Annotated in this window: 46 protein-coding genes and 1 tRNA gene (1 of these 47 cut by a window edge); 17 read left to right on the forward strand and 30 right to left on the reverse strand. The window is 71.8% G+C overall.

Translation table 11 applies throughout. The features are described from left to right. From ACZ4O3_RS13650 to ACZ4O3_RS13700, 11 genes are all read right to left on the reverse strand, one after another. Window positions 1–957 carry the 5' portion of a transglycosylase family protein gene (locus ACZ4O3_RS13650; protein WP_362727409.1) on the reverse strand. Its footprint begins 51 nt before the window's first position, so only the first 957 of its 1,008 coding nucleotides appear in the window; the start codon lies at window positions 955–957; its stop codon lies beyond the left edge, outside the window. A 126-nt stretch (window positions 958–1,083) separates the two neighbouring features. Further along, on the reverse strand, window positions 1,084–2,409 hold the full coding sequence (locus tag ACZ4O3_RS13655; RefSeq protein WP_385001019.1) for a cytochrome P450 family protein: 1,326 nt from the start codon (window positions 2,407–2,409) through the stop codon (window positions 1,084–1,086). Window positions 2,410–2,470: 61 nt separating this feature from the next. Then, window positions 2,471–3,466, reverse strand: a complete 996-nt coding sequence (locus tag ACZ4O3_RS13660; protein WP_362727994.1) for a nucleoside triphosphate pyrophosphohydrolase — start codon at window positions 3,464–3,466, stop codon at window positions 2,471–2,473. A gap of 150 nt (window positions 3,467–3,616) precedes the next feature. Then, window positions 3,617–4,264, reverse strand: coding sequence for a SurA N-terminal domain-containing protein (locus tag ACZ4O3_RS13665; protein WP_362727992.1), 648 nt, complete (start codon window positions 4,262–4,264; stop codon window positions 3,617–3,619). Window positions 4,265–4,437: 173 nt separating this feature from the next. Then, entirely contained in the window at window positions 4,438–5,265 is an 828-nt protein-coding gene (locus ACZ4O3_RS13670; protein ID WP_362727990.1) for a glycoside hydrolase domain-containing protein, read from the reverse strand. A 93-nt stretch (window positions 5,266–5,358) separates the two neighbouring features. Further along, window positions 5,359–6,846: a protein kinase domain-containing protein gene (locus ACZ4O3_RS13675; RefSeq protein ID WP_467722435.1), complete on the reverse strand. Its 1,488-nt coding sequence runs from the start codon at window positions 6,844–6,846 to the stop codon at window positions 5,359–5,361. Window positions 6,847–6,884: 38 nt separating this feature from the next. Continuing rightward, window positions 6,885–7,502 carry a hypothetical protein gene (locus tag ACZ4O3_RS13680; RefSeq protein WP_362730119.1) on the reverse strand — a complete coding sequence of 206 codons (618 nt, stop codon included), beginning with the start codon at window positions 7,500–7,502 and terminating at the stop codon, window positions 6,885–6,887. A gap of 261 nt (window positions 7,503–7,763) precedes the next feature. Then, window positions 7,764–8,480, reverse strand: a complete 717-nt coding sequence (locus ACZ4O3_RS13685; protein WP_467722234.1) for an HNH endonuclease family protein — start codon at window positions 8,478–8,480, stop codon at window positions 7,764–7,766. A 759-nt stretch (window positions 8,481–9,239) separates the two neighbouring features. Continuing rightward, window positions 9,240–12,809 (reverse strand): transcription-repair coupling factor, encoded by a 3,570-nt coding sequence (gene mfd / locus ACZ4O3_RS13690; RefSeq protein WP_467722235.1) that lies wholly within the window; start codon window positions 12,807–12,809, stop codon window positions 9,240–9,242. A 476-nt stretch (window positions 12,810–13,285) separates the two neighbouring features. Beyond that, the gene (locus ACZ4O3_RS13695; RefSeq protein WP_467722236.1) at window positions 13,286–15,865 is read right to left on the reverse strand and encodes an ABC transporter permease; all 2,580 of its coding nucleotides are present in this window, start codon (window positions 15,863–15,865) and stop codon (window positions 13,286–13,288) included. Then, window positions 15,862–16,650: an ABC transporter ATP-binding protein gene (locus ACZ4O3_RS13700; protein WP_362727641.1), complete on the reverse strand. Its 789-nt coding sequence runs from the start codon at window positions 16,648–16,650 to the stop codon at window positions 15,862–15,864. The genes ACZ4O3_RS13695 and ACZ4O3_RS13700 overlap by 4 nt, the downstream gene beginning before the upstream one ends. A gap of 446 nt (window positions 16,651–17,096) precedes the next feature. Here ACZ4O3_RS13700 and ACZ4O3_RS13705 point away from each other — a divergent pair, with 446 nt between their 5' ends. From ACZ4O3_RS13705 to ACZ4O3_RS13715, 3 genes are all read left to right on the forward strand, one after another. Then, the gene (locus ACZ4O3_RS13705; protein ID WP_467722237.1) at window positions 17,097–18,590 is read left to right on the forward strand and encodes an MFS transporter; all 1,494 of its coding nucleotides are present in this window, start codon (window positions 17,097–17,099) and stop codon (window positions 18,588–18,590) included. Window positions 18,591–18,816: 226 nt separating this feature from the next. Beyond that, the gene (locus ACZ4O3_RS13710; RefSeq protein WP_362728189.1) at window positions 18,817–19,227 is read left to right on the forward strand and encodes a DUF485 domain-containing protein; all 411 of its coding nucleotides are present in this window, start codon (window positions 18,817–18,819) and stop codon (window positions 19,225–19,227) included. A 26-nt stretch (window positions 19,228–19,253) separates the two neighbouring features. Then, complete coding sequence (locus ACZ4O3_RS13715) at window positions 19,254–20,843, forward strand: sodium/solute symporter (RefSeq protein ID WP_467722436.1); 1,590 nt, start codon at window positions 19,254–19,256, stop codon at window positions 20,841–20,843. A 72-nt stretch (window positions 20,844–20,915) separates the two neighbouring features. Here ACZ4O3_RS13715 and ACZ4O3_RS13720 read toward each other — a convergent pair whose 3' ends face one another. The 3 genes from ACZ4O3_RS13720 to ACZ4O3_RS13730 form a co-directional block, all read right to left on the reverse strand. Further along, window positions 20,916–21,803 carry a cellulose-binding protein gene (locus tag ACZ4O3_RS13720; RefSeq protein WP_362728187.1) on the reverse strand — a complete coding sequence of 296 codons (888 nt, stop codon included), beginning with the start codon at window positions 21,801–21,803 and terminating at the stop codon, window positions 20,916–20,918. A gap of 307 nt (window positions 21,804–22,110) precedes the next feature. Then, window positions 22,111–24,897: an SUKH-4 family immunity protein gene (locus ACZ4O3_RS13725; protein WP_467722238.1), complete on the reverse strand. Its 2,787-nt coding sequence runs from the start codon at window positions 24,895–24,897 to the stop codon at window positions 22,111–22,113. 8 nt (window positions 24,898–24,905) lie between these two features. Then, the gene (locus ACZ4O3_RS13730; protein ID WP_362715332.1) at window positions 24,906–25,922 is read right to left on the reverse strand and encodes an SMI1/KNR4 family protein; all 1,017 of its coding nucleotides are present in this window, start codon (window positions 25,920–25,922) and stop codon (window positions 24,906–24,908) included. Window positions 25,923–26,220: 298 nt separating this feature from the next. On the opposite strand from ACZ4O3_RS13730, the gene ACZ4O3_RS13735 reads away from it, so the two are divergent. Together ACZ4O3_RS13735 and ACZ4O3_RS13740 are read left to right on the forward strand one after the other, a co-directional pair. Beyond that, window positions 26,221–26,763, forward strand: a complete 543-nt coding sequence (locus ACZ4O3_RS13735; protein ID WP_362715329.1) for a YwqJ-related putative deaminase — start codon at window positions 26,221–26,223, stop codon at window positions 26,761–26,763. A gap of 80 nt (window positions 26,764–26,843) precedes the next feature. Next, window positions 26,844–27,341 carry an SUKH-3 domain-containing protein gene (locus tag ACZ4O3_RS13740; protein ID WP_384986694.1) on the forward strand — a complete coding sequence of 166 codons (498 nt, stop codon included), beginning with the start codon at window positions 26,844–26,846 and terminating at the stop codon, window positions 27,339–27,341. A 25-nt stretch (window positions 27,342–27,366) separates the two neighbouring features. Here the strand turns inward: ACZ4O3_RS13740 and ACZ4O3_RS13745 are convergent, their stop codons facing one another. Continuing rightward, window positions 27,367–28,686 (reverse strand): sensor histidine kinase, encoded by a 1,320-nt coding sequence (locus ACZ4O3_RS13745; RefSeq protein ID WP_362715322.1) that lies wholly within the window; start codon window positions 28,684–28,686, stop codon window positions 27,367–27,369. 482 nt (window positions 28,687–29,168) lie between these two features. Here ACZ4O3_RS13745 and ACZ4O3_RS13750 point away from each other — a divergent pair. The 6 genes from ACZ4O3_RS13750 to ACZ4O3_RS13775 all read left to right on the forward strand — a co-directional run bounded on the left by ACZ4O3_RS13750 (window position 29,169) and on the right by ACZ4O3_RS13775 (window position 33,979). Further along, a tRNA-Gln gene (locus ACZ4O3_RS13750) sits at window positions 29,169–29,243 on the forward strand. A 121-nt stretch (window positions 29,244–29,364) separates the two neighbouring features. Continuing rightward, on the forward strand, window positions 29,365–30,813 hold the full coding sequence (gene glmU, locus ACZ4O3_RS13755) for a bifunctional UDP-N-acetylglucosamine diphosphorylase/glucosamine-1-phosphate N-acetyltransferase GlmU (protein ID WP_362715320.1): 1,449 nt from the start codon (window positions 29,365–29,367) through the stop codon (window positions 30,811–30,813). A 141-nt stretch (window positions 30,814–30,954) separates the two neighbouring features. Beyond that, a complete protein-coding gene (locus ACZ4O3_RS13760; RefSeq protein ID WP_362715318.1) occupies window positions 30,955–31,935 on the forward strand; it encodes a ribose-phosphate diphosphokinase in 981 nt (326 codons plus the stop codon). 209 nt (window positions 31,936–32,144) lie between these two features. After that, a complete protein-coding gene (locus ACZ4O3_RS13765) occupies window positions 32,145–32,744 on the forward strand; it encodes a 50S ribosomal protein L25/general stress protein Ctc (RefSeq protein WP_362715314.1) in 600 nt (199 codons plus the stop codon). Window positions 32,745–32,818: 74 nt separating this feature from the next. Beyond that, window positions 32,819–33,427, forward strand: a complete 609-nt coding sequence (gene pth, locus ACZ4O3_RS13770) for an aminoacyl-tRNA hydrolase (RefSeq protein ID WP_362715311.1) — start codon at window positions 32,819–32,821, stop codon at window positions 33,425–33,427. 42 nt (window positions 33,428–33,469) lie between these two features. Next, entirely contained in the window at window positions 33,470–33,979 is a 510-nt protein-coding gene (locus ACZ4O3_RS13775) for a hypothetical protein (protein WP_362715308.1), read from the forward strand. A 63-nt stretch (window positions 33,980–34,042) separates the two neighbouring features. On the opposite strand, the gene ppc is transcribed toward ACZ4O3_RS13775, so the two are convergent. Then, window positions 34,043–36,775, reverse strand: a complete 2,733-nt coding sequence (ppc, locus tag ACZ4O3_RS13780; RefSeq protein WP_362715305.1) for a phosphoenolpyruvate carboxylase — start codon at window positions 36,773–36,775, stop codon at window positions 34,043–34,045. A 308-nt stretch (window positions 36,776–37,083) separates the two neighbouring features. Between ppc and ACZ4O3_RS13785 the strand changes: the two genes are divergently transcribed. Together ACZ4O3_RS13785 and ACZ4O3_RS13790 are read left to right on the forward strand one after the other, a co-directional pair. Continuing rightward, complete coding sequence (locus tag ACZ4O3_RS13785; RefSeq protein ID WP_362715301.1) at window positions 37,084–38,094, forward strand: acyl-CoA desaturase; 1,011 nt, start codon at window positions 37,084–37,086, stop codon at window positions 38,092–38,094. After that, on the forward strand, window positions 38,091–38,765 hold the full coding sequence (locus ACZ4O3_RS13790; RefSeq protein ID WP_360489942.1) for a TetR/AcrR family transcriptional regulator: 675 nt from the start codon (window positions 38,091–38,093) through the stop codon (window positions 38,763–38,765). Before ACZ4O3_RS13785 ends, ACZ4O3_RS13790 begins: the two co-directional genes overlap by 4 nt. 47 nt (window positions 38,766–38,812) lie before the next feature. Here the strand turns inward: ACZ4O3_RS13790 and ACZ4O3_RS13795 are convergent, their stop codons facing one another. The 3 genes from ACZ4O3_RS13795 to ACZ4O3_RS13805 all read right to left on the reverse strand — a co-directional run bounded on the left by ACZ4O3_RS13795 (window position 38,813) and on the right by ACZ4O3_RS13805 (window position 40,243). Further along, window positions 38,813–38,986: a CsbD family protein gene (locus ACZ4O3_RS13795; RefSeq protein ID WP_362715296.1), complete on the reverse strand. Its 174-nt coding sequence runs from the start codon at window positions 38,984–38,986 to the stop codon at window positions 38,813–38,815. A 79-nt stretch (window positions 38,987–39,065) separates the two neighbouring features. Beyond that, window positions 39,066–39,428, reverse strand: coding sequence for a VOC family protein (locus ACZ4O3_RS13800; RefSeq protein ID WP_467722239.1), 363 nt, complete (start codon window positions 39,426–39,428; stop codon window positions 39,066–39,068). After that, window positions 39,428–40,243, reverse strand: coding sequence for a trans-aconitate 2-methyltransferase (locus ACZ4O3_RS13805; RefSeq protein ID WP_467722240.1), 816 nt, complete (start codon window positions 40,241–40,243; stop codon window positions 39,428–39,430). The genes ACZ4O3_RS13800 and ACZ4O3_RS13805 overlap by 1 nt, the downstream gene beginning before the upstream one ends. An 89-nt stretch (window positions 40,244–40,332) precedes the next feature. Here ACZ4O3_RS13805 and ACZ4O3_RS13810 point away from each other — a divergent pair, with 89 nt between their 5' ends. Continuing rightward, window positions 40,333–40,830 carry a MarR family winged helix-turn-helix transcriptional regulator gene (locus ACZ4O3_RS13810; protein WP_362320803.1) on the forward strand — a complete coding sequence of 166 codons (498 nt, stop codon included), beginning with the start codon at window positions 40,333–40,335 and terminating at the stop codon, window positions 40,828–40,830. Between the two features lie 33 nt (window positions 40,831–40,863). Here the strand turns inward: ACZ4O3_RS13810 and ACZ4O3_RS13815 are convergent, their stop codons facing one another. Continuing rightward, window positions 40,864–41,637 carry a response regulator transcription factor gene (locus ACZ4O3_RS13815; RefSeq protein ID WP_362721943.1) on the reverse strand — a complete coding sequence of 258 codons (774 nt, stop codon included), beginning with the start codon at window positions 41,635–41,637 and terminating at the stop codon, window positions 40,864–40,866. A 272-nt stretch (window positions 41,638–41,909) separates the two neighbouring features. On the opposite strand from ACZ4O3_RS13815, the gene ACZ4O3_RS13820 reads away from it, so the two are divergent. After that, a complete protein-coding gene (locus tag ACZ4O3_RS13820) occupies window positions 41,910–42,356 on the forward strand; it encodes a GNAT family N-acetyltransferase (protein ID WP_362721940.1) in 447 nt (148 codons plus the stop codon). 3 nt (window positions 42,357–42,359) lie between these two features. Here ACZ4O3_RS13820 and galK read toward each other — a convergent pair whose 3' ends face one another. Genes galK through galT form a run of 3 tightly spaced genes read right to left on the reverse strand, consistent with a single transcriptional unit; the run spans window position 42,360 to window position 45,535 of the window. Further along, window positions 42,360–43,514, reverse strand: a complete 1,155-nt coding sequence (galK, locus tag ACZ4O3_RS13825) for a galactokinase (RefSeq protein WP_362721938.1) — start codon at window positions 43,512–43,514, stop codon at window positions 42,360–42,362. Then, window positions 43,515–44,477, reverse strand: coding sequence for a UDP-glucose 4-epimerase GalE (galE, locus tag ACZ4O3_RS13830; protein ID WP_467722241.1), 963 nt, complete (start codon window positions 44,475–44,477; stop codon window positions 43,515–43,517). It lies immediately after the preceding gene. Then, the gene (gene galT / locus ACZ4O3_RS13835) at window positions 44,477–45,535 is read right to left on the reverse strand and encodes a galactose-1-phosphate uridylyltransferase (protein ID WP_362721932.1); all 1,059 of its coding nucleotides are present in this window, start codon (window positions 45,533–45,535) and stop codon (window positions 44,477–44,479) included. The genes galE and galT overlap by 1 nt, the downstream gene beginning before the upstream one ends. Window positions 45,536–45,671: 136 nt before the next feature. On the opposite strand from galT, the gene ACZ4O3_RS13840 reads away from it, so the two are divergent. After that, window positions 45,672–47,372 carry a sodium:solute symporter family protein gene (locus ACZ4O3_RS13840; RefSeq protein ID WP_362721930.1) on the forward strand — a complete coding sequence of 567 codons (1,701 nt, stop codon included), beginning with the start codon at window positions 45,672–45,674 and terminating at the stop codon, window positions 47,370–47,372. A 27-nt stretch (window positions 47,373–47,399) separates the two neighbouring features. Beyond that, a complete protein-coding gene (locus ACZ4O3_RS13845) occupies window positions 47,400–47,684 on the forward strand; it encodes a hypothetical protein (protein ID WP_467722242.1) in 285 nt (94 codons plus the stop codon). Window positions 47,685–47,763: 79 nt separating this feature from the next. Here the strand turns inward: ACZ4O3_RS13845 and ACZ4O3_RS13850 are convergent, their stop codons facing one another. The 7 genes from ACZ4O3_RS13850 to ACZ4O3_RS13880 form a co-directional block, all read right to left on the reverse strand. Then, complete coding sequence (locus ACZ4O3_RS13850; protein WP_467722243.1) at window positions 47,764–48,456, reverse strand: helix-turn-helix transcriptional regulator; 693 nt, start codon at window positions 48,454–48,456, stop codon at window positions 47,764–47,766. Between the two features lie 292 nt (window positions 48,457–48,748). Continuing rightward, on the reverse strand, window positions 48,749–50,461 hold the full coding sequence (locus tag ACZ4O3_RS13855) for an outer membrane protein assembly factor BamB family protein (protein WP_467722244.1): 1,713 nt from the start codon (window positions 50,459–50,461) through the stop codon (window positions 48,749–48,751). Window positions 50,462–50,519: 58 nt separating this feature from the next. Beyond that, a complete protein-coding gene (locus ACZ4O3_RS13860; RefSeq protein WP_467722245.1) occupies window positions 50,520–52,250 on the reverse strand; it encodes an outer membrane protein assembly factor BamB family protein in 1,731 nt (576 codons plus the stop codon). Window positions 52,251–52,419: 169 nt separating this feature from the next. After that, window positions 52,420–54,222: an ABC-F family ATP-binding cassette domain-containing protein gene (locus ACZ4O3_RS13865; protein WP_362731334.1), complete on the reverse strand. Its 1,803-nt coding sequence runs from the start codon at window positions 54,220–54,222 to the stop codon at window positions 52,420–52,422. 152 nt (window positions 54,223–54,374) lie between these two features. After that, complete coding sequence (locus ACZ4O3_RS13870) at window positions 54,375–55,304, reverse strand: 4-(cytidine 5'-diphospho)-2-C-methyl-D-erythritol kinase (RefSeq protein WP_467722246.1); 930 nt, start codon at window positions 55,302–55,304, stop codon at window positions 54,375–54,377. Then, window positions 55,301–56,170, reverse strand: coding sequence for a 16S rRNA (adenine(1518)-N(6)/adenine(1519)-N(6))-dimethyltransferase RsmA (gene rsmA / locus ACZ4O3_RS13875; protein WP_384986736.1), 870 nt, complete (start codon window positions 56,168–56,170; stop codon window positions 55,301–55,303). The genes ACZ4O3_RS13870 and rsmA overlap by 4 nt, the downstream gene beginning before the upstream one ends. Window positions 56,171–56,208: 38 nt before the next feature. After that, window positions 56,209–57,627, reverse strand: a complete 1,419-nt coding sequence (locus ACZ4O3_RS13880; protein WP_467722247.1) for a ubiquitin-like domain-containing protein — start codon at window positions 57,625–57,627, stop codon at window positions 56,209–56,211. Between the last annotated feature and the right edge of the window lie 44 nt (window positions 57,628–57,671).

Consider the following 57,671-nt stretch of genomic DNA (forward strand, 5'->3'; position numbering starts at 1 on the left):
GCCGATGTCCGCCTTGTTGGCGGCGAAGAGCGCGCGCCATCCGCCGTCGAGGTCAAGGGAGTCGGCGATGGAGGCGAGCGTGTCGCCGTCCCGCACGGTGTAGGTGCCGGCACCCGGGGAGGCGTGACGTCCGGAAGACGTCGCACTCTGACCGTTTGTCACGCTTTCGTCCGCTGAGCCACCACGATGCTTGCCACTGCTGCCGACGGCCCCCGTGTCGACCAGATCCCAAGAGCTGCCCGTCTGCCACGAATTGTCCGAGTCGTCGGCTTCGGGAACCACGGGGTTCTCGCTCACCTTCGAGGCACCAGAGCCTTTGGATCCCGACTTGTCCGTCTTCGTGGAGCCGGTGGAGGCGCCCTTGCCGGAGTCGTCGCTCGCACTCGGGGACGGGGTGGCCGAGTCCGGGTCCGTGGCGCCCGACGCGTCCGGCGAGGAGTCGGACGAGCCGGAATCCGATGAACCAGATGAATCCGATGAACCAGATGAAGAGGACGAATCGGACAGCCCGGGGGACGAGTCGGAGGAGCCGGACGTGTCACCGGATCCGCCGAGGCCCGTGTCGACGTTCACCGAGGCGTCGTCCGAGGACAGCCCGGCGAACAGGGCACAGGTCCGCCAGGGCTTGGTGCCCTGGTCGGCGAGGATCTTCTCGGCGACGGCGATCTGCTGCGAACGGCTCGCCTGGTCCGGCGTACTGGCGTACTCCTGGCCGCCGTGCTCGTCCCAGTCGTCCTGGGACATCTGCAGGCCGCCGTAGTAGCCGGTGCCTGCGTCCATGCTCCAGGAGCCGCCGCTCTCGCACTCGGCCACCCTGTCCCAGGTGCTGCCGTCGGCCGCGTTGGCGCTCGCCGCTCCGAGGAGCGGGATGGCGATGGCCGAGCCGGTCACGCCGGCCGCGACGAGAAGAGCCGGAGCCTGACGGGGGCGACGGTGACGACCGTTCCCGGAGAGCATGCGGAAACCTTTCGAGCGACAGCGGTGACCGGCGCGACGGGTCCTGCCGACGCGCCGCACTGATGGGTGAACGTATAGGCACACGATCACTTGTCACAAGTTAATGCCGCACAGATCACGTGAAGATCACATAGTTGAACGCCGGTCATCTTTGCCGGTGGAGGGCGCCACGGGGGTGAACTCCACGGGGAGCGTGCGCAGTCCGCGCATGATGAGCCCGCCGCGCCAGCGCAACTCGCTCTCGTCCGCCGCGAGTCGCAGATCCGGGAGACGGGTGAGGAGGGTGGCGAGCGCGCTCTGCCCTTCCAGGCGGGCGAGCGGGGCGCCGAGACAGTAGTGGATGCCGTGGCCGTATCCGAGGTGCTGGTTGTCCCGCCGGGACAGGTCGAGCGTGTCCGGCTCCGCGAACCGCTCCGGGTCCCGGTCCGCCGCGGCGAGCACCACGAGGACCGGGTCGCCTGCCGCGATGCGCTGCCCGCCGATGCCGAGCGGCTCGGTGGCGAACCGCCAGGTGGCGAGCTCCACCGGCCCGTCGTAGCGCAGGAGTTCCTCCACTCCGGTCTCCAGCAGCCCGCGCTCGCCGGCGGCCAGCGAGTCCTGCAGGCGGCGGCGCTGTTCCGGGTGGGTGAGCAGGGCGTACGTGCCGTTGCCGATGAGGTTGACCGTCGTCTCGAAGCCGGCGAACAGCAGGATGAAGGCCATGGCGGCGGCCTCGTTCTCGGTGAGGTGCTCGCCGTGGTCGGAGGCGCGGATGAGTCCGGAGATGAGGTCCTCGCCCGGGGCCGGCTCGGCGGTGAGCGCCTCCCGCTTCCGGTGGATCAGCTCGGCCAGATAGCCGCGCATCTTCTTCACGGACCGCGCGACCCCGCCCCGCGGCCCTCCCCCGTGCCGGATCATCATCCCGGCCCAGTCCCGGAAGTCGTCCTGGTCCTCGCGCGGGACGCCCAGCAGGTCGCAGATGGCGTAGATGGGCAGCGGGAAGGCGAACTCGTGGATCAGGTCGGCCTCGCCCCGCTCCGCGAACCCGTCGATGAGCCGGTCGGTCAGCTCCTGTACCCGGGGCGCGAAATCGGCCACCCGGCGCGGGGTGAACGCCTTGCTGACCAGCCGGCGCAGCCGGGTGTGGTCCGGCGGGTCGATGTTCAGCAGATGCGTCATCAGCTCGGCCTTGCGCTCACCGGGGATCCCGGTCTTCCCCTTCGCGTGCGCGGGCTCGTCGTGGTGCTCCGGGTTCTTGGACAGCCGAGGGTCGGCGAGGGCCTGCCTGGCATCGGCGTAGCGGGTGACCAGCCAGGCCTCGACCCCGCTGGGAAGCCGGGTGCGGTGCACCGGCGCGTGCTCCCGCAGCCAGGCGTAGGCGGGGTACGGGTCGGCGGCGAACTCCCAGGTGAAGAGTTCGGGCGCGGCGGGGCCGCCGGGGGTGGGGCCGTCGGAGGTGGGCTGGTTGGTCACCTCCTGACGGTATCCGGCGGCGGAGGGCCCTGGAGCCGGCCAGGCGGCCCGGGGGCAGTGCCTACGCGTCCACCCCTTCCGCGACGCGCACCGCGTCCCGGTACGCCCGGGCCGCGGCCCGCAGCGCCGACTCGGGGTCGGTTCCCTCCGCCTCGGCCCGTACCGCCAGCGCGAGCAGCTCGTACCCGATGCCCCGCGGCTGTGGCAGCGGCACCTCCAGACCGGCCGTCCGCACCCGGGAGGCGAGCTTCGAGGCCAGTGCGAGTCCGGGCTGGGCGAGGGGTATGCCGTCCGTCACCGACTCGCGCCGCTTCTCGACCGCCTTCGTGCGCAGCCAGTGCTCCTTGACCTCCTCGGGTGTCGAGGCGGTCTCGTCACCGAAGACGTGCGGATGGCGGTGGATGAGTTTCGCGACGATGCCCCCGGCCACGTCGTCGACCGAGAAGGGGGCGTCCGGGTCCTCCTCCGCGATGCGCGCGTGGAAGACGACCTGGAGAAGCACGTCGCCCAGTTCCTCCCGCAGTTCGTCGCGGTCGCCGGTCTCGATCGCCTCGACGAGTTCGTAGGCCTCCTCGATGGCGTACTTCGCCAGACCCTCATGGGTCTTCCGCGACGACCAGGGGCACTCCGCGCGGATCCGGTCCATGACCTGGACGAGGTCGAGGAGGCGGGCGCCGGGCAGGTCGTAGGAGGCGGGGAGCAGCTCCAGCCGGGGCATCGCGACACGGCCGGAGCCGGCGAGGCGGGCCAGGCCGTCGGTGAGGGCCGGCTCGCCCTCGCCCGTCGCCACGACCACCACCGTCCGGCCGCCGGCGCAGGCCTCGACCAGTTCCTGCGCGGTGGGGGCGCTCTCGTCCACCGCCGTCCCGGCCTCCCGCAGATAGGGCAGCTGCGGGTGCGTACCGTCCGCGCACAGCACCCGGTCCGCCGAGCGCAGCGCCTGCCAGGCGGGCCAGGACAGCAGGCCGGGGGCGACCCGGTGGCTGGTGGTGAGCAGGATGATCCGGCCGGGGTCGGGGACGGGGGGAGCGGGAGGCTCCGGGCTGGTGGTGTTCACCCTCCGAACGTAACGCACCCGCGCCGCCGGCCTCGGGCGATGTCCACAGGGCGGGGCGGTCGAGTGATCGTATGACCGCTCGCGTCGCCCCCGCCCGTGTCACCCGGCCCGCCGGCCCGGACCCCGCTCGCCGGGCCGTCCGCCCTGCGCCTACGCCGCCGTCTGTGTCCCGGCCGACGTGACCTCACGCACCCACGGCGTCTTGGTGTCCACCCGGCTGCTCTTCTGGATGTCCCAGGCGCCGTAGCGGGGGTTGAGGTCGACGTGGAGCTCCTGGGACGCCTTGGACAGGGCCTTCCAGAAGGCGGGCTGGCTGGTGTCGGTGCCGAGGAGCTTGGCGAGCTTCTGCGCCTCCAGCTGGAGGCGCAGGTTGTCGTCCAGCCGCCTGGGGGCGATGCCGTACTTCTGGAGCCAGGCGTTCTGGAGCGCCTTGGTGCCGCCGGCCTGCTGCGCGAGGCCGGTGCGCATCTGCTGGATCTCCTTGCGGGTGACGCCGATACCCGCGTCCTGGGCGGCCCGGTGCAGCACCTGGTCGAGGACCATGTTGTGCAGCGTGTCCCGGGTGAGGCTGCTGGTGGCGGCGAGCACCTGCTGGTACTGCTGCTCGTCCGGCACAGCCGCCCGCTGGGCCTGGCGTACCTCGTTCACCCGGGTCTCCAGCTGGGTGACGGTGATCCGCTGGCCGCCGACGACGGCCGCCGCGCCCGGGTGCGCGTCGCTTCCGCAGGCGGTGAGGAAGGGGACCGCGGTGGCGATCGCGGCGGACAGGACGAGCGCGGTGCGACGGCGGCGGTGCAAGGATGCCTCCCGAGGAGATTGTGCGACGGTGCACAAAGTCTTGCGGTGATCGATGGTAGGCAGTGGGCAAGCTCTGGCCAACCCATTCGACCAACGATTCACACGCGCATCCGGCACCGCCGCGCCACCCTCCGCAAGGGTTTGCGGTACCGGCCTCCGCGGTACGCGCCCGCTCAGCCGGTGATCGCCACCGGGGCGTCCCACGCGTCACGGTCCACGGTGATCGTGTAACCGCCCCGCGTCTCCTTGCTGTTCACCATGTACTGGTGTGCCCGGCTGTGCGCGGTGAACTGCGTCGCGCCGAACGGCCAGTCGGCCGTGGTGGTGTTGTTCTTGTCCCACAGCGCGTACCAGAGGTTGCCCGGCAGGTCCGTCTTGTCCTTGGCGTTCGCGATCGCCTTGGCGCTGGAGCTGGTGAAGCCGTAGAAGCCCGCGCGGTAGGTCTTCGCGTGCAGCTGCTTGTCGAAGGCGCGCACATAGGTGAGCACGGCGTTGTTGCACGCCGTGTTCGTCGTGTCGTACGCCTCCATGTCCAGGTAGATCGGGCTGCCCGCCTTCATGCCGAGGGCGGCGGCCTTGGCGACCGCGTCGGTGGCGTCGGCGGTGCCGAGGGAGGCGGCGTTCGTGGTGGTCATCTTCTCCGGGTTGGAGCCGCTCTGGCAGGACGGCTGGGCGCCGACGTAGAGCGGGATGAGCTTCCAGCCGGCCGCGGTGACGGACTTGACCCAGGAGGCGGTGAGGTTCGGCTGGGCGCAGCCGCGGTTCTTGCCGCCGACATAGACGGCGGCGGCCCCGTAGAGGCCGCCGTGCCAGGCCTTCATCGCGGCCAGGGAGGGGGCGGTGCAGGTGTCGAAGGCGCGCCCGGTGTACGTCTTCTGGGCGGGCCAGGTGGTGGCGGCCATGGAGGTCTGCGCGGCGATCCCGGCCCCGGCGACGACCGCGGCTCCCGCCACGCCCCACGTGATGTATCTGCGCTTCCTCGACTGCCGATGGCTGGACATGCCGGAACCCCACCCCTGTTGTCTGTGTCGCTGGCTGTGGCCGTGCTGTGCGCGGCCGTGCACGAAGTAGGTGCAGTATGAACTGCGCGGGAACTAGCCGCGCACCTGCCCCAGCCAGTGCAGCGTCCGCCGGACCTCGCCCGCCATCGGATGACCGGGTCCGTGCAGCCGTTCCACGTCGAACAGCAGCCGGGTGAGGGTGTCCTGGGCGGCCGGCCGGTCGCCGAGCGCGAGCAGCAGCTGCCCGATCCGGCGGCGCACGTCGTGCGCGAGGTGCGGGTCGCCGGCCACGTACTGGTTCTCGTAGTACGGCAGCAGCGCGCGGTACTCGGCGAGTGCCGCGGCCGGTTCGCCGAGTTGTTCCAGACACTGGGCGGTCTCGTACCGGAACCGCAGGGACTGCGGGTCGGCCTGCCCGGCCTCGGCGGCGCGCTCGTCGGCGAGCCGGCGCAGTTCGGGCAGTGCGCGGCGGTACTGGCCGTCGTCCATCAGCGTGGCCGCGTACTGCTTGCGCAGGGTGCGGACGACCGTGGAGTGCTCGCCGTGCTGGTCGGCGGCGACCGGCAGGATCGCGCCCAGGATGTCGACGGCCTGCGTGATGCGTCCCTCCCCGAGCAGCCGCTTGACCTCGTCGACGGCGGTGACGACATCGGGCCGCGCGGGTACGGCGGCCGCCGCGGCGGCGGGTTGCGGCGCGGGCAGCCGCGCGCGGTCCGGCCAGGGCGCGTGCGGGCGCAGGAAGGGGCGTGTGGGGTCCAGGGGCGAACCGGTGTGCATGCCGCGCGCGGGCAGGAGCGGGACGAGGTTCTCGTACACCTCCTGCGCCGAGGCGGGCCGGTGCTGGGGGTCCTTGGCGAGCAGCCGCAGCACCAGCGCCTCCAGCGGCTCGGGCACCTCCGGGCGGAGCCGGCGCACCGGCACCGGCTGCTCGTACAGGTGGCGGTGCAGCACGCCGAGCGAGGTGGAGCCGGCGAACGGCACCTCCCCGCTGAGCAGTTCGTGCAGCAGCACGCCGAGCGCGTACAGGTCCGTGTACGGGCCGACCGCGCCGCCCATCGCCTGCTCGGGCGCCATGTAGGCGGGCGAGCCGATCGGGGTGCCGGTGTGGGTGAGGCGGGTGCTGTCGGTCTCCATCACGGAGGCGATACCGAGGTCCAGAACGGTGATCGTGCCGTCCTGTTTGACCATCAGGTTCCGCGGCTTGAGGTCACGGTGGACGATCGGCACCGCGTGCACGGCGCTCAGCACGGCACACAGTTGCGCGGCCACCGCGACCGCCCACGGCCAGGGGTACGGGTCGTGCTCCGCCAGGTGCCCGGCGAGGTCGGTGCCGTCCACGTACTGCATGACGAGGAACAGCTCGTCGCCCTCGGTGCCCGCGTCGTGCACGGTGACCAGGCCGGGGTGGTCGACCTGCGCGGTCACCCGGCACTCCCGCAGGAACCGGCGGCGCAGTTCGTCGGCGTCCGCGCCCGCCACCTTGTCGGGGCGCAGCAGCTTCACCCCCACGCGCCGGTCCAGCCGCTGGTCGTAGGCCGTCCAGACCTGGCCCATGCCGCCCTGGCCGATGAGCGCGGACAGCTGGTAGCGGTCGGCGACGACCCGCCCGGGCGCCACGGTCACCTTCCGCCCTCGCCGCCGTCGTGCTTGCGCAGGTAGTCGCTGAGCTCGTCGAGCTCGGCACGCACCTGTTCGATCCGCGCGGGCGCCGGACGCTGGGGCGGCGCGGGTATGGGCGGCTGGACGTGCGGCGGCCGGGAGACCGGGGGCACGGTGTGCGGGGGCGGGGTGTGCGGGGGCTGCGTGCCCAGGGGCGTCGCCGTCGTGGCGTACGGGGAGGCGGGGTGCGGGTAGCCGTACGCCTGCGCCGCGGTCTGCGCCGCGTACGCCTCGCGCTGCCGCTGGAAGTGGCGTACGTCGGCGGCGAGGTAGTAGACGACCGTGGCCAGGAGCGCGCCGAACAGCAGCGTGATCCCGAGGTAGCCGCCGACCGTGTGCACGTCGTCGCCGGGTTCGGTGGCCAGCAGCACGATGCTGAGGACGTCGGCCGCGGCGACGGCCACCAGCAGGCCGTAGTCGGCCGATCTCCGGGTCACCGTGGCCAGCCGCAGCATCATCACCCACGCCAGGAAGCCGACGCTGAACACGCCCATCGACACGAACACCACACGCAACAGGACCAGTACCGCGTCGTGCGGCGGCCGCTGCACCGGCTGCGCATGGCCCTGGCCTTGCATGCTCGCTCCTGTTTGCCTGAAATAGGGCGTACGTGCCCGTCCGGTGCGTCCGCCGACGGACAGCACCGGACGTGCGGTGGTCGGTTCGAGCATATGGCCCGACACCGACGCGCGGTCCGGGTTGTATCGAACCGTTGTGTGGCGATCGCCGACGCGGCCGCGTGCCGAGGGGCGGGTGGGGTCACAGCGGCGTGCCGTCACATGCGCGCACCCCGGTGCACGGTGAACCGCGCCGTGCGCCGGGGTGTACGAGCCGTCGTGTCAGTGGGCCTTGAACCGGGACGGGGCCTTGGTCGGGTTGCCGCCCGCGGGAAGCTTCTGGCCGGGGCAGGCGGCGAGGACCTTCTTCATCGCCGCCTTCTCGGCGGCGGTGACCCACAGCCCGTACTTCTTCTTCACGGCCACCTGCGCGGCGACGTAGGTGCAGCGGTAGGCCTTGGCGGGCGGCAGCCAGGTGGCCGTGTCGCCGTCACCCTTGCCGCGGTTGGCGCTCGCGTCGACGGCCAGCAGGTTGAGCGGGTCGTTGGCCAGGGCTATGCGCTTGCTGCCGTCCCAGTACTTGGCGCCCGTCTGCCAGGCGTCCGAGAGGGCGACGAGGTGGTCGATGTCGACCAGGCTGCGGCCACGCCTGTAGGTGATGTCCTTGCCGGAGTACGGGTCCGGGTCCAGCACGCCGGAGGAGACCTTGCAGTCGCCGCCGGTGAACTTCACCTCCTTGAGGTCCCGCTTGAGTATGTCGTCCCGGGTGTCGCAGGAGTTGGAGTCGGTGTCCGCCCAGGCGGAGCCGAACTTCTCCCTGGTGTAACCGGTCTTCGGCGCCCGGCCCTTGACGGTCAGCGCGTCGGCGGCGGTCAGCGCCGCTCCCCCGCCGCCCGCGCCCTGGGCTCCCGGGCTCCCCTTGTCCTCCAGGTCCTTGCAGCCGGCCACGGCGAAGATCACGACGACAGCGATGACCGCCCCGCCCCTCAGACGCGCCACGTGCGCCCCCTCTTCCTTCCTCATTCCGCCCCCACGTGGGCGGATCTCTCCTGGCTCACGGTATCCGCCGCGCGGTTCGCACCGAATGAGACCCGAAGGGGCGGACAACAACCAACCACCCTTTACCGGTATCTCTTTGACGCACTGGGAGAAGCCCGGGCGATGCGCCCCCACGCCCCTTCACGCCACACCGCGCCCGCACGCAGTACCGCACGCCGTGCCGTAACCGCACGCTTTGCCGCTCCACGGCGCGCCAAACCGCCTGGGGTGGGTGGCGGATGGTGGAGGCGGCCGGCTCCTGGTGCGGTGCCGGCGGCCCGAAAGCCGCCGCGCCGCTCAGGAGGGGGCCCCGGCCCGCCCCGCAGGCTCCGGTGAGCTAGACCGCCCCGCATTCCCGCGTCGCCCGGTGCACCGGATCGAGCGCGTTCCCGTGGTCCACGAGGCACGTCCCGGATCCACGAGGTGCGTCCTCGGTTTGACGAGGCGCGCCGGCGGGCTCGCGCCCGGTCCGTGCGGGAGCCGGGCGCGCCCCGCGCCGGGCGAACGCGGGCGCCAAGCGGACGCGGGCGCCGACGCCGAGCGGGCGCCGACGCGTCGGCGACGGGGAGGGGGTGCCGGGCGGGCGCGGGCGCCGGCTCCGTGCGGGAGCCGGCGCCCCCCGCGCCGGGGCGGACGCGGGCGCCTACGCGTCGGCGACGGGGACGGCGGCGGGGCGCGGCCGGTGTCGAGGTAGCCGGCGGGAGCCGCGCCCCGGCCGTCCTACGAACCCAGCACCGACGCCAGGAACTCCCCGACCCAGCCCAGCAGCTCCCGCCCCACCAGCGGCTTCCCGCCCACCTTCGCGGTCTTCGGACGGGGCACCAGTACCTGGTGGACGGCCGGCTTGATGACGGTCCCCGGGTACAGACGCTTGAGCCGCAGCTCCTGCGATTCGCGCAACTCGACCGGTGCGAAACGGATGTTGGTGCCCTGCAGGACGATCTCGCCGACCCCGCAGGCGCGGGCGAGCATCCGCAGCCCGGCGACGAGCAGCAGGTTCTCCACCGGCTCGGGCAACTTGCCGTAGCGGTCGGTGAGTTCCTCGCGGACCGCCTTGATGTCCGCCTCGGAGTTGGCGGAGGCGATGGCCCGGTAGGCCTGGAGGCGCAGCCGCTCGCCGGGCGCGTAGTCGTGCGGGACGTGCGCGTCGACGGGCAGCTCGATCTTGACCTCCAGCGGCGGCTCCTCCCATCCCCCCGCCGAAGGCTCCCCTGCCTCCAGCTGCCGCCGGTAGTCGGCGACGGCCTCGCCGACCATGCGGACGTACAGGTCGAAGCCGACGCCCGCGATGTGCCCGGACTGCTCGCCGCCGAGCAGGTTGCCGGCGCCCCGGATCTCCAGGTCCTTCATCGCCACGTACATGCCGGCACCCATCTCGGTGTGCTGGGCGATCGTCGCGAGCCGCTCGTGCGCGGTCTCGGTCAGCGGCTTCTCCGGCGGGTACAGGAAGTACGCGTACCCGCGCTCCCGCCCTCGGCCGACCCGGCCGCGCAGCTGGTGCAGCTGGGACAGGCCGAAGGTGTCGCCGCGTTCCACGATCAGGGTGTTGGCGTTGGAGATGTCGATGCCGGACTCGACGATCGTGGTCGAGACGAGCACGTCGAACTTCTTCTCCCAGAAGTCGACGACGACCTGTTCCAGTGCCGACTCCGACATCTGGCCGTGCGCGGTGGCGATCCTGGCCTCGGGGACGATGTCACGGAGTCGGGCCGCCGCGCGGTCGATGGACTCGACCCGGTTGTGGATGTAGAAGACCTGGCCCTCGCGCAGCAGTTCGCGGCGGATGGCGGCGCCGATCTGCTTCTCCTCGTACGGTCCCACGAAGGTGAGTACCGGGTGCCGTTCCTCCGGCGGGGTGGTGATCGTGGACATCTCGCGGATGCCGGTGACCGCCATCTCCAGGGTGCGCGGGATCGGGGTCGCGGACATGGTCAGCACGTCGACGTTGGCGCGCAGCTTCTTGAGCTGCTCCTTGTGCTCGACGCCGAAGCGCTGCTCCTCGTCGACGATGACCAGGCCGAGGTCCTTGAACTTGGTCTCCGAGGCGAACAGGCGGTGCGTTCCGATGACGACGTCGACCGCGCCCTCCCGGAGTCCCTCCAGGGTGGTCTTGGCCTCGGTGTCGGTCTGGAAGCGGGAGAGCGCCTTCACGCTCACCGGGAACTGCGAGTACCGCTCGGAGAACGTGCCGAAGTGCTGCTGCACCAGCAGGGTGGTGGGCACCAGGACGGCGACCTGTTTGCCGTCCTGTACGGCCTTGAAGGCGGCCCTGACCGCGATCTCGGTCTTGCCGTAGCCGACGTCGCCGCAGATCAGGCGGTCCATCGGGACCGACTTCTCCATGTCGTCCTTGACCTCGGCGATGGTGGTCAGCTGGTCGGGGGTCTCCGCGTACGGGAAGGCGTCCTCCAGCTCGCGCTGCCAGGGCGTGTCCGTGCCGAACGCGTGCCCGGGCGCCGCCATCCGCGCGCTGTACAGCTTGATCAGGTCGGCGGCGATCTCCTTGACGGCCTTCTTGGCGCGCGCCTTGGTCTTCGTCCAGTCCGCGCCGCCCAGGCGGTGCAGGGTGGGCGCCTCGCCGCCGACGTACTTGGTGATCTGCTCCAGCTGGTCGGTGGGGATGTAGAGCCGGTCGCCGGGCTGGCCGCGCTTGGCGGGGGCGTACTCGACGACCAGGTACTCGCGGGTGGCGCCCTGGACGGTGCGCTGCACCATCTCGATGTAGCGGCCGACGCCGTGCTGTTCGTGGACGATGTAGTCGCCCTGCTCCAGGGTGAGCGGGTCGATGGTCTTGCGGCGCCGGGCCGGCATCCGGGAGCCGTCCTTGCCGGCCGCCTTCTGCCCGGACAGGTCGGTCTCGGTGAGCACGGCGAGTCTGAGTGCCGGGTCGACGAAGCCGTAGTCGATCGAACCGCAGGACACGTGCACGACCGAGGGGCTCAGCTCGTCCAGGTCGACGTCCAGACGGGCCGCGATGCCCTCGCCGCCGAGCACCTCGGCGGTGCGGGAGGCGGGGCCGTGGCCCTCGGTCACGTAGACCGTGCGCCAGCCGTCGGCGAGCCAGCCCTTGGTGTCGGCGAGGGCCTTCGCGGTGTCGCCGCGGTAGGTCTCGGTGGCGTGCATGCCGAGCTTGAGGGTGTCGGCGGACCCCGTCGCGTCAGCGGCATCGGTGAACGACTCGTCGGCGGCGAACGGCGACACCGACCACCACATCATGTCCCGCTCGCGCGCCCGGTCGCGGACGTCCGCGATCGACCACAGGGAGGCCGCGCCGACATCGATGGGCGCCTCCCCGCCGCCCGCGGTCGCCGCCCACGACGCCTGCAGGAACTCCTGGCTCGTGGCCACCAGGTCGGCGGCACGCGTGCGCACCCGCTCCGGATCGCAGACGACGGCCATCGCGCCCTCGGGAAGCACGTCGAGCAGCAGTTCCATGTCGTCGACCAGCACCGGGGCGAGGGACTCCATGCCCTCGACCGCGATCCCCTCGGCGATCTTGTTCAGCAGCTCGCCCAGCTCCGGGTGCTGTTCGGCGAGGGCACGCGCGCGGGCCCGGACGTCCTCGGTGAGCAGCAGCTCGCGGCAGGGCGGCGCCCACAGGCCGTGCTCGGCGACCTCCAGGGAGCGCTGGTCGGCGACCTTGAAGTAGCGGATCTCCTCGACGTCGTCCCCCCAGAACTCGACGCGCAAGGGGTGTTCCTCGGTGGGCGGGAACACGTCCAGGATGCCGCCGCGCACGGCGAACTCGCCGCGCTTCTCCACGAGCTCCACGCGCGCGTAGGCGGCGGCCGCGAGGGCGTGCACGATGTCGTTCAGGTCGGCGCTCTGCCCCGTGCGCAGCGCCACCGGCTCCAGGTCGCCGAGGCCCTTGACCTGCGGCTGGAGCACGGACCGCACCGGGGAGACGACGACGGAGACCGGTCCCGTGTCGGGGTCGTCGGAGCTCGGGTGGGCGAGGCGGCGCAGCACGGCGAGGCGACGGCCGACGGTGTCGCTGCGGGGGCTGAGCCGCTCGTGCGGCAGCGTCTCCCAGGAGGGGTACTCCACGACGCCCTCGGACGGCAGCAGGGTGCGCAGGGCGGCCGCCAGGTCCTCGGCCTCGCGGCCGGTGGCGGTGATCGCGAGCACGGGGCGGCCGGCCTCGCGGGCCAGGGCGGCGACCGCGAAGGGGCGGGCCGCGGGCGGGCCGACCAGGTCGACGTGCATGCGGTTGCCGTCCGCGGCCGCCTTGATCGCTTCCGCGAGTGCGGCGTCCTTGACGACGGCGTCGAGCAGACCGTGCAGGCTCATTCAGGGCGGCTTTCGTCGGGGGGCGGGCAACGCGAAGTGCCCGGCGCGGGCTGCGACCGGGGGGTCTCCAGCGTACGACTACGCGGGCGCGGCTGCCGGGGCTGTGGACATCGTCCGTCGCCCTGCGAGGCGCCCCGCGTCGCGGTGGCCGTACCCGGGGGACTCCGCCCCCGGACCCCCGAAGCCTATGCCCGCCCACCATCCGACCCGGCCGGTCAGGAAGCCGGACGCGAAGAACACCGACGCTCCGCCGCCGACCCGGGCTGCCGCAAGACCGGACTCGAAGCACCGGCCCGCACGCCCCGCCCCGACCGGGCCGGTCGAGGGCCGGACTCGGAGGGGGCAGGGCCCGGACCCCTCGTCCCGGAAACGGACACAGACGGAGACGGGGCCCGGCGCCGCGGAGACCTGAGGTCTCCGCGGCGCCGGGCCCTCCCCCGCAACCCCCGTATGCGGTGGCCTTCCGGCCGCTCCCGTCAGTCCGTCGCGATCGCCTTCAGGACGTTCATCCGGCCCGCCCGGAACGCGGGGACCAGTGCGGCGAACAGGCCCACGAAGGCCGAGCCGATGAAGACCCCGGTGATCGTCGGCCAGGGGATCTCCAGGACCTTCAGGCCCTGCAGGGCGAGCAGCTTCTGGGCGGTGGCGCCCCAGCCCATGCCCAGCCCCAGGCCCAGCAGGGCGCCGAAGAGGGCGATGACCACGGACTCCATGCGGATCATGCGGCGCAGCTGCCGCCGCGACAGACCGATCGCCCGCATCAGGCCGATCTCCCTCGTCCGCTCGACCACGGACAGCGCCAGGGTGTTCACGACACCGAGGACCGCGACGATGATCGCCAGTGCGAGCAGCCCGTAGATCAGGTTCAGGAGCTGGCCGATCTGGTCCTTCAGCGCCTGCTTGTAGTCGGTCTGGTCGCGCACCGTGTACTGCGGGTAGTCGTGCAGGGCGCTCTTGAGCGACTTGTACGCGCTGTCCTGCCGCCCGTCCCGGGCGGTGGCGAAGACCAGGTCGTCGAGCGGCATCCGGTCGGCCGGCACGTACTTGGCGAGCGTGGCGATCGACATGTACTTGGAGCCGGCGTCGATGAGGCCGTCGCTGCTGGTGATCGCCCGGACCGTCAGGCGGGCGGTACGCCCTTCCTTGAACTTGAGGGTGATCTTCGAGCCGAGGTGGATGCCGTGCGCCTTGGCGAACTTGTCGTGCACGGACATCGAGTCCGGCAGGTAGGCGTCCGCGAGGTTTCCGGCGACGGTCTTGGTCCGCAGGTCGGTCGCGTACGTCGGGTCGGCCGCCGTGATGTCGGTGTCCTTCAGCGTCTCGCCGTCGGGGGTGGTGTAGTCGGCCGAGGTGACCCGGTACTCGGTGACGCGCGCGAGCCCCGGGGTGTCCTTCACCGCCTTGACGGCCTGCGGGGTGAGCCGCTGGCCGCTGTCGGACTGGATGATGAAGTCCGTGCCGACGGTCTTGTCGAGCTGGTCGGTGGCGGAGGCGACCATGGAGGAGCCGACCACCGAGAGGCAGGCGACCAGCGCGAGGCCGATCATCAGGGCGGCGCCCGTGGCACCGGTACGGCGCGGGTTGCGCAGGGCGTTGCGTTCGGCCATGCGCCCCACGGGGCCGAACATCCGCAGCAGGACGGCACCCAGCACCCGTACGACCGCTCCCGCGAGCAGCGGGCCGATGACGACGAACCCGATCAGCGAGAGCACGATGCCGAGCCCCAGCCAGGCGGCGCCCTGCGACGCCTTGTGGGCCTCCGCGGCCAAGTAGAGGCCGTAGCCGCCGCCCGCGGTCAGCAGGAGGCCCAGCACGGCCCGTACGAGGCCTGCCCTGGCGTCGGCGGGGGCGCCCGCGTCGCGCAGCGCCGCCATCGGGGAGACCTTGCCGGCCCGCCGTGCGGGCAGGTAGGCGGCGAGGACGGTGACGACGACGCCGAGGACCAGGCCGAGCACCGGGGTCGTCCAGGCCACCGTCAGGTCGCTGGTCGACAGGTGCATGCCTATCGAGCCCATGAGCTTCATCAGCCCGACCGCGATGCCGACCCCCGCGCCGACCCCGAGGACCGAGCCGACCACGCCGAGCAGCAGCGCCTCGACGAGCACGGACCGGTTGACCTGGCCGCGGCTGGAGCCGATGGCCCGCATCAGGCCGATCTCACGGGTGCGCTGGGCGACCAGCATCGAGAAGGTGTTGATGATCAGGAAGATGCCGACGAGGAAGGCGATCCCGGCGAAGCCGAGCATCGCGTACCTCATGACGTTCATGAAGCCCTCGACGTCCTTCTGGTTGGCGTCGGCGGTCTCCTTGGCGGTCTGCACCTGGTAGCGGGCGCCGAGCGCGCCGGTCACGTTCCTCTTCAGCCGGGCGTCGGTGACACCGGCGGCGGCCGTCACGTTGACGTTCGTGAAGACACCGCTCTGCCCGACGAGCGTGCGCTGCGCGGTCTTCGTGTCCAGGTAGAAGATCGCGGCACCGGGGTTGGTGACGGTGAAGTCGGCGATGCCGGAGATCTTCGCGGTGTGCGTGCCGACCGCGCTGATCACGCCGATCTCGTCGCCGAGTCCGAGGTGGTGCTTGTCGGCGGTGTCGGCGTCCACCATGATCTGGCCGGAGTTCGCCGGCGCCGCACCGGAGGTGATCTTCATGGTGCGGGCGTCGTTGGAGTTCCAGCTGCCGACGATGGTCGGTGCGCCACTGGACGGCGACAGACTGTCCTTCTTGGCGTCGACGACGGTCACGGACGTCGAGAAGACCGTCCCCTCTGCCGCCTTGACGCCGGCCGCCGCGCGGACCTTGGTGACCACCGAGGCCGGCATGACCGGTGGCTTGCCGTTGTCCGAGGTCGTCTCACCGGTGTCGGAGGCGCCCTTGGCGCTGACCGTCACATCGGACGAGGTCGCCGCGAACAGCTTGTCGAACGTCGTGTTCATCGTGTCGGTGAACACCAGCGTGCCGCACACGAACGCCACCGACAGCAGCACGGCCACGGCCGACAGGGCCATGCGTCCCTTGTGCGCGAAGAAGTTGCGCATCGAGGTCTTCATGACGGTCATGACGTACGCCCCCGCGCGTCGAAGTCCTTCATGCGGTCCAGGACGGTGTCCGCGGTCGGCTTGAACATCTCGTCCACGATCCGGCCGTCGGCCAGGTACAGCACCCGGTCCGCGTAGGAGGCGGCCACCGGGTCGTGCGTGACCATCACGATGGTCTGCCCCAGGTCGGTGACGGAGCTGCGCAGGAAGCCGAGGACCTCCGCGCCCGCGCGGGAGTCGAGGTTTCCGGTCGGCTCGTCACCGAAGATGATCTCGGGGCGCGCGGCGAGGGCGCGGGCCACGGCCACGCGCTGCTGCTGACCGCCCGAGAGCTGCGTGGGACGGTGCTTGAGGCGGTCCGCGAGCCCCACGGTCTCCACCACGCGCCGCAGCCACTCCTGGTCGGGCCTGCGCCCGGCGATGTCCATGGGCAGCGTGATGTTCTCCAGCGCGTTCAGCGTCGGCAGCAGGTTGAACGCCTGGAAGATGAACCCGATCCGGTCCCGGCGCAGCTGCGTGAGCTTCTTGTCCTTCAGGCCGGTGATCTCCGTGTCGTCCAGGAAGATCTGACCGCTCGTCACGGTGTCGAGTCCGGCGAGGCAGTGCATCAGGGTGGACTTGCCGGACCCCGAGGGGCCCATGATCGCGGTGAACTGCCCCCGCGTGATGTCCACGTCGACGTGGTCGAGAGCGACGACCCGGGTCTCTCCGGACCCGTACGCCTTGACGACCTGCCGCGCCCGCGCGGCAACGGCCGTACGCCCTCCAGTACCCCCGTGCCTGGGAATGGTCACAGCCGATGTCACGGTATGTCTCCTAAGTCGGTCAGCGAACGGACGGCTCTGTGCCGCGTCCTGCTGCGAAGCGTTCGGTACGACGATGAGTCTCGCGGTGGGCGGGGCCGCTCCGCGCTGGTGCGAAGCCCCGTCTTTCCCGGGGGAAAACCCCACCCCCGGCGGTTCCGTCAACCGCCCCCCGGCGGCGTAAAGCCAGGTTAAGGACGACAGGGGCGCCGTCTCCTCCTCCGGCGGTACGAACCCTCCCCGAGCCGTAGTACGGAGAACCCCCTAGGGGAAGTCCACCGACGGGTGGAGCCCTTCTCCGGGTCCGGCTCCACCCTCCGGCGCGGTCAGCCTCCCCCTCTGCCCGCGTGAGGGCCGAGCCGATGCGCACTCCCGCCAGGTCGGAGCGGATGGGAAGCTGGCGCGGACGATATGGATGCATGAGGAACGCACTGGGGAGGGGATCCGGGGTGGAGAACACGAAACCCGCGATACGCGCGGCCGGGCGCGAGCCCGGGACGGGCCGGCGGGGGGCCGTGGTGGCCGCCCTGATGCTCGCGATGGCGCTGGCGGCGCTCGACTCCACCGTCGTCTCCACCGCCGTACCGCAGATCGTCGGTGACCTCGGCGGGTTCTCGGTCTTCTCCTGGCTGTTCTCCGGCTATCTGCTGGCCGTGACGGTGACGCTGCCGGTGTACGGCAAGCTCTCCGACACCTTCGGCCGCAAACCGGTGCTGGTCGCCGGGGCCGTGGTGTTCCTGCTGGGGTCGCTGCTGTGCGCGGCCGCCTGGAACATGGCCGCGCTGATCGCGTTCCGGATCGTGCAGGGGCTCGGCGGGGGCGCGTTGCAGGGCACCGTGCAGACCCTGGCGGCCGACCTGTACCCGCTCAAGGAGCGCCCGAAGATCCAGTCCAAGCTGTCCACGGTGTGGGCGGTGTCGGCGGTCGCCGGACCGGGGCTCGGCGGGGTGCTGGCCACCTACGCGGACTGGCGGTGGATCTTCCTCGTCAATCTGCCGATCGGCGCGGCGGCGCTCTGGCTGATAGTGCGTCATCTGCACGAGCCGCGGCGCGCGCCGCGCACGCCCGCACGAGTGGACTGGGCCGGCGCGCTGGCGGTCTTCGCGTGCGGGGGCGTGCTGCTGACGGCGCTCGTGCAGGGCGGGGTGGCGTGGGCGTGGTGGTCCGCGCCCTCTTGCGCGCTGTTCGCCACCGGCCTCGCGCTGGTCGGGCTCGTGGTGTGGATCGAGCGCCGGGCCGCGGAACCGATCATCCCGGGCTGGGTGTGGCGCCGCCGTACGATCGCCGCGGTCAACCTCGCGCTCGGCGCGCTGGGCCTGCTGATGGTCGCCCCCACGGTGTTCCTGCCCACCTACGCGCAGTCGGTCCTCGGCCTGGCGCCGGTGGCCGCCGGATTCGTCCTGTCGGTGTGGACGCTGAGCTGGCCGGTCTCCGCGGCGCTCAGCCAGCACGTGTACCGGCGGATCGGCTTCCGCGACACCGCGCTGCTCGGTATCGGCGCGGCCGCGCTGATCCTTTTCGCCTTCCCTTTCCTGCCCTACCCCGGCGCCGCCTGGCAGCCGACGCTGCTCATGCTCGTCCTGGGCGGCGCGCTCGGCCTGTTCCAGCTGCCGCTGATCGTCGGCGTGCAGTCGACGGTGGGCTGGGAGGAGCGGGGCACGACCACCGCGTCGGTGCTCTTCTGCCGGCAGACCGGACAGACGATCGGCGCCTCGGTGTTCGGCGCGATCGCCAACGGGGTGCTCGCGGCCCGCCTGGGCGGGGCCGGCGACCTCGACTCGGTCACGCGCTCGCTGGACGACGGGACCGCCTCCGGGTCCACCCGGCACGCGATCGCGGAGGCGGTCCACGCCGTGTACCTGGGGGCGGCGTGCGCGGCGGCGCTGGCGTTCCTGGTCCTGCTGTTCGTGGCACCGCGACGCTTCCCGGTGCTCACGGACTGACCCCGCCCCCGCGTCAACACGGCGCCCTCAAGGCGACCCCCACCCCCCGGTCAACGCGGGTAACACCCGAGGTCAGAGGGGCTCTCCGTCAGAAAGCGCATACCGGTCGGCCAGTTGGGGAAAAACTCGGCGCGCCCCGGCTACCTGCGAGTAGGGTGCGTGACCCCGCTCCCTCCCCTCCCTGCGGTCCGCCGCCACGGACCCGAGCCACGCAAGGAGCACCGGGATGTCCCAGGACCCTTCCCCGCGCGATCCGTCGTACCTCACCTACCCCTGGCAGCCGCTGCCGCCAAAGCCGCCGATCCACCGTCACGTGCCGCACCGGGACCCGGTCGGCCACCACCGCGACCTGCGGATGCTGCGCGGTGCCTACCGCCTCCAGCGGCGCACCGCGACCCTCACCGCACTCGGCTACTTCACGCTGTTCCTGGTGCTGTCCGCGTTCGCCCCGGGCGTGATGACGAGCACGGTCGCCGACGGCGTGCCCGCAGGCCTGCTCCTGGCCCTTGTCCAACTGCCCGTCACCTGGCTGGCGATAGCCCTGTACGAGCACACCGCGCGCCGCCGCGTCGACCCGCTCGCCGACCGCATCCGCAGGACGGCCGAACTGGACGCCAGGCGAGGAGCCGTGCGGTGACCGGCTCCAGCGGCTCCGCACAGTCGATGTCCTCGATGTCGCTGGTGGCCTTCACCGCCGTCGCCACCCTCACCCTCCTGCTGTGCGTGCTGACCGGCCCGGACCGCGACGACCTCGACGCGTTCTACACCGGCTACGGCTCCCTCTCCCCGCTGCGCAACGGCCTGGCCATCGCCGGCGACTACATCTCCGCGGCCACCGTCCTCGGCACCGGCGGCGTGATCGCCCTGTGCGGCTACGACGGTGTCGTCCTGGCTCTCAGCACGGCCCTGTCGCTGATGCTGCTGATGTTCCTGCTGGCCGAACCGCTGCGCAACGCGGGCCGGTTCACCATGGGCGACGCGCTGGCCCGCCGGATGCCCGGCCGGTGCGTACGGATCACGGCCTGCGCGGTGACCATCGCCGCCCTGCTGCCGCTGATGCTGGTCCAACTCGCCGGCGCCGGGCAGTTGATGGCCTTCATCCTCGGTTTCTCCGACGAGTCCGTCCAGACCTGCTGTGTCATCGGCCTCGGCGCGCTGATGATCAGCTACGCGGCCATCGGCGGCATGAAGGGCACCGCCCTCATCCAGATCCTGAAGATCGTGATGCTGCTCGGTTCCGGCACCGTGGTCGCCCTGCTGATCCTGCACCGCTTCGACTGGAACCCCGGCGTCCTGCTCACCGCGGCGGCCCGGGGCAGCGGCGCCGGAACCGCCTACCTGCACTCCGGCCTCCAGTTCACCGGCGGACCCAACCCCCGCCTGGACATGATCAGTTCGGAACTGACCATCGTCCTCGGCGGCGCCTGCCTGCCGCACGTCACCATGCGCATGTACACGGCCGCCGGCGCCCGCCAGGTCCGCCGGTCGATGTCCTGGGCGGTGTCGGGCGTCGCCCTCTTCGTCCTGATCATCAGCATCGTGGGCTTCGGCGCCACCGCCCTGGTCGGCCGCAGCGCCATCACCGCCGCCGACCCGCAGGGCAACACCGCCTATCTGCTCGGCTCGCGCGCGGCGTTCGGAGCCGACGTGTCCACGGCGGGGACCCTGCTCTTCACCACCGTCACCACGGCGCTCTTCCTCACCCTGCTCGCCTCTGTCGCCGGCATGATCCTGGCCTGCGCCAACTCCCTGGCCCACGACGTGCTCGCCACGCGCGCGAAGCAGACACCGGTGAGGCGCGAGATGAAACTCGCCCGCCTCAGCGCGCTCGCCATAGGAGTCCCCACCATCCTGCTGGCGACCCTGGTCCAGCACCACAGCCTGCAGCCCCTGGCCACCCTCTCCTTCTGCCTGGGCGCCTCCGCCCTCGCCCCCGCCCTGGTCTACGGGCTCTTCTGGCGCCGCTACACCCGGGCCGGCCTGATGTGCACGCTGCTCGGCGGCACCCTCACCGTGCTCCTCCTGATGCCGGGCACGAACCTGGTCTCCGGCACGCCGGGCGCCGCCTTCCCGCACACCGACTTCAACTGGTTCCCGTTCACCACCACCGGCATCGTCTCCATCCCGGCCGGCTTCCTCCTGGGGTGGCTGGGGACGGTCGCCTCCGGCCGGCGCGGGGCGGCCGAACAGCGCCGGCAGTACGAGGCGGTGGAGGGCTGGATCCTCGCGGGCGCCGGGCGCCGGGGGGCCTGACCGCAGAGAAGGCGGCGGGCCGGGGCGCGGCGAAGACTGAGGCCTGGGCGCGCGAACACTGACGGCCGGGCGCTATTCCGCCGTCGCGCGCCCCGTCAGGGTCATGAGGCTGTCCCGCATGTGGTCCATGTGCGCCTGTACGTCGTCCCAGGTCTCCCCGTGCTCGCGCAGCACCCGCTCGGTCTCGCGCCCGATGCGCTCCTCCCGGACCCGCGCCTCCGCGAGGATCTCCTCGGCACGCACCCGGGCCGCCTCCTGGGAACGGTGCTGCCACTCCTCCGCCTCGCCCAGGGCACGCTTCGCCTCGGACAGGGCAGCCTCCGCGCGGGCGATGCGGTCAGCCATCTGCGCATCGGCCTCGGCGCACCGCGCGGCTTCCTCGGCCTCCGCCTCGATCCAGCGTTCGGCATGCTCCTTGGCCTGCTCGGCAAGCATCCCGGTGGTCCGCTGCCGCAGCTCTCGCAGGGCCGCGAGAGCCTCGCCGCGCGCCTCCTTCACCTCCAGCCGGGCGCTGATCCGGATCTCCTCGGCCTCGGCCTGCGCGGCGAGCAGCAGCTGGCGGGCGCGTTCCTCGGTGCTCGCGCGGAGCGCGTCCGCCTCATCACGTGCCGCACAGCGCTCGTGCTCGGCGCTCGCCTCCGCCTCCGCGACCCCCTCGGTCAGAGCGCGCCGGGCGTTGTCGCGCAGCGCCGCCGCCTCGTCCACCACGAGCCGGAACACTCGCGCCGCGCGGTCCCCGAGGGTCTCGTAGGTCTGGGGCGGGAGCTCCTCGACGACGGCACGCAGCCGTGCGGACTCCGCCTCCATGTCCTTGGCGAGCACGGTGAGCCGGGCGGCACGCTCCCACGCGGCGTCCCGGTCCTCGGAGAGCGCCGTCAGGAACGTGTCGACCTGCTCGGGGCGGTAACCACGCCCCCGGACGGTCTCGAAGTCGTACGGCGGCACCGATGCGTAGCTCACCCTGGAACCCCTCTCCGCCGGACCGGCACGAAATGATGATTTCGCGCACATCTTGATGGATAGGGCGTAAGTGTTCATAACGCGACACTCCGCAGACATGTCACGGCCGCATTACCATGCATCGCGGCCGGGCCCTCGAGAGCACCGAAAGGTGTGAACCCACATCCGCGCGCCCTCGGCGCCCGGCCGGGCGCCGCCGCCCCGCCCCGGGCCCCGGGCGACGGTGTGCGCGCATGCGTGAGGGCCGGTCCGGTTCACCCGACCGGACCGGCCCCCAACGGCTGTTCCTACCGCTCCTGCCGCCGCTTCACAGCAGGCCGTCCCACATCTGCTCCAGCAGTACCGACCACCAGCTCTCCGGCGAACCGAGCGCCGCCGGGTCCAGGGAGGCCAGCTGGGCCTGGAAGTCGACGGTCCAACGGCCCGCCTGCTCCTGGTTCAAACCGAACCTGAGCCGCCACATCCGGCCCAGCAGCGCCAGGCAGCGCGCGAACTCCGGCAGCCCGGTGTTGACGAACTGCGGCGGCACGGACGCCCCGCCCGGCCCCGCCTCCACCGGCACGGCCACGATGTTCGCGGTGCCGTACTGCACACAGACCGCCTTGCCGAAGTCCGTGCCCATCACGAGGTACGAGCCCGCGTCCGGCGCCGGCTGCACCCCGCGCTCCTGCGCCAGCTCCGCCAGGGTCGGCACCGGACGGCCCGGCTGTGCCTGCGCCCAGAAGAACGGCCCCATGTCCAGCGGAAGCCCGGCCGCGACCAGCGTGTGCGCCACGATCGGCGGCACACCCTGCCGCGACACCGCCGCCTGCTCGAACCGGAACACCCCCGGCCCGAACGCCGCACCCAGCTCCTGCGCGATCGCCTCCGGCGGGACCGGCGGCGCCGCCTGCACCTGCGGCAACGGCGCCCGCACCGGCGCGGGCCGCGCCGGACCCGCCGCCACCTGATGCAACTCGCCCTGGTGCGCGAGCAACTCCCGCATCCCCTGCTGCCGGCTCGCGTGATCCGTCCCGTACGGCGCGATGCTCGCGAGCCGCGCCTGCGGCCACTGCTCCCGGATCATCCGCGCGCAGTAGGCACCGGGCAGCTCGCACGACTCCAGCTCCGTGTGCAGCTCCAGCACCTGGTCCGGCGGCACGTTCATGGCCCGCAGCTCGTGGTAGATCTGCCACTCCGGGTGCGGCGTCCCCGGCGCCGAACGCCGGATCAGCTGCTGCTCCGAACCGTCCTGCGCACGGTAGCGCAGCACCGCCTGGTAGCCGGGGCCCACGGTCGGCCGGCCCTGCTGCGGGTAGCCGTACGCGGGCGGCTGCTGCCCCGGCACGGGCTGTCCGGGCGGCGGCATCTGCGGCGGCATCGCGCCGGCCGGCACCGGCGGCGGCACCTGCGGCGGCGTCTGCGGGGCGCCCGGCGGCATACCGGGGGCGCCCGGTGCCGCGGGTACGCCGGGGGCGGGCGGGGGCAGCGGAGCGCCGGGAGCGCCCACCGGGGGCCCGGCCAGCACCGTCTCCGCATGGTGAACCGCTCCCTGCGCGCCGGGCGCGGGAGGCACGCCGGGAGCGCCCGGGGCCTGCGGTGCGCCCGGAACGAATGCCGGAGGCTGTCCGCCGGGCGGATTCGGCATGCCGGGGGCGCCCGGGGGCTGAGGCCCGCCCGGGTTCATCCCGCTCGGGTCGGCCAGCATCGTGGCCGCCCGATGGACGTCACCGGGGGGCGTGCCACCCGGCGTGCCCGGTGCACCGGGCGAGTTGGGCGCGCCCGGCGCCTGCGCGGGTCCCCCGGGCCCCTCGGGGCCCAGCGCCGACACCATCTGCGTCGCCACGTACCCGCCCGCCGGTGCACCCGGCGCGGGCGGCTGAGACACGGGCGGCTGAGACGCGCCCCCGGGGCGCGCGCCCGGGGTTCCAGGGGCGCCCGGCGGCGGAGGCGGCGCACCCGCCGCGCCCCGCGCCTTGCGCGGCGGAGGTGCGGCCCGGCTCGTCGCGGCGTCCGCTATGTCACTCGCGTTCGGAGCGGGCGGACGGCTCGCAGCGGCCGGACCCGCCGGCGGCCGGGGCGCGCCCGGAGCACTCCCCGGCGCCTGCGGATAGCCGTAGCCCGGGGCGGCCGCCTGCGGGTAGCCGTAGGAGGGCGCGGGCGGGGCCACGGGCGCCTGACCGGACGGCGTGCCCGGTGCGGGCGCGCCCGGTGCCGGTGTGCCCGGAGCCGGCCCCTGCGGGTACCCGTACGTCGCCGCGCCCGGCACGCTCGGGTCATCGAGCGCCTGAGACACCGCCGTACGCGGCAGTTGACTGCCGCCCGCCATCAGCGCCGTCTCGGCGTCTCCCAGCGCACCGTTGTCCGAGTCGCCCAGCGGCGGGGCGAACACGGTCGCGGGCAACGGAACGGAACGGTCCTCACCGGCATCGGCGTTGGTGTCGGTACCGGCCCAAGGAGTCGCGCCCGCAGGCACATCGGGCCCACCAGGGACACGGGGTGCACCAGGAGCACCGTGCGCACCCGGCGCGCTGGGCGTACCGGGTGTTCCGGGCGCTCCCTGCGCCACCGCGGCCGCCCCCGCGTCCCCGGCAGCCGCCGGCCAGGAAGCCGCGCCGGCCCCCGCCGGCACCCCCGCCTGCGTCTGCGCGAGCCCACCGGAACCCACGCCCGAGCCCACCCCGGGCGCTGCGGCCGTCTCCTCGGACGACGGCCCGTCACCTCCCGCTCGCCGGTCCGGGATCCCCAGCTTGTCCGCCGCCTCCTGAAGCCACTCGGGAGGGCTCAGCAGGAACGAGGTCTGGTTCAGGTCGACCCGCGCCGCGGGCGCCGGCACCGCGTCGGCGACCTCCGCCTCACGGCCGTACTCCTCCTCGTACCGGCGGATCACCTCACCCACCGGCAGCGCCGGCCACAGCGTCGCGTCACCGGTGTCCCGGGCGATGACCAGTCGCTGCCCGCCCGCGTCCGAACGCGGGCCCTCCGCACGGTCCTCACCCCACACCACGAACCCGAGGCCGAACTCCCGTACCCGCACCTCGCGGTGCTGGTACGCCGGCACGTCGCCGTTGATCCACTCCTCCGCGCGCTCCTGCGCCTGCGCAAACGTCACCATGCCGAAACTCACTCCCCCGAGCCAACAGAGACGGCACGGGCGAAACCGCCGTCCACCATCAGGTTCGCCACCGTCTGCAGCTCCGGCGGGGAACCCGCCAGCCGCGACAGGAACACGTCGAAGTCCTCACCACAGGGCAGCAGGAGCCGCTCCACCCGCTCCGCCGGCGGCAACGCCGGATCCACGTCGCGCACGTCGTCGTACGCGCAGAACCACACCGAACCCAGCCGGTCGCCCTTCACCTTCACCGCCAGCAGACCGCCCTGCACGAAGCACACGCCCAGGTAGTCCTTGGTCAGATGGTCGCGCAGGCACTTGTTGACGTACACGAGGTCGTTGACCGCAGCCTCGTCGCGGACCGTGAAGAACGGCTGGTCCAGCAGCAGCCCGAGGCCGGCGTCCAGCGCCGTGCCCACCGGCGCGCAGCCGCCCGCCGCCTTCAGGAAGGAGCGGTACGCACCCGGCAGCCGGTAGCCCAGGTCCTCCTCGACACCCTGCACCTGCGACTCCGACACCGCCACGCCCGACTTGGGCAGCCCCACATGGGCCGGGCGCGTCTCCTGCAACGGCCGCGTGCCCCGCTTGCCCTGGTCCACCCGCGCCGTCGACACCCCGCCGTGGTGCCGCAGCAGCGCCTTCACCTCGACCGGGACCAGCTCGAGCCGCCGCGAACCCGCCACGTGATGCCACGTCCAGCCGTGCGGCGTCGCCACCGCGGGAACCGTGTCCCACAGTTCGTGACCCGACGCGGACAGCACCGCGTTCGCCGACACGTAGTCCGTCAGCCGCAACTCGTCGACGCCGAAACCCTCCGGCGGATCCGCGATCTCCGCCGCCGCGCGCGCGTACGGCGAGAAATCGGGATAGCCCTGCTCGTCGACACGCACCCCTCTCGGGTGACGTGCCGCCCGCACCGGATCCGGGAAATGCACGACCTGCCCCGCATAGGCCGCGTTCGGCGGCGCGGCCTGTCCCCCGGCCTGGCGGCTGGGCGGTGCCCCCAGCCCGAGCCGACCTGTCGTCATGACGGTTGCCCCCTGCGGCACTCTGTACGAACCGGAACCACACCCCAAAGGCGCGCCCCGCCCCGTAACCGGCTGTCTCTCCCACGTCCCAGACGCGTCGACCGCGCCCATCGCGGTGTCGACAGCCTATGCGGTACGCGAACCCCGGTCACCGGGCCTCCGCTTCCGTGACCAGCCGTCACCCCGCTGTGACGGCGTGCCCGAACCCGGGCGTGTCGCACCGCCCCAGCTACCGCACACGCCACGGGATTTGGCAGTCTGTGACTTTCGGGGGGATGCCCGGGAGGGGAAGACGATCATGAACACCACGCAGACGGGACCACACAACGCCGTGCCCGGCGCCGCTCACGGCGCCGCCACAGGCGACCCCCGGGTCGGCTGGAGCAGCGACGAAATACCTCCCGTCCCCACCCTCCTGTACCGCCGTGACGGCATCCTGCCCACCATCGCGGCCGCGCTCTCCGTCCGCGGCGCCACCCTCACCGGCACCGCCGCCCGTGGCGACCAGCCGCCTCCGCTGCACCCGCTGGTCCAGGAGTTCCTGGACACCCTGCCCAGCGGACAACGGGACCGTTTCGCCGGCCGCTGCGCCGAGGCCATCCTCGTCTCCCGGCACATCGCCTCCGCCGACAGCGCCCGCAGCAAACGCGCCGCCCGCAAACCCATGACCAACGGGGAAGCCCGCAAAGCCCTCAAGCAGGCCAAGCTCACCGCCCGCCGCATACGTGAGGACGGCGACCCCCTGCACGGCAGCTTCGCCGCCCCCTGCCGGGCCTGCGCCGCCCTCACCGCCCACTTCGGCGTGCGCATCGTCGACCCCACCGCCAGCACCGACGGCTGACAGGCCCCCCAACCCCCACAGACAGAACACCCGCACCCGCACCCGCACCCGCACCCGCACCACACACGAACGAAGAGCAGATGCACCCCGACCGCACCTCCACCACGCGCTTTTCCGTGCCCGTCGACGCAGCTCTGCGCGCCGCCGGCTGGCAACCCGGACGCTGGGACATAAAACAGGCCGAGGTCTGGGCCGACGCCCTCCGCGAGCACACCTCACCCGGCGGGCACCGGCACGCTGTCTTCCCCGCCGCCGTGGAAGCCTGGGCCGAGTTCGGCGGCCTGCGCATCAACCCCAGCGGGCCCGGCCGCCAGATCGCCCCCGCCGCCCTCCACCTGGACCCCCTGCACGGCCTGCACCTCGCCCGCACCCTCGGCGACCTCGGCCGCGCCCTCGACACCGAGATCTGCCCCCTCGGCGAGGAGACCGAGACCCGCTCCCTCCTCGCCATCGACGCCGAGGGCCGCGTCTACACCCTCGACCACACCGGCGACTGGTACGTGGGCCCCGACATCGACCACGGCCTCACCGCCCTCATCGCGGGCCTCGAACCCCAGCGCCTCACCACCCACGCCTGACCGGCACCCGGACCCCGCCCCCCGCTCACACCGCCGGAATCACCGCCGACACCCGGAAACCCCCGGCATCCGTCGGCCCCGACACGAACACCCCGCCCAGCCCCAGCACCCGCTCACGCATCCCCACCAGGCCGTTCCCGCCCGACGGCAGACCCGCCGACGCCGCCGACGCCGGCTCCGGCGGCGGCTCGTTCTCCACCTGCATCGCGATCTCCGCCACCCGATGCGCCAGCCGCACGTGGGTCTTGGCACCCGCCGCATGCTTGTGGACGTTCGTCAACGCCTCCTGCACCACCCGGTACGCCGTCTGCTCGACGGCGACCTCGTACGACCGCACGTCCCCCTCCACCGACAGATCGACCACCATCCCGGCCGCCGCGGACTGCCCGATCAGCTCCTCCAGCTCCGACAGGTACGGCCCCTCCTCCTCGGCCACCCGCGAAGCAGCCGCCGCCGCGGCCACCCCCACCGCGGCCAACGGCACCACCGCGGAGACCGACACCGATGTCGTACGGCCCCGGCCGCCGTCCCCGGAACGCAGCACCCCCAGCATCTCCCGCAGCTCCGTCAGCGCCTGGCGCCCCATGTCGCCCACCAGCGCCGCGTTCTTCACCGCCTTCTCCGGGTCCTTCCGCGCCACCGCCTGCAGGGCCGCCGCGTGCACCACCATCAGACTCACCCGATGCGCGACGACGTCATGCATCTCCCGTGCGATCCGGGTCCGCTCCTCGCTCCGCGCCCACTCCGCACGCTCCTCCGCGCGCTCCGCGAGCAGCTGAAGCTCCCGCTCCAGGCTGTCCGCCCGCTCCCGCAGGCTCTCCATCAGCCGCCGCCGCGCCCCCACGTACAGACCCAGCAGCACCGGAGGCGCGGTCAGCCCCAGCGAGGTCGCCAGCGCCGCGAAGGGGACGAACCAGTCCCCCATCGTCAGGTCCCCGCGCGCCATGCTCTGCCGGACCCGCACGAACGTCACGATCAACGTGCCGAGGAACGTCATCCCGGACAGCGCCACGATGATCCGCCGCGGCACCTCGGCCGCGGCGAGGGTGTAGAGGCCGACGATGCCCATCAGGAAGCCCATCTGGGCCGGGGTGATCGCGATCGACACGAGCACGACGGCGATCGGCCATTTCCTGCGCAGCAACAGAACCGAACCGGCCAGCAGACCGAACACGATCCCGGCCGACACCGGAACGCCCGCGTCCCGTGCGAAGGGGATCCCCTCGGCGCCGCACTCCAGCGCCGACACCAGTGCCAGACCACCGTCCAGCACCGCACTACGCCACCGCGACCACCACCACGGCCCTGCCAAGGCCGTCGCGCGGTCTGCCCCCGTCGTGGTCATGCGTCCAGCCTACGGGCGCGAGGGTGGGCTTTTCCGGTGAGTTTCGTCTACTGCCCCCCACCACCCTCCGTAACCGAACAACATCAAAACCCACTGGAATCCCTCGAACTGCTGAATCAATCCCGTTCCCGCAGGGATATGAGGGATACGAACGCAGGCCGGCACGATTGCGGGCCGCACGAGACCTCGAACGCACCGCGACGAAGCAAGCAGCCCCGGCCTCCATCGGGGAGTTGTCGGACGGGAACCGTTCGTCGCGGGCGTCGCCCTGGGAGTTGAGGCCGCGGCGTTCAGCAGAGCGGCGATGAAGAGGCTCAGCCCCACGACGGTCCGGAAGAACACGGGCGACCCCTGTCGCGGATCTCTCGTGATCTACGTGCGACAGGGCGCCGACTTGTACCGTCGCACGGAAGGCGCCTGGTACGGCATAGTAGGAGGCGCCACTCGACGACCTGACTAAATGTCCGGTTCAGGCGAGATGTTCCCCTGTGGTGTAATTGGCAGCACTGTGGCTTTTGGTGCCATATGTCCGGGTTCGAGTCCTGGCGGGGGAGCCACCGCACACGAGACCTCGGTCCGGGCCCTGACAGCACCGTCGGGGCCCGCTCTCATGTCCCCCGTGATACGCCCCGGTATCCTTCGGATGTCCCCACCTCTCCACAGCCGAAGGGCACATCCGTGAGCGCCATTCGCCCGGCAGCCGTCGTCGTTCTCGCAGCGGGTGAGGGCACCCGTATGAAGTCGGCCACACCCAAGGTCCTGCACGAGATCTGTGGCCGTTCCCTGGTGGGTCATGTGCTCGCCGCCTCGCGTGAGTTGAACCCCGAGAACCTGGTCGTCGTCGTCGGACACGCGCGTGAGCACGTCGCCGCGCACCTGGGTGCGATCGACCCCGCCGCCCGTACGGCCGTGCAGGAGCAGCAGAACGGCACCGGGCACGCGGTACGGATGGCGCTGGAGGAGCTGGGCGGCACGGTCGAGGGGACCGTCGTGGTCGTCTGCGGGGACACCCCGCTGCTCACCGGTGCGACCCTCGCCCGCCTCACCGAGACGCACCACGGCGACGGCAACGCCGTGACCGTGCTGACCGCCGAGGTCCCCGACGCGACCGGTTACGGCCGGATCGTGCGGGACGACGCGTCCGGCGCGGTGACGGCCATCGTCGAGCACAAGGACGCCTCCGAGGCGCAGCGGGCGATCCGGGAGATCAACTCGGGTGTGTTCGCGTTCGACGGGCAGCTGCTCGCGGACGCGCTGGGCAAGGTGCGCACGGACAACAGCCAGGGCGAGGAGTACCTGACGGACGTGCTGGGGATTCTGCGTGAGGCCGGGCACCGGGTCGGCGCCTCGGTGGCCGGCGACCACCGTGAGATCGCGGGGATCAACAACCGGGTGCAGCTGGCGGAGGCTCGCAGGATCCTCAACGACCGGCTGCTGGAGCGGGCGATGCTGGCCGGGGTGACCGTCATGGACCCCGCGACCACGTGGATCGATGTGGCGGTCACCTTCGAGCAGGACGCCGTCGTTCACCCGGGGACCCAGTTGCTGGGCTCCACGCATCTCGGCGAGGGTGCCGAGGTCGGGCCGAACAGCCGGCTGAGGGACACCCGGGTGGACGCGGGGGCGCGGGTGGACAACACGGTGGCCGATTCCGCCCATGTCGGCGCGAACGCGTCCGTGGGACCGTATGCGTATCTGCGGGCGGGGACGCGGCTGGGGGCCAAGGGCAAGATCGGCACGTATGTGGAGACCAAGAACGCCTCGATCGGGGAGGGGACCAAGGTGCCGCACCTCTCCTACGTCGGCGACGCGACGATCGGCGAGTACTCGAACATCGGTGCGGCGAGCGTGTTCGTGAACTACGACGGCGAGAGCAAGCACCACACGACCGTCGGATCGCACTGCAAGACGGGTTCGGACAACATGTTTGTGGCGCCTGTCACGGTCGGGGACGGTGCCTACACCGCCGCCGGGTCCGTGATCACGAAGGACGTGCCGCCCGGTTCGCTGGCCGTGGCCCGCGGCCAGCAGCGGAATATCGAGGGCTGGGTGGCCCGGAAGCGCCCCGGGAGCCCGGCGGCGAAGGCCGCCGAGGCGGCCGCCCGGCAGGGCGTGAACGAGGACTGACCGGAAACAGGTGCGCCAAAGACGTCGTACCGTGATAAGTGCACACCCGCACCTAACCAGCTGTTTCGGCCTCCGGCGCCCGGCGCAGAGGTCGCTGGACATCCAGCTGTACGGCTGAGACACCTCTGAGGAGACAGTGCTGTGACCGGGATCAAGACGACCGGCGAGAAGAAGTTGATGTTCTTCTCCGGCCGCGCCCACCCCGAGCTTGCCGAGGAGGTCGCCCAGCAGTTGGGTGTCGGGGTCGTCCCCACGAAGGCCTTCGACTTCGCGAACGGCGAGATCTACGTCCGCTACCAGGAGTCGGCGCGCGGCGCCGACTGCTTCGTGATCCAGAGCCACACGGCTCCGATCAATCAGTGGATCATGGAGCAGCTGATCATGATCGACGCGCTGAAGCGCGCGTCGGCACGGTCCATCACCGTGATCGTGCCGTTCTACGGTTACGCCCGGCAGGACAAGAAGCACCGGGGCCGTGAACCGATCTCGGCGCGGCTGATCGCCGATCTGATGAAGACGGCGGGCGCGGACCGGATCCTGACCATCGATCTGCACACCGACCAGATCCAGGGCTTCTTCGACGGCCCGGTGGACCACCTGTTCGCCCTTCCGCTGCTGGCCGACTACGTGGGCGGGAAGGTGGACCGGAACAAGCTGACGGTGGTCTCGCCGGACGCCGGGCGGGTGCGGGTCGCGGACCGCTGGTGCGACCGTCTGGGTGCGCCGCTGGCGATCGTGCACAAGCGGCGTGACAAGGACGTGGCGAACCAGGTGACGGTCCACGAGGTCGTGGGCGAGGTCGAGGGCCGGGTGTGTGTCCTGGTCGACGACATGATCGACACGGGTGGCACGATCTGTGCGGCGGCCGACGCGTTGTTCGCGCACGGTGCCGAGGACGTGATCGTGACGGCGACGCACGGTGTGCTGTCGGGCCCGGCGGCGGATCGCCTGAAGAACTCGCGGGTGAGTGAGTTCGTGCTGACCAACACGCTGCCGACGCCGGGTGAGCTGGGCCGGGACCTGGACAAGATCACGGTGCTGTCGATCGCGCCGACGATCGCGAGCGCGGTGCGCGAGGTGTTCGAGGACGGTTCGGTGACCAGCCTCTTCGACGAGCAGTGAGGTTTCTGCAGCGGCCGCGTTAGCTGCCCCTGAAGATCCTTTTGGTACGGCCTTCCCCGCCGAGTAGACTGCTCGGGTTGCTCGGCGAGGGAGGCCGTACCTGTGTTCGCGCAGGTGCCGGCGGTCCGTTATCGACGCGCTCTTCGTAGCAGGCCGTTCGTGGCCGGGTGACCTCCCCACCGTGTCTACCTCTACGAGGAGTGATCACCATGTCCGAGGTGAAGATCGCCGCCGAGTCGCGTACCGAGTTCGGCAAGGGTGCCGCCCGCCGTATCCGTCGTGACAGCAAGGTCCCCGGTGTCCTGTACGGCCACGGTTCGGACCCGATCCACCTGACCCTCCCGGGCCACGAGCTGCTGCTGGCGCTGCGTACCCCGAACGTCCTGATCTCCCTGGACATCGACGGCAAGGCCAACGAGCTGGCGATCCCGAAGTCCGTGGTCCGTGACCCGATCAAGGGCTACCTGGAGCACGTCGACCTGCTGCTGGTCAAGCGCGGCGAGAAGGTCACCGTCGAGATCCCGGTGCACACCGAGGGCGAGCTGGCCCCGGGCGGCAACCTGCTGGAGCACGTGCTGAACGCGCTTCCGGTCGAGGCCGAGGCCACCCACATCCCCGAGGCCGTCACCGTGTCCGTCGAGGGCCTGGAGGCCGGTGCCTCCGTCCTCGCCAAGGACATCACCCTGCCGTCCGGCGTGACCCTGGCCGTCGAGGACGACGCGGTCGTCCTGCAGGTCCTGGCCGCGCAGGCCGAGGAGGCCCCCGCGGGCGAAGAGGGCGAGACGGCCGAGGAAGCCACCGAGGCCTGATCCTCACCGTCGTTTCATCGTTCGTCAGCCGCTGCTTCCTTCCGGGAGCGGCGGCTGGCGCGTATCAAGGAGACATGGACGTGACCACCCCCGCAGCCGCCAACGCCCCCTGGCTGATCGTCGGCCTCGGCAACCCGGGTCCGGAGTACGCGATGAACCGGCACAACGTCGGTTTCATGGTCGCGGACCTGCTGGCCGAGCGCATCGGGGGGAAGTTCAAGCGGGCCGGCAAGGCGCAGGCGCAGGTCGTGGAGGGACGGATCGGGGCGCCGGGTCCGGGAAGCCGGCGGGTGATCCTGGCCAAGCCGATGTCGTTCATGAACCTGTCGGGCGGCCCGGTGAACGCGCTGCGCGACTTCTACAAGGTGCCGGTCGCGAACATCGTCGCGGTCCACGACGAACTGGACATCGACCACGGCGTCCTGCGGCTCAAGCTCGGCGGCGGCGACAACGGCCACAACGGGCTGAAGTCGATGACGAAGGCCATGGGTGCCGACTACCACCGGGTGCGGTTCGGGATCGGGCGGCCGCCCGGCCGTATGCAGGTCGCCGACTTCGTGCTGAAGGACTTCTCGGCGGCCGAGCGCAAGGAGCTGGACTACTTCGTGGACCGGGCGGCCGATGCCGTGGAGGCGCTGGTCACCGAGGGTCTTGAGCGGGCGCAAAGCTCCTACAACTCCTGACTTGTCCCCTACCGCAGTTGACCCGCCGTAGGGACATGGCCAATGATCCCGGCCATGCCTGCTGCGTCGGTCTCCTCCTCCCGTACGGCCCCGGCCACCGCCCTGCGGTTCGGCCGGGTCGTGTCGATGGGCGCGGTCGCCGTGCTGATCCTGGTCGGCGGGGTGTGGGGGTCCTGGAGCACCGCGCAGCACGTGATGCTGACGAAGGGCAAGGAGCGGGGCACGGTCAAGGTGACCGCGTGCGGTGCGGACACCTGCACGGGTCCCTTCACGCCGGTCTCGTCGGGTGCGGCCGCGCGCTCCCGGGTGGTCATCGACAAGTCGGTGGCGGTGCGCAGGGGGCAGACCTACGACGTGATCGTGAAGCCCGGTACCGACGGTGTGGTCCGGTCCGGTCCCGCCGGCATCCTGTTCGCCTGGGTGCCGCTCGGCGGCGCGCTGCTGCTGGCGTCGGTGGTGGTGGCCGGCGGGCTGCGGCTGACCCGGGTGGCGTGGGGTCTGGGCGGTTGTGGTCTCGCGCTGCTGACGGCGGCCTTCTTCGCGGTGCAGTGACCGCGTACGGCTGTGCCCCCGGGTGTACGACCCCGGGGGCACAGCCGTGTGCGGTGGTCCCGGTCAGCCGGTGTTGCGCAGGCCGGCCGCGACGCCGTTGACGGTGAGGAGCAGGGCGCGGGCGAGGAGCGGGTCGGGTTCGGCGCCCGCGGCGGCCGCGTCGCGCTGGCGCTTGAGAAGGGTGACCTGGAGGTAGGAGATCGGGTCGAGGTAGGCGTCCCGGATGCCGAAGGTCTGCTTGAGGACCGGGGTGGCGTCCAGGAGTTCGCTCTCGCCGGTGACCTTGAGGACTTCGGCGACGGTCAGTTCGTGCTCGGCGCGGATGGTGTCGAAGACGTGCTTCAGCTCGTCCGGGACGAGGGTGTCGACGTAGTGCTGGGCGATCCGCAGGTCGGTCTTGGCGAGGGTCATCTCGACGTTGGAGACGAAGTTGCGGAAGAAGTGCCACTGTTCCTGCATCTCGGCGAGGACGGTGTCCAGGCCCGCCTCGCGCAGGGCCTTGAGGCCGGAGCCGACGCCGAACCAGCCGGGGACGATCTGCCGGGACTGGGTCCAGCCGAACACCCAGGGGATGGCGCGCAGGCCGTCGAGCGAGACGCCCGAACCGGGGCGGCGGGACGGCCGCGAGCCCAGGTGCAGGTCGGCGAGCTGGTCGACCGGGGTGGAGGCGAGGAAGTACGTCGGCAGGTCGGGGTCCTCGACCAGCCGGCGGTAGGCGGCGTGGGCGGCCTCGGAGACGACGTCCATGGCCGCGTCCCAGCGGGCGAGCGCCTCGTCGGACTGGCGGGGTGCGGTGTGCAGGGCGGAGGCCTGGAGGGTGGCGGCCACCGTCAGTTCCAGGTTCTCGCGGGCCAGGGAGGGGATGAGGTACTTGTCGGAGATGACCTCGCCCTGCTCGGTGACCTTGATCTCGCCCTCCAGGGTGCCCCAGGGCTGCGCGAGGATGGCGTCGTGGGAGGGGCCGCCGCCGCGGCCGACGGTGCCGCCGCGGCCGTGGAAGAGGCGCAGCCGTACGCCGTAGCGGTGGGCGACGTCGCGCAGGCGGCGCTGGGCGCGGTGGATCTCCCACTGGCTGGTGGTGATGCCGCCGAACTTGGAGGAGTCGGAGTAGCCGAGCATGACCTCCTGGACGTCTCCGCGCAGCGCGACCAGACGCCGGTAGGAGGGGTCGGAGAGCATGTCCTCCAGGATGGTGTCGGCGGCCTTGAGCTCGTCGGTGGTCTCCAGGAGGGGGACGATGCCGATCTTGGCCCAGCCGGCGTGCAGGTCCATCAGTCCGGCCTCGCGGGCCAGGACGGCGGCGGCGAAGACGTCGTCGGCGCCCTGGCACATGGAGATGATGTAGGACTCGACGACCTCGGGGCCGAAGATCTCCAGGGCCCGCCTGACGGTCTGGAAGACCCCGAGGGTCTTCTCCCCGGCCGCGTCCACGGGCGCCGGGATGGGTGCGAGCGGCCGGCGTGACCTGAGTTCCTTGGCGAGGAGCTTGGCGCGGTACTCGCGGGGCATGTCGCTGTAGCGCCAGGATTCCTCGCCGAGGCGGTCGAAGAGCTGGCCGAGGGCGTGGTGGTGGGCGTCGGCGTGTTCGCGGACGTCCATGGTGGCGAGCTGGAGGCCGAACGCGGCCAGGGTGCGGATCGTCCGGGCCAGGCGGCCGTCGGCGAACAGGCCGCCCCGGTGCTCGCGCAGGGAGGCCTGGATCAGCCGCAGGTCGGCGAGGAGCTCGGCGGTGCCCAGGTAGTCACGGCCGGGCTGGTGCGGGGTGTCGGTGGCCAGGCGCCGCTTGGTGTTGACCAGCTTCTGCCGGATGCAGGTGGCCTTGAGCCGGTAGGGCTCCTCGGCGTTGAGGCGCTTGTAGCGGGGGCTGATCTCCGGCAGCAGCTCCAGGTCGGCGCGCAGGGACTCCAGGAGTTCCTCGGTCACGCCGGTGTAGCGGATGGAGTTGGAGAGGAAACCGCGCAGTTCGTCGATCATCTCCAGGGCGTCGTTGATGCCGTGCTCGTGCTGGAGGATCAGGACGTCCCAGGTGACCTGGGGGGTGACGTTGGGGTTTCCGTCGCGGTCGCCGCCGATCCAGGTGCCGAAGGTCAGAGGGCGGGTGTCGTCGGGGAGCTTGACCCCGACCCGCTCCAGCTCGGCGGTCAGGTCCTCCAGGACGTCGCCCACCGCGTCGGCGTGCAGTTCGTCCAGGTAGTAGATGGCGTTGCGGGCCTCGTCGGCCGGCTCGGGCCGCACGACGCGCAGTTCGTCGGTCTGCCAGACCAGGTCGATGTTCTCGGCGAGGCGGATGTCGGTGCGGCGCCGGTCCGCCTCGATGACCGGGGTGTCCAGCAGTGCGGCGATACGCCGGAGCTTGTTGAGGACCGAGCGGCGCGCGGCCTCGGTGGGGTGCGCGGTGAACACGGGGCGGACGTTGAGGTTCTGGACGGTCTGGCGCAGGTGGTCGGCGTCGGCGTCCTTGAGCCGGTCGGCGGTGCGGGCCAGCAGGCCGCCCTCGGCGGCGCGGCGGGTGCGCAGTTCGCGGCCGCGGTGGACCTGCTCGGTGACGTTGGCCAGGTGGAAGTAGGTGGAGAAGGCGCGGACCAGCTTGGCGGCGGTCTCCAGTTCGATGCCGCGCAGCAGCTCGGCGGCGGCTTCGCCGTCCTCGCGGGTGAGACGGCGGACCTTCTCGACGAGGTCCAGCAGCTCGGGGCCCTCCTGGCGGACGAGGGTCTCGCCGAGCAGGTCACCCAGCCGGCGGATGTCGGCGCGCAGCTCGCTGCTGGTCGTGGTGGTCTGGTCGTCGGCACTGCTCACAGGTGCGGCTCCTTGCAGTGTTGAAGCTTCTCTGGAGGGGACCCGTCCGTCGACCGGGCGGCAGGCGGGGCCTGTCCGCATAGGGGCCGGACATCCGGGAAGGAAACAGAGCGGACCGCGCTGTCCGACCGACTCCAAGGATAGGTGGCCATGAGGACGCGCAGGGTCTCGGGCTCTTGCCGCGAGACGCCTCGCTGCCATACTTACGTCGCCGTAGGTTACGGAACCGTAGGGAAGAGTCCTCCTCGTCCCGTTCGGTCGCCGCGGATCGGCACCTATCTCAACCCTCGACCCCCCAGGGGACGCGCATGACCTCGTCTAGTTCCGATGTGATCGACGACGCCCACAAGCCGGCCGACGCGTCGACGGTGTCCGCCACGCTGGGCGGCGAGAAGAAGGGTTCGATCGAGCAGTTCGCCCTGCTGCTGTTCATCGTCGTGCCGTTCCTCGCGCTGCTGGCGGCGGTGCCGCTGGCGTGGGGGTGGGGGGTGAGCTGGCTCGACCTGGGCCTGATGGTGTTCTTCTACTACCTGGGCTGTCATGGCGTGACGATCGGTTTCCACCGTTACTTCACCCATGGTTCGTTCAAGGCCAAGCGGCCGCTCAGGATCGCGCTGGCGATCGCGGGTTCGATGGCGGTGGAGGGGCCCCTGGTGCGCTGGGTGGCCGACCACCGCAAGCACCACAAGTTCTCCGACGCGGAGGGCGACCCGCACTCGCCGTGGCGGTTCGGCGAGACGATGCCGGCACTGATGAAGGGCCTGTGGTGGGCGCACATCGGCTGGCTGTTCGACGAGGAGCAGACCCCGCAGGAGAAGTACGCGCCTGATCTGATCAGGGATCCGGTGATCCGGGCGGTCTCCCGTCAGTTCATCCTCTGGACGGCGCTCTCCCTGGCGCTGCCGCCGCTGATCGGCGGTCTGGTGACCTGGTCCTGGTGGGGCGCGTTCACCGCGTTCTTCTGGGGTTCACTCGTCCGGGTGGCACTGCTGCACCACGTGACCTGGTCGATCAACTCGATCTGTCACGCGGTGGGCAAGCGGCCGTTCAAGTCGCGGGACAGGTCGGGCAACGTGTGGTGGCTCGCGGTGCTGTCCTGCGGCGAGTCCTGGCACAACCTGCACCACGCCGACCCGACCTCGGCCAGGCACGGTGTGGAGCGCGGCCAGCTGGACTCGTCGGCACGGATCATCCGCTGGTGCGAGCAGCTGGGCTGGGCGTACGACGTCCGGTGGCCATCACGCTCCCGTATCGATTCGCGCCGCAACAACGGGGAAGGCGGTTCCCGGCGAGGGGCGGAGACCGCCGAGGCGGCATGATTGACGCCGTGGCGACCGACTCCAGCACCCCCAGTCCCGAAAAGCCGCGGCGGGCACGCCGCACCCGGATGACCGGTGCGGAGCGCCGCCAGCAGTTGCTGGAGATCGGTCGCACCCTCTTCGCCGCGAAGGGTTTCGAGGGCACCTCGGTGGAGGAGATCGCGGCGAAGGCCGGGGTCTCCAAGCCGGTGGTGTACGAGCACTTCGGCGGCAAGGAAGGCCTGTACGCGGTGGTGGTCGACCGGGAGATGCGGCGGCTGCTGGACATGGTGACCGGCTCCCTGACCGCCGGGCACCCGCGGGAGCTGTGTGAGCAGGCCGCGTTCGCCCTGCTCGACTACATCGAGGAGTACACGGACGGGTTCCGGATCCTGGTCCGGGACTCACCGATCCCGCAGTCCACGGGTTCCTTCGCGTCCCTCATCTCGGACATCGCCACCCAGGTGGAGGACATCCTGGGCCGCGAGTTCAAGTCGCGCGGCTTCGACCCCAAGCTGGCTCCGCTGTACGCGCAGGCGCTGGTGGGCATGGTCGCGCTGACCGGCCAGTGGTGGCTGGACGTGCGCCGCCCGAAGAAGGCGGAGGTCGCCGCCCACCTGGTCAACCTGGCCTGGCACGGTCTGGACGGCCTGGAGCCGAAGCCCCGGCTGATAGGGCACCGCAAGGCGTGACACCCCGGCCGCGGTGCCGGGGACGTCCCCGGCACCGCGGCGGAGCCTCAGCGCTTGAAGACGTCCTTGGCCTTCTCCTTGGCCTGGCGGGCGTCGCCCTTCGACTGTTCGAGGCGTCCTTCGGCTTCCGTCGACAGGTTGCCCGTCGCCCGCCCGCCGATCTCCTTGGCCTTGCCCTTGAGCTGTTCCTTCTTGGCCCTGGCCTTCTCTTCGCGTGCCACCGTCGATCACTCCTGACGTGGTCGGTACCCGGCTGTCGTCCCGCCGGGTAACCGTGATCGGGCCCCGGCAAACGGCTGCTCAGCGGGCCGGTTCCAGGAACTCCAGGCGGTTGCCGACGGGGTCCTCGCAGTAGAAGCGCCGGTGGCCCGGGAGGTCCCCGTCCCAGGCGACGGGGGTGCCGTGGGCGGTGAGCCGGGCCGCGTACGTCTCGATGCCCGTCACCAGCAGACCGGGGTGGGCCTGCCTGGCCGGCCGGAAGGCCTGCTCGATCCCCAGGTGCAGACGGACCTCCCCGGCCCGGAACCAGCAGCCGCCGCGCGCCGCGAGCGCGGGCGGTTTGGGGACCTCCGTCATGCCGAGGGTGTCCACGTAGAACGTCCGCAGCAGGTCCTCGGAGCCGGGCGGGGCCGCGAGCTGGACGTGGTCGAGGGCGGCGAGCATCAGTCCTCCTCCTTGCGGGCGACGGCGAAGACGCGCCGGAACGGGAACGGGGTGCCGTGCGGTCCCGCCGGGTAGGCCTCGCGCAGTGCGGCCCGGTACTCGGCGAGGAAGGCGTCACGGGCCCCGGGGTCGTCGGCGAGGGCGGTGAGCACGGGGCGCAGTCCGGTGCCCTTCACCCAGTCGAGGACCGGGTCCTCGCCGGTCAGCAGGTGGATGTAGGTGGTCTCCCAGACGTCGGCGGCGCAGCCGAGCCCGGTCAGCCGCTCCAGGTAGGCCTCGGGGGTCAGGACGGCGTCGTCGTGGCGGAGGGCCCCGGCGAGGCGGCCCCGCCAGCGGGGGGACTCGGCGAGGGTGCGCATCAGCCGGTGGCTGGGGGCGGTGAAGTTGCCGGGGACCTGGAAGGCGAAGGTGCCGCCGGGGGCGAGGCCGGCGATCCACTCGGCGAACCGTTCGGTGTGCCCGGGGACCCACTGGAGCGTGGCGTTGCTGACGATGAGGTCGTAGGGGCGCTCGGGCGCCCAGCTGCGGACGTCGGCGTGGGCGAAGTCCAGCCGGCCGCCGCCGGCCGTGGGGCCCTCGTACTCCACGCGTGCCTTGTCGAGCATCTCGGGCGAGTTGTCGTAGCCGGTGATGCGGGCGGTGGGCCAGCGCTGGGCGAGCAGGGCGGTCATGTTGCCGGGGCCGCAGCCGAGGTCGGCGACGGCGGGGCTTTCGCCGGGGAGCGCGGGAATCCGGGCGAGGAGGTCGGTGAAGGGGCGGGCGCGGTGGCCGGCGTGCCGGAGGTACTGGGCGGGGTCCCAGGCGGGGGTCGTCATGGGTTCCACCTTCCCCGCCCTAGTCTCTTGATGTCAAGAAGCTCGACATCAAGAGACTTCATGTCGACACAACCACTACACTGATCGCCATGGAGGACGAGGTCGATCGGCTGGTGGCTGCGTGGCGCCGGGAGCGCCCGGACCTCGACGTGGAACCGCTTGAGGTGCTCAGCCGGGTGAGCCGACTGGCCCGGCACCTGGACCGGGCACGTCGGCTGGCCTTCGCGGAGCACAGCCTTGAACCCTGGGAGTTCGACGTGCTGACCGCGCTACGGCGCGCGGGGACGCCGTATCAGCTCTCCCCCGGTCAGCTGCTCACCCAGACCCTGGTCACCTCGGGGACGATGACCAACCGCATCGACCGGCTGACCAAGAAGGGCCTGGTGGAGCGGTTGCCGGACCCGAGCGACCGGCGGGGCGTGCTGGTGCGGCTGACCGAGGAGGGCCAGGACCGCGCGGACCAGGCCCTGGCCGGGCTCCTCGCCCAGGAGCGGGCGATCCTCGCCGAACTCTCCCGCACCCAGCGCGCCGAACTCGCCGGTCTGCTGCGCCAGTTGACCGCGCCGTTCGACAACATCCCCGGCTGAGGGATCTGCCGGGCGGATCGCGGGACGCGTTGATCAGGCGCTGCTGCTCTCCTCCGGCATGATCCGCCCGGCGGGCTCCAGTTCGGCGGGCCCGACCCCGGCGCGGCGGGCCAGGGCGACGGCGGCCAGGGTGGAGTGCACGCCCAGCTTGCCGAGGACGTTCTGCATATGGGTGCGGACGGTGTGCGGGGACAGGAAAAGGCGCTCGGCGACCGCCTTGCGCCCCAGGCCCGCCACCATGCACCGGAGCACTTCCCGCTCCCTCGGCGTGAGGGACTCCACGAGCCGTTCGCTCTCGGTGCGGTGCTTGCGCGCGGCCGTCAGCTCCCGCAGCACCCCGGTCAGCAGGGCGGGCGGCAGATGGGTCTCGTCGCGCAGCACGCCCCGGATGACGTTGAGCAGCCGGGACAGCGAGCAGTCCTTGGCGACCCAGCCGCAGGCACCGGCCTGCAGGGCCAGGGCCGCACGCCGCGGGTCGTCCTTCTCGGCGAGCACCACGACACGGACGGCGGGCTGCGCCGAGCGGACCCCGGCGACCAGGGATATCCCGTCGACCAGACCCTCCTCGTTGCCCTCCTGCACCGGTACCGCCGCGCGTCCGCCGGGCAGTTGGCCGCCCAGATCGGCATCGACGAGCAGCACGTCGTAGCGGCGGCCCTCGGCGACCGCGCGCTCCAGGCAGCGCAGCGCCGCCGGACCGCTGCCGGCCGCGGAGACGTCGACGTCGGGCTCGGCGGCCAGTGCCGCGGCGAGCGACTCGGCGAAGATGCGGTGGTCGTCGACGACCAGAACTCGGATACGAACCACAAAACCCCCTTCCCCAAGCTCTTCACGAGCAGGGGATGCCCCAAGGTGCTCAGAACGACGGATCACACGGCCACGACACCCGTGCGAGGGCCGAACCGCACGGCCGCCGCCGTGCCTGGACTGCTACCCCCACCGCGGGTGTCGTACCCGACTTGTCTCGCCCCCTGATCAGCACCGGCCCCCACCGGTACCGCTCTTCAGGGTACGGAAGGGGGGCGGGAGCGGAAGGCAATTTGCAGAACTGCCCGGCCGGCGCGTTTATGGTGTGCCGCATGTTTCGTATCGAGACGGAAGTCGACAAAGAACGGCGGGAACTGCTCCGCACCCGGCTGCTGGAGACCAACACGGCGGCCTCCCCGGTCCTGGCGGCTCTGCGCGGCACCCCCGCCGAACGCCAAGTGCCGCTGCACGTCTGGGCGATGGACGAGGAGTCGGGCGAACTGGCGGGCGGGCTGGTGGGGCACACCTGGGCGAGCTGGCTGCACGTCACCTATCTGTGGGTGGACGCGGGCCGTCGTGGTGCGGGCCTGGGCGGCCGGCTGCTGGCCGAGGCGGAGCGCATCGCCGGGCAGGACCGCGACTGCACCGCGGCGCGCCTGGAGACCTGGGACTTCCAGGCGCCGGACTTCTACCGGAAGCAGGGCTACGAGGTGGTGTGCGTGGTCCCCGACTATCCGCCGGGGACCACGGAGTACACACTGACGAAGCGGCTGGGCTGAGTCTCAGCTCTCCCGGCGGGCGCCCGCCGACGGCACCGCCTCGAACGTCCGGGGCGCCTTGAACCCGGCCGCCGCGAACGCCTCTTCGACCGCCTTGGTGATCGTGTCGACGTCGGACGCCTCCGTGAGAACGATCGCCGAGCCGCCGAAGCCGCCGCCGGTCATCCGCGCGCCCAGCGCTCCGCCGGCCAGGGCCGTGTCCACGACCAGGTCCAGCTCCGGGCAGGAGATCCGGAAGTCGTCGCGCAACGAGGCGTGGCCCTCGGTGAGGACCGGGCCGATGGCACGGGTGTCGCCGGCCTCCAGCAGGCCCACGACGCGTTCCACGCGGTGGTCCTCGGTGACGACGTGCCGGACCAGACGCCGTACCTCCTCCTCGTCGCCCAGCCGGCCGAGCGCCGCGTCGAGGTCCTCGTAGGCGATGTCCCGCAGCGCGTCCACGCCCAGCAGGGCCGCGCCCTTCTCACAGCCGGCCCGGCGCTTGCCGTACTCGCCGCCGCTGTGCGCGTGCTTGACCTGGGTGTCGACCACCAGCAGGCGCATGCCCTCGGCCGCGAGGTCGAAGGGGATCTGCTTCTGCGACAGGTCCCGGGTGTCCAGGAACAGGGCGTGCCCGTGCTCGCAGCAGGCGGACGCCGTCTGGTCCATGATGCCGGTCGGCGCCCCGACGTAGACGTTCTCCGCGCGCTGGCACAGGCGGGCCAGCTGCCAGCGGGCCAGGCCCAGCTGGTGCAGGTCGTTCAGGGCGAGGGCGATCACCACCTCCAGGGCCGCGGAGGAGGACAGGCCGGCGCCGGTCGGGACCGTGGAGGACAGGTGCACGTCGGCGCCGGTGACCGGGTGGCCGGCCTCGCGCAGCGCCCACACCACACCCGCCGGGTACGCCGTCCACTCGTGGTCGGTGCCGGGTTCCAGGGCGTCCAGGGCGAGCTCGGCGACCCCGCCCTCGATGTCGGCGGAGTGCAGGCGCAGCACGCCGTCGGTGCGGCGGGAGACCGCGGCCGTCGTCACGTGCGGCAGTGCGAACGGCATCACGAAGCCGTCGTTGTAGTCGGTGTGCTCACCGATCAGGTTGACCCGGCCCGGTGCGGACCAGATCCCTTCGGGCGCGGTTCCGTAGAGCTCCGTGAAACCGTCCCGGACCTGCTGTGCCCCCATCTACTGCTCCCTCGATACGTGCTGGGCGAACTCCCAGGCGTCCGCGACGATCCCCGCGAGGTCCGCGCGGGTCGGGTTCCAGCCCAGCTTCTCGCGGGCGGCGGCCGCCGAGGCGACCAGGACGGCCGGGTCGCCGCCCCGGCGCGGGGCCACGACCTCGGGGATCGGGTGGCCGGTGACCCGGCGGACGGTCTCGATGACCTCGCGGACCGAGAAGCCCTCGCCGTTGCCGAGGTTGCAGATCAGGTGCTCGCCGGGGCGCGCGGCCGTCAGGGCCAGCAGGTGGGCGTCGGCCAGGTCGGCGACGTGGATGTAGTCGCGGACGCAGGTTCCGTCGGGCGTCGGGTAGTCGTCGCCGAAGACGGAGATCGCCTCCCGCCTGCCCTGGGCGACCTGGAGGACCAGCGGGATCAGGTGCGACTCGGGGTCGTGGCGCTCGCCCTGCGCGCCGTACGCCCCGGCCACGTTGAAGTAGCGCAGGGAGACCGCGCCCAGGCCGTGGGCGGCGGCCTCGCCGGTGATCATGTGGTCGACGGCGAGCTTGGTGGCGCCGTACGGGTTGGTGGGCTTCGTCGGGGCGGTCTCGACGATCGGGACCTGCTCCGGTTCGCCGTAGGTGGCCGCCGTGGAGGAGAAGACGAGCCTGCGGACGCCGGCCTCGCGCATCGCGCCGAGCAGCGCCATGGTGCCGCCGACGTTGTTGTCCCAGTACTTCTCGGGCTTCACGACCGACTCGCCGACCTGGGAGAACGCGGCGAAGTGCAGCACCGCGTCGTAGGAGGAGTCGAGCCACTTGGCGGCGTCGCGGATGTCGCCCTCGACGAAGGCCGCGCCCGCCGGGACGCCTTCCCGGAAGCCCGTGGAGAGGTTGTCCAGGACGGTGACCTCGTGGTCCGCCTCCAGCAGGTGCTGGGCCACCACGCTGCCGACGTAACCCGCTCCGCCCGTCACCAGGTACTTCATCAACTCGCTACCTCTCGCAGTCGCTCGGCCGCGCGCTCCGGCGGCACGTCGTTGATGAACACGTTCATGCCGGACTCGGAACCCGCGAGAAACTTCAGCTTGCCGGACGTTCGGCGGATGGTGAAAAGCTCCAGGTGCAGCGCGAAGTCGTCGCGCGTGACCCCCTCGAACTCCTCCAGCGTCCCGAACGGCGCCTGGTGCCAGGCGGCGATGTAGGGCGTGGGAGGTTCACCCTCACCGAAGATACGGTCGAAGCGCCTCAAGAGTTCCAGATAGACCTGGGGGAACTCTGAGCGGGCCGCCTCGTCGAGACCGAGCAGGTCGGGGACCCGGCGCTTCGGGTACAGGTGGATCTCGTAGGGCCAGTGCGCCGCGTAGGGCACGAAGGCGCCCCAGTGTTCACCCTCAAGGACGACGCGCTCGGCGGCGAGTTCACGCTCCAGGACGGCGTCGAAGAGGTTCTCCCCGCCGGTCGCCTCCTTGTGGGCCGCCAGTGACCGCAACATCAGCGCGGTGCGAGGGGTGGTGAAGGGGTAGGCGTAGATCTGGCCATGGGGATGACCGAGCGTCACGCCGATCTCCTCACCGCGGTTCTCGAAGCAGAACACCTGCTGGACGGAGGGGAGATGGGACAGTTCCGAGGTCCGGTCGGTCCACGCGTCGAGGACCAGCCGCGCCTGCTCCTCGGTGAGGCTCGCGAAGGACGCGTCGTGGTCGGAGGTGAAGCAGACCACCTCACAGCGCCCGGAGTCGCCGGCCAGCGAGGGGAAGCGGTTCTCGAACACCACCACGTCGTACGACGAGTCCGGGATCTCGCTCAGCCGGTCGCCCCTGGTCGGACACAGCGGGCACTGGTCGGCCGGGGGGTGGTAGGTGCGGCCCTGCCGGTGCGAGGCGATGGCGACCTGGTCGCCGAGGAGCGGGTCACGCCGGATCTCGGAGGTGGTGTGCGTCCGCTCCAGCGGCCGGCGGTCCACCGCGTCGCGCATGGTGTCGTCCCGCAGGTCGTAGTAGATGAGCTCGCGACCGTCGGCCAGCCGGGTCGAGGTCTTCTTCACTGCGGACTCCCGAAAATCGAGCGTTGTTCGAGTCAGCCAACCATCAAACAGAACCGAACACACCAAAACACAACTCACCAGGTGAGTCAACATCGCAATCAATCAAGGTGAGACAACAAAAGTGTTGAATTACTGGGTGCAGAACCCCACGAACGCCCATCTATCCCCCACATACCTCGCGGAGGAGCTGCGGCTCCCCACCAACGGCCTCGACTACGCGATCCTCGCGATCTACTTCGTGGTCGTCCTGGGCATCGGCTTCGCGGCCCGCCGCTCGGTGCGCACGAGCCTCGACTTCTTCCTCTCCGGGCGCTCACTGCCCGCGTGGATCACCGGACTCGCGTTCATCTCGGCGAACCTGGCCGCCACCGAGATCCTCGGCATGGCCGCCAACAGCGCGCAGTACGGTGCGTACACCGTGCACTGGTACTGGATCGGCGCCATTCCGGCCATGGTCTTCCTCGGCCTGGTGATGATGCCCTTCTACTACGGCAGCAAGGTCCGCTCGGTCCCCGAGATGCTGCTGCTGCGCTTCGACAGAGCCGCACACCTGCTGAGTTCGATCCTGTTCGCCTTCGCCGCCATCCTGATCGCGGGTGTCAACCTGTACGCCCTCGCGATCGTCGTCGAGGCGCTCCTGGGCTGGCCGCAGTGGGTGGCGATCGTGGTGGCCGGCGCGTTCGTGCTGGCGTACATCACCCTCGGCGGCCTCTCCTCGGCCATCTACAACGAGGTGCTCCAGTTCTTCGTGATCCTGGCCGCCCTCATCCCGCTGTCCGTGCTCGGCCTGAAGAAGGCCGGCGGCTGGGACGGTCTGGTCGACAAGCTCGACGCCGGCCACGGCCACAACTTCACCACCGCCTGGGGCGGTACCGGCATCGGCAGCGTCAACCCGCTCGGCGCGAACTGGCTGACCATCGTCCTCGGCCTCGGCTTCGTCCTCTCCTTCGGCTACTGGACGACCAACTTCGCCGAGGTCCAGCGCGCCCTGTCGGCGAGGAACCTCTCGGCCGCCCAGCGCACCCCGCTGATCGCCGCGTACCCGAAGATCTTCATCGTCTTCCTGGTGATGATCCCGGGCCTGGTCGCCGCCGCGCTGGTACCGGACATCGGCACGGCGGGGTCGGACCTCCAGTACAACGACGCGATCCCGTACCTGATGTCCCAGCTGCTGCCCAACGGCGTCCTCGGCATCGCGGTCACCGGTCTGCTCGCGGCCTTCATGGCCGGCATGGCCGCCAACGTGTCGTCCTTCAACACCGTGTTCACCACGGACATCTGGGCGAAGTACGTGGTCAAGGACCGGGAGGACGCCTACTACGTGCGCTTCGGACGCCTCATCACCGCGATCGGCGTCTGCGCCTCCGTCGGTACGGCGTTCCTGGCGTCGTCGTTCTCGAACATCATGAGCTACCTCCAGACGCTGTTCTCCTTCTTCAACGTGCCGATGTTCGTCGTCTTCATCGTGGGCATGTTCTGGAAGCGCGCCTCGGCGAAGTCCGGCTTCTGGGGGCTGCTCGCGGGGACGGTGACCGCGATGGTCAACTACTTCGTCCTCTACAAGAAGGACATCATCGGCATCCCCTCGGACCAGGGCGCCAACTTCGTCTCCGCGATCGCCGGCTTCGTCGCCGGTGCGGTGGTGATGGTGATCGTGTCCCTGTTCACCGCGCCCAAGTCGGAGGCGGAGCTCGCGGGCCTGGTCTACGGCACGCGCTCCCCCGGCCTGGCCGAGCCGCCCGCGCCCGGCGACGAGGCCTGGTACCGGCGGCCGGCGCTGCTGGGCTGGGGCGCCGTGGTCCTCGCCGCCGCCTGTTACATCCCGTTCTCGTTCTGACCCCGGCCGCGGGAGAATGGAGAGACCATGACCGACGACATCCAGCGGGAAGTCACCGAACTGGAGAGCAGGTCAGCGACCGCCGCCCGCATCTTCGATCTGCGGCGGATCATCGGCGGGTTGTTCGTGCTCTACGGGATCATCGTCACGATCACCGGGATCACGGACTCCCAGGCCGAGATCGACAAGGCGCAGGGGATCAACATCAACCTGTGGACCGGGATGCTGCTGCTGGGGGTGTTCTTCCTGGTGTGGCTGTGGCTACGGCCCACCCCACCGCCTGTTCCTGCCACGGAGGAGGAGACGGAGTAGGTAGTTGTTCGGCTGCGGGTGCGTGGGGGCTGGTCGCGCGCCCGCGGCGGCAGCCGCACGTCGATACGGCCCCGGGCCCCTAATGGGGCGCCTGTGTGCCGCCGTTCAGAGGTCCCGCCCGGTCCAGGAGCCCTGTCCGTGCCGCCAAAGCCGCCGCCTCCAGCCTCGACCCCACCCCCAGTTTCATAAGGACCCTCTGCACATGGGTGCGGGCCGTGCTCGGAGCGATGCCCATGCCCGCGGCGATCAGGCGGGTGTCCTCGCCGTCGGCCACCCGGACCAGGACCTCGACCTCCCTCGGGGTGAGCATCTGGAGCAGGCGCTGGCCCTCGTCGTCGGGCTGGGCCGCGGGGTTGAGCAGTTCACCGAACGCGCCCTGGAGCAGCGCCGGCGCCACGGCAGCCTCACCGGCCCGCGCCTTCATGATCGCCCGCTCGACGCCCTCTATCCGCTCGTCGTGCCGCACGTACCCGGAGGCACCTGCCGCGAAGGCCGCCGCGATGCCCCGCGGCGACGGCACCGGGCCCAGGACCAGGACGGCGACCTGCGGCCGCTCCCGCTTGATCTTCACCACCGGGTCGAAGATCCCCGGCTCGGCCGGGACGGCCGTACCCAGCAGGCACACCTCGGGCGCGCGAGTGATCACCAGCTCCGCCGCACCCGCCGCCGGCGCCGCCGCGGCGAGCACCCGGTGGCCCCGTAGTTTCAGCGCCGAGGCCAGCGCCTCGGCGAGCAACCGGTGGTCGTCGACCACCATGAGCCGCACTCCCATAGAGCAACCCCCCAGTCCCCCCAATGGATGCCCCACTATGGATGCCCACTGGTCCGCATGGACAGAGGGCCCCCCGGCACCTCGTCCTTCATGCCCCCGGAAGCTACACGCTTGTTCGACGTTGCGCTGCCCCTACTGATGAGAAGTGCCCCGGATCGGAGGAATCTCTGGCTTTTCTGGTATTCGCAGATGAAGAGCGGGTGTGGTGCGGTACGTGTCCGGTCCCGTCCCTGATCAGCGACGGGACCGGAATCACGGGCCGGGTGACCGGGCGCTCTCGCTCGACGAGCTGTCAGCCGCCCGCGCCGAACGCGGTGACCAGGTACTCCTTGGCCGACAGCGACGAACCGGCGGCGTGGGCGTACACCGCGGACAGGTACAGGTGCCCCCGCGCGTACAGGACCTCCGCGGTCGTCGGGGACAGGGCGGTCTCCACGGCCCTGACCTCCGCGGTCGCCGGGTTCTCCAGCAGCTTGGTCTCCTTGAACGAACCGCCGTCGATACTGACGACCTGAGCTCCCTTGTCGTACGGCGGGTTCTTGTACGCGATCACGTTCGGGCCGTCCATGCGCAGCGGGGTGATCGTGTAGTTGTCGCCGGCGTCGGCGCGCTGGCCGGTCTGCTTGCCGGTGGCCAGGTCGAAGGCGACGATCTCGTTGGTCCTCGCGAGGCCCCCGCCACCGTCGTGCTCCTCGGTCGCCAGGTACAGCCGGCCGTTGCCGACCACCACTCCCTGGCACTTCTCCACCTGGTAGATGCCGTCGCAGCGGGCCGCGTAGGCGCTGCCCGGCGTGGAGATACGGGTGCGCAGCTTCCCGGTCGTGTTGTCGACGGAGAAGACGTCCGAGAAGCCGCTGCCGTCGCCCGCGCTGTCGTTGACGTCGGCGGCCACGACCAGGGGGTCGGTCGACACGACGCTGGCGTAGGGGATGCCCGAGGTCATCTCGTACTCGGAGATCACCTTGCCGGAGACCGGGTCGATGGTCTGGATGTGCAGTTGCGCGGTGTCGCCGCTGCCGCACCTGCGGACCGCGACCAGCTTCGGTCCACCGCCGTAACCCGCGTCGTAGCAGGTGTCGGTCGGCTTCGGCTGCCAGCGGACCTTGCCGGAGGCGAGGTCGAAGGCGGCGCCGCCGCTGGTGCCGCCGACGGCGACCGTCTGCTGAGCGACCGTCACGTCGTTGAAATTGACGGGCACGTCACCGGACTTGACCGTCCGCGTCCAGAGTCTCCGGCCGGCGTTCAGGTCGATCGCGGCGACCTGGGTGCAGCCCGCCGAGGAGCCCTTGGGCGGCATCTTCGGCTGGAAGACAACGGCCGTCCTGCCGTCCGTACTGACGTGTCCGGTGGCGTAGCAGACCGGGCCGGGCAGCGGGACGGTCCACAGTTCGGCGCCCGAGTCGGGGTCGTAGCCGACGATCCGGGCCACACCGGTCTTCGCGTACACCTTGTCGGTCAGCCAGGAACCGGCGGTGACCGTGGTGTCGTCGGCCGTGGGCAGCGGGACCTGGAAGAGAACCCTGGACGCCGGGTTCGCGGGCACCTCCTCGCTGCCGCCGCCTCCCCCCTTGCCGCCGGTGCCGCCGGTGCCGGAGTTGGTGGTGTCGTCCTTCTTGCCGCCCCCTGACGAGGACTTGGAGTACCAGATGCCACCGCCGACGATCAGCGCGATCACGACGACCGCGGCGACGATGATGAACAGCGCGGCGTTGTTCCTGCCGCCGGCGGGAGCGGGCGCGGGCGCGGCGGGGCCGCCCGGGTAGCCGTAACCGGGCTGCTGGGCATACGGGTTCGCCGCCGCGGGCTGGGCGGAGTAGCCGTAGCCGGGCTGCTGGGGCTGTGCGGGCTGGGGCTGCTGCGGGTAGCCGTAGCCGGGCTGCGGGGCCGGGGGCCGGCCGGGGTAGCCGTATCCCGGCTGGGGGGCCGGGGGCAGCGGCGGCTGCGGTGGGCCGAAACCGGGCTGCTGCGGGGGCTGGTTGGGCGGTGGCGGAGGCGGCTGGGTCATGACGGGTACCTCTGGGGAGGGCGCGGGAGACGGCTGGGGACGGGCGAGATGGGTCCGCTCAGTTTCCGAACGCCATCATCAGCTTCTCCTTCGCGTCGTCGCTGCCGGTCAGCCGCGTGGAGGAGAGGTAGAAGCGCCCGCCCACCCAGGCGACCGCGCCGTCGTAGAAGCCGTCCTCGATGTCGGCGGTGTGCTGCGGGTTCTGCAGCAGCCTGGTGGTGGTGTGCGCGGAACCGGCGGTCGGGATCGACACCACCTGGCCGCCCGAGTCGTAGGACGGCCTCACGTACGCGACGAGCTTGCCGCCCTCGACCCCGACCGGGTACATCGACTCGTCCGTCGGGGACTTCGTACGCCACTTCGCCCTGCCGTCGGCGAGGCTGACCGCGACGATCTCGTTGGCGCCGCCGTTCGTGTCCGTCGGCAGGTAGAGGGTGTTCGCGTCGACGGCGACGCCCTGGCAGCCCTGGAGGTCACGGGCGAGGAGCGCCCAGCCGCACTCGGGGGCGAACTTCTCGTCGACCTTCACCTCGGAGCGGAACGTGCCCTTGGCGTCCAGGGTCGAGATGTTCCAGGCCTTCTCGTCCTCGTTGGTCATGTAGACCACGAGCGGGTCGACGGAGTACGTCCGCTCGACCGACCAGCCCTTCTTGACCGGCCGGGTCCATCTGACCTTGCCGGTGGCCGGGTCCAGCTCCGATATCTCGTCGTGCTCGTTGCCGCCGCCGACTCCGCAGGAGGCCACCTCGACCAGCCGTTTCGTGCCGCCCGCGAACGCCGTCGGGAAGCAGGACGCGCCGTACTTCTCCTTGTCGTACAGCTTGTGGCCGCTGCCGAGGTCGTACGCCGTGCCCGACTGGGAGCGGCCCACCATCAGGGTCCTGCCGCTGATCGTCAGCTCGACGCTGATCGTGGTGTCGAACAGGCCGCCGTCGGCGACGGTCGCGGTCCAGCCCTTGCGGCCCGTGTCGAGGTCGATCTCCTGCAGCTGGTTGCACTTGGCCCGGTCGCTGCTGCCGTTCATGTACGCCACGACGACCTTGCCGTCGGCAGACCGGCCGGAGGTGACCGCGCAGATCTTCTGCGCGAACGTGATCGGGGCCCAGGCCGGATCGCCGTCGCCCACCCGGTAGCCGAAGACCTGCTTGTACGCCGCCTTCACCGCGGTCTTCCCGGTGATCCACATGCCGGGTGCGTCGGCGCCGGACGCGGGCGCGTCGGGCGCCGACTTGTACCAGAGCACCTTGGCCTCGCCGGACCGGCGGCCCTCGTTGAGGTTCTCCGGGTCCGCACCGCCGCCGGTGCCGTCACCCGGGTCGGCCGGAGTGCCGGTGCCGGAGGCCTTGGGGGCGTCGGACCGCTGGGCGACCGGCTTCTTGCCGTCGCCGCCGCTGGTCACCGCGTACACGGTGCCGCCGACGACCAGCAGGCCCGCCACGGCCGCCGCGACGATCAGCCCGGGCCTGCCCCTGAACGGCCCGCGGCCCCCGCCCGCGGGCGGGGGAGTGACGCCCGGTGCGCCCGGGTACTGCGGCGGATAGCCGTAACCCGGCTGGGGCGGCTGACCGTACGGCCCCGCCTGCTGGGGCTGACCGTACGGCCCCGCCTGCCGGGGCTGACCGTAGGGGCCGGGCTGTTGCGGTTGGCCGTAGGGGCCGGGCTGCGCGTACGGTCCCGGCTGGGGTGGCTGGGCAGGAGGCGGGGGCGTCCCGAAACCGCCCTGCCCGGGCGGCTGTTGCGGTGCGCCGAAGCCGTCCGGCTGCGGTGGCTGACTGGGTGGCTGAGTCATCAGCGATCTTCCCCCGTTACTGATTTTTAGCCACGCCCCGAAGCTCCCGAAGGGCCCCGGGCCGTACTCAGACTGCTCTGAGACGGCCCTTTCTATCACTCGGCAGCGACCGGCGACCGGGCCCCGTCAGCCCCCGTTCCCAAGGAAGAACCGCCCCGTGATGCGCCCGTTACGCGTCCTCCGCCAACTCCAGCCAGCGCATCTCCAGTTCCTCGCGCTCACCGGCCAGGTCGCGCAGCTGGGCGTCGAGTTCGGCGACCTTGCCGAAGTCCGTGGCGTTCGCGGCGATCTGGTCGTGCAGCTTGGTCTCCTTCTCGGAGACGCGGTCCAGCTGACGTTCGATCTTCTGGAGCTCCTTCTTGGCGGCGCGCTGGTCGGCGGCGCTGCGTTCGGCCGTGGGGGCCTTGGGGGCCACCACCGTGGCGGCGGCGGCCTCCTCCATGCGCTGCCGTCGCTCCAGGTACTCGTCGATGCCGCGCGGCAGCATCCGCAGGGTGGCGTCGCCGAGGAGGGCGAAGACACGGTCCGTGGTCCGCTCCACGAAGAACCGGTCGTGGGAGATGACGATCATCGAGCCGGGCCAGCCGTCGAGGACGTCCTCCAGCTGGGTGAGGGTCTCGATGTCGAGGTCGTTGGTCGGCTCGTCGAGGAAGAGGACGTTCGGCTCGTCCATGAGCAGGCGCAGCAGCTGCAGGCGGCGGCGCTCACCGCCGGAGAGGTCGCCGACCGGCGTCCACTGCTTCTCCTTGCTGAAGCCGAACGTCTCGCAGAGCTGACCGGCGGTCATCTCGCGCCCCTTGCCCAGGTCGACGCGCTCGCGCACCTGCTGGACCGCTTCCAGGACCCGCGTGTTCGGGTTGAGTTCGGCGACCTCCTGGGAGAGGTAGGCGAGCTTCACGGTCTTGCCGACGGCGACCCGGCCGGCCGCCGGCTGCTCCTCGCCCTCGGTGCGCGCGGCCTCGGCCATGGCGCGCAGCAGCGAGGTCTTGCCGGCGCCGTTCACGCCGACCAGGCCGATGCGGTCGCCGGGGCCGAGCTGCCAGGTGACGTGCTTCAGGAGCACCTTGGGCCCGGCCTGGACGGTGACGTCCTCCAGGTCGAACACGGTCTTGCCGAGCCGGGAGGAGGCGAACTTCATCAGCTCGGAGGTGTCGCGCGGCGGCGGCACGTCGGCGATCAGCTCGTTGGCGGCCTCGACGCGGAAGCGGGGCTTGGAGGTCCGGGCCGGTGCGCCGCGGCGCAGCCAGGCGAGTTCCTTGCGGACGAGGTTCTGCCGCTTGGTCTCCTCGGTGGCGGCGATCCGCTCACGCTCCGCGCGGGCGAAGACGTAGTCGGAGTAGCCGCCCTCGTACTCGTAGACCGCGCCGCGCTGCACGTCCCACATGCGGGTGCAGACCTGGTCGAGGAACCAGCGGTCGTGGGTGACGCAGACCAGCGCCGAGCGGCGCGTGCTCAGGTGCCGGGCGAGCCAGGCGATGCCCTCGACGTCGAGGTGGTTGGTGGGCTCGTCGAGGACGAGCAGGTCCTGTTCCTCGATGAGCAGCTTGGCGAGCGCGATACGGCGCCGCTCACCGCCGGACAGCGGCCCGATGACGGTGTCCAGGCCCTTGGGGAAGCCGGGGAGGTCCAGGCCGCCGAAGAGGCCGGTGAGGACGTCCCGGACCTTCGCGTTGCCCGCCCACTCGTGGTCGGCCATGTCGCCGATGACCTCGTGCCGGACGGTGGCGGCCGGGTCGAGGGAGTCGTGCTGGGTGAGGACGCCGAGGCGCAGTCCGCCGGAGTGCGTGACACGCCCGGTGTCGGCGTCCTCCAGCTTGGCGAGCATCCGGATGAGGGTGGTCTTGCCGTCGCCGTTGCGGCCCACCACGCCGATGCGGTCGCCCTCCGACACGCCGAGCGAGACGCCGTCCAGCAGGGCACGGGTGCCGTAGACCTTGCTGACGTTCTCGACATTGACCAGGTTGACGGCCATTTCACTCCTGCGCAGGGGGACGGTCAGCCTCCCAGCGTAATGCGCCCCGGGGGGCCGTCCCGCCGCGAGCCGCTTTGCGCCCGCCCGCCAGGGAGCCCCGGCGGCGCGCCGGCGCGTGGGCCGTGGGCTTCACACGCCGGCGTCGGCGCCGCTCACGCGTCCGTGTGCGCGGCGGCACCGAGCGGCGACGGCAGGACCCTGGCGCCCGGTGCCGGGGCGGTCGCGGTGCGGACCGTGCGGCAGGTACCGGAGGCGAGGAGCGCCTCGGACACCTTCTGCGCCGAGGCGCCGTCGCGGACCAGGAACGCCGTCGTGGGCCCGGAGCCGGAGACCAGGGCGGTGAGCGCTCCGGCCGTGCGCCCCGCGTCGAGCGTCTGCGCGAGCTCCGGGAAGAGGGAGAGCGCGGCGGGCTGGAGGTCGTTGGAGACGGCGGCGGCCAGCGCGTCCGGGTCGCCCTCGGCGAGCGCGTCGAGCAGCGCGCGGGAGGCTACGGGCTCGGGGATGTCGAGGCCCTCGGCCAGCCGGTCGAACTCGCGGAAGACGGCCGGGGTGGACAGCCCGCGCCCAGCCAGCGCGAACACCCAGTGGAAGGTGCCGCCGACCTCCAGCGCGGAGAGCCGTTCGCCGCGCCCGGTGCCGAGGGCGGCGCCGCCGACCAGGCTGAAGGGCACGTCGCTGCCCAGTTCGGCACAGATGGCGAGGAGCTCGGCGCGCGAGGCGCCCGCACGCCAGAGCTCGTTGCACGCGAGCAGCGCGCCCGCCCCGTCGGCGCTTCCCCCGGCCATGCCGCCGGCGACCGGGATGTCCTTGGCGATGTGGATGTGCACGGCCGGGTCGATGCCCCGGCGCCCGGCGAGCGCGAGCGCGGCGCGCGCGGCGAGGTTGCTGCGGTCCAGCGGCACCTGGCCGGCGTCCGTGCCCTCGCAGGTGACGCTCAGCTCGTCGGCCGGCGTGACCGTGACCTCGTCGTACAGGCCGACGGCGAGGAAGACGTTGGCCAGGCCGTGGAAGCCGTCGGGCCGGGCGGCGCCCACCGCGAGCTGGACGTTGACCTTGGCGGGGACGCGTACCGTGACGCTCACTTACCGGGCTCCTTGTGTTCGGCGATCCTCGCGAACTCCTCCACCGTCAGCGACTCCCCGCGCGCCTGCGGCGAGATCCCGGCGGCGACGAGCGCCGCCTCGGCGGCCGCCGCTGACCCGGCCCAGCCGGCGAGCGCCGCCCGCAGGGTCTTGCGCCGCTGTGCGAACGCCGCGTCGACGACCGCGAAGACCTCGCGCTTCGAGGCCGTCGTCTTCGGCGGCTCCGCGCGCCGGACGAGGGAGACGAGCCCGCTGTCGACGTTCGGCGCGGGCCAGAAGACGTTGCGGCCGATGGATCCGGCGCGCTTGACCTCGGCGTACCAGTTGGCCTTGACGGAGGGCACGCCGTACACCTTCGAACCGGGTGCGGCGGCGAGCCGGTCGGCGACCTCGGCCTGCACCATCACCAGCGTCCGCTCGATGCTCGGGAAGGTGTCGAGCATGTGGAGCAGGACGGGGACGGCGACGTTGTAGGGGAGGTTCGCGACGAGCGCGGTGGGCGGCGGGCCGGGCAGTTCGGTGACGTGCATCGCGTCGGAGTGGACCAGCGCGAACCGGTCCGCGCGCGCGGGCGTGCGCGCGGTGATCGTCGCGGGGAGCGCGCCCGCCAGGACGTCGTCGATCTCCACGGCGGTCACCCGGTCGGCGGCCTCCAGGAGCGCGAGGGTGAGGGACCCGAGCCCTGGGCCGACCTCGACGACGACGTCGTCCGGGCGGACCCCGGCGGTGCGGACGATACGGCGGACCGTGTTGGCGTCGATCACGAAGTTCTGGCCGCGCTGCTTGGTGGGGCGGACACCGAGCGCTGCCGCGAGTTCACGGATGTCGGCCGCGCCGAGGAGGGCGTCGGGGAGGGGGCTGCTCACGGGACAAGGGTACGGGCCGCCGGGATCCCGCCGGCCGGTCACCCGTGCAGCCGCGCCCCGCAGTGCGGCCAGGGTGTGGAGCCGCGCTTGGTGTAGAGCTTCTTCGCACGGAACGTCTGCTCCTCGGCCGGCGCGTCCTGCGGGCGGCCCTTGCCGCCGAGGCTGTGCCAGGTGTGGGCGTCGAACTGGTACAGCCCGCCGTACGTCCCGGAGGGGTCCACCGCGGCCGGGCGGCCGCCGGACTCGCAGGCGGCCAGGCCGTGCCAGTTCAGGCCGTCGACCCCCTTCACGGAGTCCGGGTGCGGCTTGGTGCCGACCTGCACGAGCTGGGCGCGCGGTTCCCGGACCACCTCGGACCGCTCGCTGCGCGGCCGTTGCCGGACCCCGTTGACGGTCCGCAGGTAGTAGGTGATCCGGCGCAGCCCGGGCCGTCCGGCCCGCTCGATCACCTCGGTGCCCTTGAACACCGCGGGGTCCGGCCGCCGTCGCACCTCGAAGGGGATGGCCTCCTCGCGCACCTCCTTGCCGGCGGTGACGCGCAGCACGGTCACCGTCTGCCCGTCGCGGGGGAAGCCGGCCTGTGACACGGAGGTGGTGTCCTGGCCGTGCAGGGTGATGCCGGCCTCCTCGACGGCCTCGCGGACGGTCGCGGCGTTGGTCCGGATGGTGCGGGTCCGGCCGTCCGCCAGGATCGTGACGGTGCGCTCGGTGCGTACGTCGAGCGCGAGCCCGGCCCGGCCGATGTTCTGGGAGCGCGAGGCCGACAGGAAGGCGCCCTCGGCACGCACCCCCAGCTGGGCGAGCGCCCCGTCGACGGTGCGGGCCGTCGTCCACACCTCGCGCCGCCGGCCGTCCAGCGTGAGCCGCACGGGGCGGCCGTAGCGCACCGCCACCTCGTCGCCGCTGGCCAGCGCCTCGCCGGCGGCGGGCGCCACCACGTCGTGCGCTCCCACCCGTACGCCTTCGTCGGACAGCAGTTCGGTCACGTCGTCCGCGAACGTGTGCAGGACGCGCGGCCGGCCGTCGACGGACAGCTCGATCGCCTTGTCCTTGGCCAGGAACGCGGTGGTACCGCCGGCCAGGAAGGCGACAACCAGCGCCTGCGGCAGCAGACGGCGCACGGCGGAATCCGGGCGCTGGATGTACCGCGTCTTCCGCCTGCGCGCGGCGCGGCGCGCCGCCCCGGCGCCCGCTCCCGGCGTCCCGCTCTCCGCAACGCGCTCGCCCCGTCGCGGGGGCACCGGCTCGCCGGACCCGCCGCGCCGTCCCGCCTCCGCCGAGATCTCGTACGCCGGCCGGTACGTGTCACCCCCGTAGGCGGCCACGCCGTATCCCTGCGTCACGGCGTCGTGCACGCCGGGGACCGTGGGCGGGTCGTACCCGCCCGCGGTCCCCGGCGTGCCCGGGGGGCCGTAGGGGCCGTACGCCTCAAACATCTCGTACTGCCATGTGCTCACGCCGACACCTGCCATGTGCTCACGCCGACACGCTCCAGAGGGGT

Source organism: Streptomyces sp. NPDC026515, from assembly GCF_055567595.1.

Bases quoted from the DNA above. Each gene is read 5' to 3' on its own strand.
- ACZ4O3_RS13670 (WP_362727990.1), bottom strand. From the start codon at position 5,265: ATGTCCAGCCATCGGCAGTCGAGGAAGCGCAGATACATCACGTGGGGC.
- ACZ4O3_RS13680 (WP_362730119.1), bottom strand. From the start codon at position 7,502: ATGCAAGGCCAGGGCCATGCGCAGCCGGTGCAGCGGCCGCCGCACGAC.
- mfd (WP_467722235.1), bottom strand. From the start codon at position 12,809: ATGAGCCTGCACGGTCTGCTCGACGCCGTCGTCAAGGACGCCGCACTC.
- ACZ4O3_RS13695 (WP_467722236.1), bottom strand. From the start codon at position 15,865: ATGACCGTCATGAAGACCTCGATGCGCAACTTCTTCGCGCACAAGGGA.
- ACZ4O3_RS13710 (WP_362728189.1), top strand. From the start codon at position 18,817: ATGTCCCAGGACCCTTCCCCGCGCGATCCGTCGTACCTCACCTACCCC.
- ACZ4O3_RS13715 (WP_467722436.1), top strand. From the start codon at position 19,254: ATGTCCTCGATGTCGCTGGTGGCCTTCACCGCCGTCGCCACCCTCACC.
- ACZ4O3_RS13725 (WP_467722238.1), bottom strand. From the start codon at position 24,897: ATGGTGACGTTTGCGCAGGCGCAGGAGCGCGCGGAGGAGTGGATCAAC.
- ACZ4O3_RS13730 (WP_362715332.1), bottom strand. From the start codon at position 25,922: ATGACGACAGGTCGGCTCGGGCTGGGGGCACCGCCCAGCCGCCAGGCC.
- ACZ4O3_RS13735 (WP_362715329.1), top strand. From the start codon at position 26,221: ATGAACACCACGCAGACGGGACCACACAACGCCGTGCCCGGCGCCGCT.
- ACZ4O3_RS13740 (WP_384986694.1), top strand. From the start codon at position 26,844: ATGCACCCCGACCGCACCTCCACCACGCGCTTTTCCGTGCCCGTCGAC.
- ACZ4O3_RS13745 (WP_362715322.1), bottom strand. From the start codon at position 28,686: ATGACCACGACGGGGGCAGACCGCGCGACGGCCTTGGCAGGGCCGTGG.
- ACZ4O3_RS13765 (WP_362715314.1), top strand. From the start codon at position 32,145: ATGTCCGAGGTGAAGATCGCCGCCGAGTCGCGTACCGAGTTCGGCAAG.
- pth (WP_362715311.1), top strand. From the start codon at position 32,819: ATGGACGTGACCACCCCCGCAGCCGCCAACGCCCCCTGGCTGATCGTC.
- ACZ4O3_RS13775 (WP_362715308.1), top strand. From the start codon at position 33,470: ATGATCCCGGCCATGCCTGCTGCGTCGGTCTCCTCCTCCCGTACGGCC.
- ACZ4O3_RS13785 (WP_362715301.1), top strand. From the start codon at position 37,084: ATGACCTCGTCTAGTTCCGATGTGATCGACGACGCCCACAAGCCGGCC.
- ACZ4O3_RS13790 (WP_360489942.1), top strand. From the start codon at position 38,091: ATGATTGACGCCGTGGCGACCGACTCCAGCACCCCCAGTCCCGAAAAG.
- ACZ4O3_RS13800 (WP_467722239.1), bottom strand. From the start codon at position 39,428: ATGCTCGCCGCCCTCGACCACGTCCAGCTCGCGGCCCCGCCCGGCTCC.
- ACZ4O3_RS13805 (WP_467722240.1), bottom strand. From the start codon at position 40,243: ATGACGACCCCCGCCTGGGACCCCGCCCAGTACCTCCGGCACGCCGGC.
- ACZ4O3_RS13810 (WP_362320803.1), top strand. From the start codon at position 40,333: ATGGAGGACGAGGTCGATCGGCTGGTGGCTGCGTGGCGCCGGGAGCGC.
- ACZ4O3_RS13820 (WP_362721940.1), top strand. From the start codon at position 41,910: ATGTTTCGTATCGAGACGGAAGTCGACAAAGAACGGCGGGAACTGCTC.
- galK (WP_362721938.1), bottom strand. From the start codon at position 43,514: ATGGGGGCACAGCAGGTCCGGGACGGTTTCACGGAGCTCTACGGAACC.
- galE (WP_467722241.1), bottom strand. From the start codon at position 44,477: ATGAAGTACCTGGTGACGGGCGGAGCGGGTTACGTCGGCAGCGTGGTG.
- ACZ4O3_RS13845 (WP_467722242.1), top strand. From the start codon at position 47,400: ATGACCGACGACATCCAGCGGGAAGTCACCGAACTGGAGAGCAGGTCA.
- ACZ4O3_RS13850 (WP_467722243.1), bottom strand. From the start codon at position 48,456: ATGGGAGTGCGGCTCATGGTGGTCGACGACCACCGGTTGCTCGCCGAG.
- ACZ4O3_RS13855 (WP_467722244.1), bottom strand. From the start codon at position 50,461: ATGACCCAGCCGCCTCCGCCACCGCCCAACCAGCCCCCGCAGCAGCCC.
- ACZ4O3_RS13860 (WP_467722245.1), bottom strand. From the start codon at position 52,250: ATGACTCAGCCACCCAGTCAGCCACCGCAGCCGGACGGCTTCGGCGCA.
- ACZ4O3_RS13865 (WP_362731334.1), bottom strand. From the start codon at position 54,222: ATGGCCGTCAACCTGGTCAATGTCGAGAACGTCAGCAAGGTCTACGGC.